Source organism: Kribbella sp. NPDC003505 (genome assembly GCF_040610875.1).
Taxonomy (GTDB): Bacteria; Actinomycetota; Actinomycetes; order Propionibacteriales; family Kribbellaceae; genus Kribbella.
In genome coordinates, this window is the sequence record NZ_JBEXNA010000002.1 from 342424 (window position 1) to 399115 (window position 56692).

At 70.6% G+C, this 56692-nt stretch carries 52 protein-coding genes and 2 riboswitches (2 of these 54 running past the window's edge); of the genes, 40 read left to right on the plus strand and 12 right to left on the minus strand.

The window, feature by feature from the left end; genetic code table 11:
- Positions 1-54, plus strand: the 3' portion of a protein-coding gene (locus tag ABZX12_RS06050; protein ID WP_355690271.1) for an ABC transporter permease subunit. The gene continues 930 nt to the left of window position 1, outside the view; 54 of the gene's 984 nt are visible here — the last part of the coding sequence; its start codon lies off the left edge, out of view; the stop codon is at positions 52-54.
- On the opposite strand, the gene ABZX12_RS06055 is transcribed toward ABZX12_RS06050, so the two are convergent.
- On the minus strand, positions 40-1311 hold the full coding sequence (locus tag ABZX12_RS06055; protein WP_355690273.1) for a polysaccharide biosynthesis protein: 1272 nt from the start codon (positions 1309-1311) through the stop codon (positions 40-42). The two genes, ABZX12_RS06050 and ABZX12_RS06055, sit on opposite strands and share 15 nt — an antisense overlap.
- Before the next feature lie 205 nt (positions 1312-1516).
- Between ABZX12_RS06055 and ABZX12_RS06060 the strand changes: the two genes are divergently transcribed.
- Positions 1517-4207, plus strand: a complete 2691-nt coding sequence (locus tag ABZX12_RS06060) for an alpha-(1->3)-arabinofuranosyltransferase family protein (RefSeq protein ID WP_355690274.1) — start codon at positions 1517-1519, stop codon at positions 4205-4207.
- On the opposite strand, the gene ABZX12_RS06065 is transcribed toward ABZX12_RS06060, so the two are convergent.
- Together ABZX12_RS06065 and ABZX12_RS06070 are read right to left on the minus strand one after the other, a co-directional pair.
- Positions 4105-5151, minus strand: a complete 1047-nt coding sequence (locus tag ABZX12_RS06065; protein WP_355690275.1) for an acyltransferase — start codon at positions 5149-5151, stop codon at positions 4105-4107. The two genes, ABZX12_RS06060 and ABZX12_RS06065, sit on opposite strands and share 103 nt — an antisense overlap.
- Complete coding sequence (locus ABZX12_RS06070; protein WP_355690277.1) at positions 5148-5948, minus strand: methyltransferase domain-containing protein; 801 nt, start codon at positions 5946-5948, stop codon at positions 5148-5150. Before ABZX12_RS06070 ends, ABZX12_RS06065 begins: the two co-directional genes overlap by 4 nt.
- Before the next feature lie 24 nt (positions 5949-5972).
- Between ABZX12_RS06070 and ABZX12_RS06075 the strand changes: the two genes are divergently transcribed.
- Positions 5973-6845, plus strand: a complete 873-nt coding sequence (locus ABZX12_RS06075; protein WP_355690278.1) for a phosphotransferase — start codon at positions 5973-5975, stop codon at positions 6843-6845.
- A gap of 249 nt (positions 6846-7094) precedes the next feature.
- Positions 7095-8573: a 30S ribosomal protein S1 gene (gene rpsA, locus ABZX12_RS06080; protein ID WP_355690279.1), complete on the plus strand. Its 1479-nt coding sequence runs from the start codon at positions 7095-7097 to the stop codon at positions 8571-8573.
- Between the two features lie 76 nt (positions 8574-8649).
- On the opposite strand, the gene ABZX12_RS06085 is transcribed toward rpsA, so the two are convergent.
- On the minus strand, positions 8650-11418 hold the full coding sequence (locus tag ABZX12_RS06085) for a BTAD domain-containing putative transcriptional regulator (protein WP_355690281.1): 2769 nt from the start codon (positions 11416-11418) through the stop codon (positions 8650-8652).
- 86 nt (positions 11419-11504) lie between these two features.
- On the opposite strand from ABZX12_RS06085, the gene coaE reads away from it, so the two are divergent.
- From coaE to uvrB, 6 genes are all read left to right on the plus strand, one after another.
- Entirely contained in the window at positions 11505-12122 is a 618-nt protein-coding gene (gene coaE, locus ABZX12_RS06090; protein WP_355690283.1) for a dephospho-CoA kinase, read from the plus strand.
- Positions 12123-12324: 202 nt separating this feature from the next.
- Positions 12325-13461: a PrsW family glutamic-type intramembrane protease gene (locus ABZX12_RS06095; protein WP_355690284.1), complete on the plus strand. Its 1137-nt coding sequence runs from the start codon at positions 12325-12327 to the stop codon at positions 13459-13461.
- Positions 13458-14534 (plus strand): hypothetical protein, encoded by a 1077-nt coding sequence (locus tag ABZX12_RS06100; RefSeq protein ID WP_355690286.1) that lies wholly within the window; start codon positions 13458-13460, stop codon positions 14532-14534. Before ABZX12_RS06095 ends, ABZX12_RS06100 begins: the two co-directional genes overlap by 4 nt.
- On the plus strand, positions 14531-15466 hold the full coding sequence (locus ABZX12_RS06105) for a hypothetical protein (protein ID WP_355690288.1): 936 nt from the start codon (positions 14531-14533) through the stop codon (positions 15464-15466). The genes ABZX12_RS06100 and ABZX12_RS06105 overlap by 4 nt, the downstream gene beginning before the upstream one ends.
- Before the next feature lie 31 nt (positions 15467-15497).
- On the plus strand, positions 15498-16316 hold the full coding sequence (locus ABZX12_RS06110) for a hypothetical protein (RefSeq protein ID WP_355690290.1): 819 nt from the start codon (positions 15498-15500) through the stop codon (positions 16314-16316).
- An 81-nt stretch (positions 16317-16397) separates the two neighbouring features.
- On the plus strand, positions 16398-18500 hold the full coding sequence (uvrB, locus tag ABZX12_RS06115; RefSeq protein ID WP_355690291.1) for an excinuclease ABC subunit UvrB: 2103 nt from the start codon (positions 16398-16400) through the stop codon (positions 18498-18500).
- 31 nt (positions 18501-18531) lie between these two features.
- Here the strand turns inward: uvrB and ABZX12_RS06120 are convergent, their stop codons facing one another.
- Positions 18532-19440: a nitrilase-related carbon-nitrogen hydrolase gene (locus ABZX12_RS06120; RefSeq protein ID WP_355690293.1), complete on the minus strand. Its 909-nt coding sequence runs from the start codon at positions 19438-19440 to the stop codon at positions 18532-18534.
- Between the two features lie 63 nt (positions 19441-19503).
- On the opposite strand from ABZX12_RS06120, the gene ABZX12_RS06125 reads away from it, so the two are divergent.
- Positions 19504-19860 carry an MmcQ/YjbR family DNA-binding protein gene (locus tag ABZX12_RS06125; protein ID WP_355690295.1) on the plus strand — a complete coding sequence of 119 codons (357 nt, stop codon included), beginning with the start codon at positions 19504-19506 and terminating at the stop codon, positions 19858-19860.
- 278 nt (positions 19861-20138) lie between these two features.
- Positions 20139-21278 carry a TerC family protein gene (locus ABZX12_RS06130; protein ID WP_355690297.1) on the plus strand — a complete coding sequence of 380 codons (1140 nt, stop codon included), beginning with the start codon at positions 20139-20141 and terminating at the stop codon, positions 21276-21278.
- A 55-nt stretch (positions 21279-21333) separates the two neighbouring features.
- Here the strand turns inward: ABZX12_RS06130 and ABZX12_RS06135 are convergent, their stop codons facing one another.
- Genes ABZX12_RS06135 through ABZX12_RS06145 form a run of 3 tightly spaced genes read right to left on the minus strand, consistent with a single transcriptional unit; the run spans position 21334 to position 24085 of the window.
- Positions 21334-22200 (minus strand): NlpC/P60 family protein, encoded by an 867-nt coding sequence (locus tag ABZX12_RS06135; RefSeq protein WP_355690298.1) that lies wholly within the window; start codon positions 22198-22200, stop codon positions 21334-21336.
- A complete protein-coding gene (locus tag ABZX12_RS06140; RefSeq protein ID WP_355690300.1) occupies positions 22197-23261 on the minus strand; it encodes a dipeptide epimerase in 1065 nt (354 codons plus the stop codon). The genes ABZX12_RS06135 and ABZX12_RS06140 overlap by 4 nt, the downstream gene beginning before the upstream one ends.
- Entirely contained in the window at positions 23258-24085 is an 828-nt protein-coding gene (locus tag ABZX12_RS06145; RefSeq protein ID WP_355690302.1) for a serine hydrolase, read from the minus strand. Before ABZX12_RS06145 ends, ABZX12_RS06140 begins: the two co-directional genes overlap by 4 nt.
- 76 nt (positions 24086-24161) lie before the next feature.
- Here ABZX12_RS06145 and ABZX12_RS06150 point away from each other — a divergent pair, with 76 nt between their 5' ends.
- From ABZX12_RS06150 to ABZX12_RS06160, 3 genes are read left to right on the plus strand one after another with little or no spacing between them, the layout of a single operon-like run.
- Positions 24162-25082 (plus strand): cobalamin biosynthesis protein, encoded by a 921-nt coding sequence (locus ABZX12_RS06150; RefSeq protein WP_355690304.1) that lies wholly within the window; start codon positions 24162-24164, stop codon positions 25080-25082.
- The gene (locus ABZX12_RS06155) at positions 25073-25753 is read left to right on the plus strand and encodes a phosphoglycerate mutase family protein (protein WP_355690306.1); all 681 of its coding nucleotides are present in this window, start codon (positions 25073-25075) and stop codon (positions 25751-25753) included. Before ABZX12_RS06150 ends, ABZX12_RS06155 begins: the two co-directional genes overlap by 10 nt.
- On the plus strand, positions 25744-26712 hold the full coding sequence (locus tag ABZX12_RS06160) for a DUF3500 domain-containing protein (RefSeq protein ID WP_355690308.1): 969 nt from the start codon (positions 25744-25746) through the stop codon (positions 26710-26712). The genes ABZX12_RS06155 and ABZX12_RS06160 overlap by 10 nt, the downstream gene beginning before the upstream one ends.
- Before the next feature lie 3 nt (positions 26713-26715).
- Here ABZX12_RS06160 and ABZX12_RS06165 read toward each other — a convergent pair whose 3' ends face one another.
- A complete protein-coding gene (locus ABZX12_RS06165; RefSeq protein ID WP_355690309.1) occupies positions 26716-27060 on the minus strand; it encodes a hypothetical protein in 345 nt (114 codons plus the stop codon).
- A 139-nt stretch (positions 27061-27199) separates the two neighbouring features.
- A riboswitch (cobalamin riboswitch) is annotated at positions 27200-27328 on the plus strand.
- Positions 27329-27360: 32 nt separating this feature from the next.
- On the opposite strand from ABZX12_RS06165, the gene cobN reads away from it, so the two are divergent.
- From cobN to ABZX12_RS06220, 11 genes are all read left to right on the plus strand, one after another.
- The gene (cobN, locus tag ABZX12_RS06170) at positions 27361-31056 is read left to right on the plus strand and encodes a cobaltochelatase subunit CobN (RefSeq protein ID WP_355690310.1); all 3696 of its coding nucleotides are present in this window, start codon (positions 27361-27363) and stop codon (positions 31054-31056) included.
- Positions 31057-31068: 12 nt separating this feature from the next.
- Positions 31069-31824, plus strand: a complete 756-nt coding sequence (surE, locus tag ABZX12_RS06175) for a 5'/3'-nucleotidase SurE (RefSeq protein ID WP_355690311.1) — start codon at positions 31069-31071, stop codon at positions 31822-31824.
- A 103-nt stretch (positions 31825-31927) separates the two neighbouring features.
- Positions 31928-32007: riboswitch (cobalamin riboswitch) on the plus strand.
- Between the two features lie 94 nt (positions 32008-32101).
- On the plus strand, positions 32102-34108 hold the full coding sequence (locus tag ABZX12_RS06180) for a putative cobaltochelatase (protein WP_355690313.1): 2007 nt from the start codon (positions 32102-32104) through the stop codon (positions 34106-34108).
- 1 nt (position 34109) lies between these two features.
- Positions 34110-34724, plus strand: coding sequence for a cob(I)yrinic acid a,c-diamide adenosyltransferase (gene cobO, locus ABZX12_RS06185; protein WP_355690315.1), 615 nt, complete (start codon positions 34110-34112; stop codon positions 34722-34724).
- Positions 34721-36064 carry a cobyrinate a,c-diamide synthase gene (locus ABZX12_RS06190; RefSeq protein ID WP_355690316.1) on the plus strand — a complete coding sequence of 448 codons (1344 nt, stop codon included), beginning with the start codon at positions 34721-34723 and terminating at the stop codon, positions 36062-36064. Before cobO ends, ABZX12_RS06190 begins: the two co-directional genes overlap by 4 nt.
- Positions 36061-37413: a 5,6-dimethylbenzimidazole synthase gene (gene bluB / locus ABZX12_RS06195; RefSeq protein ID WP_355690318.1), complete on the plus strand. Its 1353-nt coding sequence runs from the start codon at positions 36061-36063 to the stop codon at positions 37411-37413. Before ABZX12_RS06190 ends, bluB begins: the two co-directional genes overlap by 4 nt.
- Positions 37410-38006 (plus strand): hypothetical protein, encoded by a 597-nt coding sequence (locus ABZX12_RS06200; RefSeq protein ID WP_355690319.1) that lies wholly within the window; start codon positions 37410-37412, stop codon positions 38004-38006. Before bluB ends, ABZX12_RS06200 begins: the two co-directional genes overlap by 4 nt.
- A 168-nt stretch (positions 38007-38174) precedes the next feature.
- Positions 38175-39227 carry a hypothetical protein gene (locus ABZX12_RS06205; protein ID WP_355690321.1) on the plus strand — a complete coding sequence of 351 codons (1053 nt, stop codon included), beginning with the start codon at positions 38175-38177 and terminating at the stop codon, positions 39225-39227.
- Positions 39228-39235: 8 nt separating this feature from the next.
- Positions 39236-40171 carry an ABC transporter ATP-binding protein gene (locus ABZX12_RS06210; protein ID WP_355690322.1) on the plus strand — a complete coding sequence of 312 codons (936 nt, stop codon included), beginning with the start codon at positions 39236-39238 and terminating at the stop codon, positions 40169-40171.
- Positions 40158-41087: an ABC transporter permease subunit gene (locus ABZX12_RS06215; RefSeq protein WP_355690324.1), complete on the plus strand. Its 930-nt coding sequence runs from the start codon at positions 40158-40160 to the stop codon at positions 41085-41087. Before ABZX12_RS06210 ends, ABZX12_RS06215 begins: the two co-directional genes overlap by 14 nt.
- Positions 41088-41092: 5 nt before the next feature.
- A complete protein-coding gene (locus tag ABZX12_RS06220; RefSeq protein WP_355690326.1) occupies positions 41093-41923 on the plus strand; it encodes a putative RNA methyltransferase in 831 nt (276 codons plus the stop codon).
- A 44-nt stretch (positions 41924-41967) separates the two neighbouring features.
- On the opposite strand, the gene ABZX12_RS06225 is transcribed toward ABZX12_RS06220, so the two are convergent.
- On the minus strand, positions 41968-42636 hold the full coding sequence (locus ABZX12_RS06225; protein WP_355690328.1) for an NAD(P)H-dependent oxidoreductase: 669 nt from the start codon (positions 42634-42636) through the stop codon (positions 41968-41970).
- 125 nt (positions 42637-42761) lie between these two features.
- Here ABZX12_RS06225 and ABZX12_RS06230 point away from each other — a divergent pair, with 125 nt between their 5' ends.
- Positions 42762-43310, plus strand: a complete 549-nt coding sequence (locus ABZX12_RS06230; protein WP_355690329.1) for a MarR family winged helix-turn-helix transcriptional regulator — start codon at positions 42762-42764, stop codon at positions 43308-43310.
- A gap of 2 nt (positions 43311-43312) precedes the next feature.
- Here the strand turns inward: ABZX12_RS06230 and ABZX12_RS06235 are convergent, their stop codons facing one another.
- Positions 43313-43963, minus strand: coding sequence for a response regulator transcription factor (locus ABZX12_RS06235; RefSeq protein WP_355690331.1), 651 nt, complete (start codon positions 43961-43963; stop codon positions 43313-43315).
- 1 nt (position 43964) lies between these two features.
- Positions 43965-45257, minus strand: a complete 1293-nt coding sequence (locus ABZX12_RS06240) for a histidine kinase (RefSeq protein WP_355690333.1) — start codon at positions 45255-45257, stop codon at positions 43965-43967.
- Between the two features lie 383 nt (positions 45258-45640).
- Here ABZX12_RS06240 and ABZX12_RS06245 point away from each other — a divergent pair, with 383 nt between their 5' ends.
- From ABZX12_RS06245 to ABZX12_RS06305, 13 genes are all read left to right on the plus strand, one after another.
- Complete coding sequence (locus ABZX12_RS06245; RefSeq protein ID WP_355690334.1) at positions 45641-46666, plus strand: ABC transporter substrate-binding protein; 1026 nt, start codon at positions 45641-45643, stop codon at positions 46664-46666.
- A gap of 21 nt (positions 46667-46687) precedes the next feature.
- Positions 46688-47485, plus strand: a complete 798-nt coding sequence (locus tag ABZX12_RS06250; RefSeq protein ID WP_355690336.1) for an ABC transporter ATP-binding protein — start codon at positions 46688-46690, stop codon at positions 47483-47485.
- Positions 47482-48276 carry an ABC transporter permease gene (locus ABZX12_RS06255; RefSeq protein ID WP_355690338.1) on the plus strand — a complete coding sequence of 265 codons (795 nt, stop codon included), beginning with the start codon at positions 47482-47484 and terminating at the stop codon, positions 48274-48276. Before ABZX12_RS06250 ends, ABZX12_RS06255 begins: the two co-directional genes overlap by 4 nt.
- Positions 48273-49361 carry an Ldh family oxidoreductase gene (locus ABZX12_RS06260; RefSeq protein ID WP_355690340.1) on the plus strand — a complete coding sequence of 363 codons (1089 nt, stop codon included), beginning with the start codon at positions 48273-48275 and terminating at the stop codon, positions 49359-49361. The genes ABZX12_RS06255 and ABZX12_RS06260 overlap by 4 nt, the downstream gene beginning before the upstream one ends.
- On the plus strand, positions 49361-49756 hold the full coding sequence (locus ABZX12_RS06265) for a RidA family protein (protein ID WP_355690342.1): 396 nt from the start codon (positions 49361-49363) through the stop codon (positions 49754-49756). Before ABZX12_RS06260 ends, ABZX12_RS06265 begins: the two co-directional genes overlap by 1 nt.
- Positions 49757-49797: 41 nt before the next feature.
- Entirely contained in the window at positions 49798-50634 is an 837-nt protein-coding gene (locus ABZX12_RS06270) for a fumarylacetoacetate hydrolase family protein (RefSeq protein WP_355690344.1), read from the plus strand.
- Positions 50631-51341, plus strand: a complete 711-nt coding sequence (locus ABZX12_RS06275) for a GntR family transcriptional regulator (RefSeq protein WP_355690346.1) — start codon at positions 50631-50633, stop codon at positions 51339-51341. The genes ABZX12_RS06270 and ABZX12_RS06275 overlap by 4 nt, the downstream gene beginning before the upstream one ends.
- Complete coding sequence (locus ABZX12_RS06280) at positions 51338-52060, plus strand: SDR family oxidoreductase (RefSeq protein WP_355690348.1); 723 nt, start codon at positions 51338-51340, stop codon at positions 52058-52060. Before ABZX12_RS06275 ends, ABZX12_RS06280 begins: the two co-directional genes overlap by 4 nt.
- 16 nt (positions 52061-52076) lie before the next feature.
- Positions 52077-53636 carry an FAD-dependent monooxygenase gene (locus ABZX12_RS06285; RefSeq protein ID WP_355690350.1) on the plus strand — a complete coding sequence of 520 codons (1560 nt, stop codon included), beginning with the start codon at positions 52077-52079 and terminating at the stop codon, positions 53634-53636.
- Positions 53633-54022 carry a cupin domain-containing protein gene (locus ABZX12_RS06290; RefSeq protein ID WP_355690352.1) on the plus strand — a complete coding sequence of 130 codons (390 nt, stop codon included), beginning with the start codon at positions 53633-53635 and terminating at the stop codon, positions 54020-54022. The genes ABZX12_RS06285 and ABZX12_RS06290 overlap by 4 nt, the downstream gene beginning before the upstream one ends.
- A gap of 1 nt (position 54023) precedes the next feature.
- Positions 54024-54923 (plus strand): amidohydrolase family protein, encoded by a 900-nt coding sequence (locus ABZX12_RS06295; RefSeq protein ID WP_355690353.1) that lies wholly within the window; start codon positions 54024-54026, stop codon positions 54921-54923.
- A gap of 64 nt (positions 54924-54987) precedes the next feature.
- Positions 54988-55923, plus strand: a complete 936-nt coding sequence (locus ABZX12_RS06300; RefSeq protein ID WP_355690355.1) for a zinc-binding alcohol dehydrogenase family protein — start codon at positions 54988-54990, stop codon at positions 55921-55923.
- A 123-nt stretch (positions 55924-56046) separates the two neighbouring features.
- A protein-coding gene (locus tag ABZX12_RS06305) for a GntR family transcriptional regulator (protein ID WP_355690357.1) crosses the window boundary here: on the plus strand, positions 56047-56692 show its 5' portion. Its footprint extends 44 nt past the window's final position; 646 of the gene's 690 nt are visible here — the first part of the coding sequence; the start codon lies at positions 56047-56049; the stop codon falls past the right edge of the window.

Sequence of the window (56692 nt, forward strand, 5' to 3'; positions counted from 1 at the left end):
CTCGTCGTGGCGAACACGTTCGCCCGGCGGTTCGCGAAATCAAGCTTGTGGTGAGTCGGCGGCCTGGCGGTGGAGACCCGCGGCCAGGACCGCCGACAGCAGCAGCGCGCAGGTGCTGGTCATCGCGACCAGCACCTTCACGCCGTTCAGGCCGGTGGCGAGACCGGTGCCGAGCACGATGCCGGCGGCCGCGGCGAGCACGACCAGCCCGATCCAGATGCCCAGCGCGGCGCGCTTCTCCTGCTGCGCGATCGCGGCGTACACGACCAGCTGCAGGACGGCGTACGCGGAACCGGAGACCGCGAACAGCCAGGTGTACGGACCGAGCGGCGCGTACTTGTCCGCGCCGCCGATGACCGCGACGACGAGATCGGGAAGGATCAGCGTGCCGATGACCGTGCACACACCGAGCCCCGCGACGGCCGCGATCGCCTTGCGCAGCCGCTGGGTGTCACCCGGGGACTGTGCGAGTGTCGGGAACACCAGCACGATCACGAACTGCGGCAGGAACAGGCAGGCCTTCGCGATGATCACGCCGGCCGCGTAGTAGCCGCTGTCGGTGCCGTCGAGCAGGGCGCGGGCGAACAGCACGTCGGCGTTGGCGATGACGAAGAACGCGAGCAGCGTGTGGGTGCCGAATGCCGCTTCCCGCAGCACGGTCTTGATCTGCTCCTTGGTCGCACCCGTCGATCCGCGGAGGACCCAGCGGCCGACGATGATCGGTACGGCGGCGCCGAGCGCGAGACCGATCATCGCCGCGTCGAGCGTCGGCCGCACCAGCAGCGCGCCGCCGCCCAGGACGAGGCGGCCGACACCGGTCAAGGTGTAGATGACGGCCAGCTCGGTCCAGCGTTTGCTGCCCTGCAGGACGCCGAGCTGCGCCCCCATCACCGTCAGGCAGCCGAGCGTCGGCGCGAGCAGCACGATCGAGACCACCGAGTCGATGTGCAGCAGCCACATGAAAACGGGCGTGAGCGCGAGACAGACCGCGGTCAGTACGAGCGCCGCTCGGTTGCCCGCCTTCAACATCGTGTCGGCCAGTGCCCCGGCGCCGGCACCGGAGTGCGTGGCGAGCTGCCGAGCCCCGGCCGCCTGCAGGCCGAGCGAGGCCACGTTGCCGATCAGCAGCAGCCCCAGCAGGGCCGTGAGGGCGCCGAACTGCTCCGGGACGAGCCGGTGGGTGCCGATCAGCGTGAAGCCGTAGGCGGCCACGTTCATGATCGCCATGGCCACGGCGACCACAGTGGCCCGCCGCAGGAAGGCCAGGCGCTTGGCCTTCGGTGCACTGGCCGGTGTGGTGCCAGACGTCATTCGCGCTGCCTCGGATCGATGGTGTGACGGTGCTCGACCTCACCGTACGGCTTGTCCGGCCCAGCGTCACAACGGACCTGCCCGGCGGCTGCTGGTCGCCGCGAACGGCGGACCGGCTGCCGTGAGCGATTACCTCGACACAGCCTCCATCACCGAGAGGTAACGATGTCGGTTCGAGGCCGCAGGATCCGTTAATGTCCCGCCGGTGAGGAGGCTGAGAGCGGGTAGTTCGGAGCAGGTCGTCTGGCGGGCACGGCTCGTCCTGGGATGCCTGGCTCTGATCGCTCTGTGTTTCCAGCATGCTCCCGGCCAGATCGTTCCGGATCGCAGGCTGGAGTTGACCGCCGGGCCTGGCGGGTTCCTGTCGCGCGCGCTGCACCTGTGGGATCCGCACAGTTCGTTCGGTCAACTGCAGACCGACGCTTACGGCTATTTGTTTCCGATCGGCCCGTTTCACTGGCTACTGAAGGCGCTGTCGGTGCCCGACTGGGTTACCCAGCGCCTGTGGTGGTCGCTGGTCCTGTGCGTTGCCTTCCTCGGCATCTGGAAGCTGTGCAACGTCCTGCAGTACGGCGTGCCGTGGACGCGTCTCGCTGTTGCCCTGCTGTATGCCTTGGCGCCGCGGGCGTTCGGTGAGCTCCCCACCGAGGTGTGGCCGATGGCCATGGCTCCGTGGATCCTCCTGCCACTCGTCTCGTCACGAGCCCGCTCCGGTTGGTGGCGCGCCAGCTGGTCGGCTGTCGCTTTCGCCCTGATCGGCGCGGCCAATCCGGTCGCGAGCGCCGCGACCCTCGTCGTACCTGCGATCTGGCTGCTGGTCCGCGTCAGGGTGAAGCTGGCCGCGGTCTGGCTGGGCTTCGTTGTCGCCGTGTCGATCTGGTGGCTGGTCCCGCTGCTAATGCTGCTCCGGTACGGCGCTACGCCGCCAGGGCCGCGCTGGGCGCCGGTGGCCGGTGTGGTGGTCGGCGTACCGCTCGCGCTCGCCGTTGCGCACTACCTGCGTCGCCTGACCAATGTGACCGTGTCGCGGGGCGTCCACCGCCGCGTCATACCTGTGCTGGCCACCTGTCTCGCGGTGGCTGCCGCGCTGCCCGTGGTGCTCTCACGACCGGACGGGGCGTTCCCTGCGATCCCGGCACATTGGGAGGACGCAGCCAGCTGGCTCGACGAGCAGACCGCGCCGGGCAGTGTCCTTGTGCTGTCGGACTCCAACGAGCCGCTCGCCGCCCTGGTGAAGCGTCCTTTGGCTGCGCTCACGGACGACACGCGGAACCGTGTCGACTCCGGTGTCGGTGACCAGGCGCTGCGGCAAGAACTGAGCCGCGACGGCGTCCGCTATGTCGTGGTGCGCAACGACCGGCAGGACGGTCCGCCGGCGCTGGCGATCCACGAGAGCCTGGCCGACGCCGGAATCGGACGGGTCGCGTACTTCGGCCCTGCCGGACAGACCCGCCTGCCGTACCCGAGTGTGGAGATCTACGACGTCGGAGCGACCACGCCGGGGCGGCTGATCCCACGATCCCGGCTCGTAGCGGTCGGCGGCACCACCGGCGACGTACCGACCGTCCTGACCGCGCTCGGCGGCGAGGGCGCAGCGGTGCTCAGCGCGGACGCGACAGGCAAGCTGGACGGCCTGCCGCTCATCTCTACCAGCGGTCAGCAGACAGAGCGGCAGCCGAGTGCGATCGTCCTCCGGAACGCCCAGGTCGGGCGGTCGGCCTGTCTCCACATCGGCTCGCGAGCCGTGTGCAGTCAGGACCAGGCCGAGGACTCAGCCGAGCCGAACGGCCTGTCCCGGAGCGTCCAGCTCCCGCAAGCGGCGACGTACCAACTGCGGGGGACAGCCCTGTCGCAGGAGGGTGAGGCGCTCGAGCGGCTGTTCTCGACGCCGGGCGCGATCACCGCGACGGCCTCGTCCCGGGCGGTGGCGGCGCCGGAGGGGCGGCCGGACGCCGCGGTCGACCGCGACCTCGGAACCGGTTGGCAGGCGGCGCCGGACGACCCGGCGCCGAGCCTGACCCTGAAGTTGCCCGCGGCAAGGGAGGTGCGGGCCCTGCGGTTCCGGGCCGACGCGTATCTGGACGGGTCGCGGCCCGCCGACGTCGTCCTGCACTTCGACGGCGGCGCGCCACTGCCCGCCACGGTCGACGCCGCCGGGTACGTCCGGTTCGCGGCCAGGCACGCACGGACCCTGAAGATCGACTTCACGGCGACGAAGCCGCTGCAGGACGCCCGGACCAGCCCGGTCGGGGTGACCGAGGTCGAGGTGCTGGGAGCGGACGAGCTGCGGAAGGCGGTCGATCCGCAGCGTCGGGTCCCGGCGTACTGCGGGAACGGGCCGGCGGTCCGCATCGACGGCGTATCGGCGCGGACGCAGATCACCCCGACCTTGCAGGACCTGCTGCGGCGACGGCCGGTCGCGTTCAGCTTGTGCGGGCAGATGTCGGCCATCCCGCTGCGGTCCGGCCTCCACCAGGTGGAGGTGCGGCCGAACGGCGGTGTGGTGCCGATCGAGACCACCCTGGCGAAGGCGGGATTCGGGGACGTGTCCGTGACGCCGGTGCAAGGCGTGGACGTGTGGCGCCCGAACCCGGCCGAGCTGACGGTCGAGGTGCCGGATGCCGACGGGCCGTCGGTGCTGGCGGTCGCCCAGAACTACAACGAGGGCTGGGAGGCGTACGACGGCAGCGGCCAGAAGCTCACGCCGATCCGGATCGGCGGCTGGCAGCAGGGCTGGGTGCTGCCGGCTGGGCCGGAGCAGGTCGTCACGGCTCGCTTCATGCCGGACCGGACCTACCGCGCCGGGCTGCTGCTCGGACTGGTCGCTCTGCTCGGGGTCTTGGCCGTCGCCGTGTTCTTCCCGAAGCGCACGACCGGGCGCTCGACCAGGCGGTAGCTCAGAGCCGCCAGCACAACGGAGGCCAGCAGCGTCATTGGCAGTTGTACGGCGAACGGGCCGTCGATCAGCCCAAGGACGACGAACTGGTACGCCACCACGCCGTACGAAAGCGGTGCGGCGAGTCGCGCCGGCCGACCACCCAGCACGCGGACCGTCCTCGCTGTGGGTGTCAGGACCGGGAAGAGCACACAGGCGACGATCACGGTGTAGATCAGGTTCTTGAGCAGCGCCTGCGCCGGCGTGGGCGCGGAGTGGTCGTACGGCCCGGCAAGCGGGGTTGCGGTAATCAACAGGAGCGCAGCGGCGATGCCCCAGAGCGTTGCCGGGACCCTCGTCAGCGTGTCGAGCGTTGACGCACCAAGCCGACCTGTGGCGCGGGCGACCTGCCACAGCGCCATACCCATGCCGACCGCGAACCAGCCGAGGTACCCGGGCAGCCAGAGACCCGCTTCGGGGTTTCCTGTTGCCATGACGACAGCCATCCAGACCGGCCCCAGGGCGGTCAGACCGAGCAGAACGAGGAGCCGCCAGCGGACACTGCGGCGGGTGGGACGTTCGTACCCGGTCAACAGCCGCCCTAGCCCGGGCAGCAGGAGGTAGAAGGGGAGCGGCGTCAGCACGGCCCAGCGAAGGTAGGTGGACGCCGGGTCCGGGACGAGAACGATCGACAGCACCACCGCGACCAGCAGCACCGGGAGGATGCGCAGGGCCCGGCCGCGCAGGTATGGAAGGGTCAGCGGCGGCAGGGTGCCGGAGAACCAGGCGAGCACGTGCGGCCGGTAGAGCAGGAAGCCGGACAGCGCACAGAAGATCGCCCAGCCGACGTCCAGCCGGGAGACGACACCGGCGAACGGCGCCTGCGTGTGCAGCCCGACCTGCGACACGACCACTGCGAGCGCGGCGATCACCCGCAGCCCGTCCACTGCCGGGAACCGGGTCATGCGCGCTGTCCCTTGTGAGCGGTCCAGATGGCGGTGCCCGGGACGAGAGGGCCACGTTCGGGTCCCCAGCCGCCCCAGACGAGCTCGTGACCGGCAGGCCACTCCGGTTCGAGCAGGTCGTCGACGACGAAGCCGGCGCCGGTGAGCTCGCGGATCCAGTCGCCGGTGGTGCGGTGGTGCTCGGCGTAGACCGGCGTACCGGCGGCGTCGACCTCGACGTACGGCGTCCGGTCGAAGTAGGAGTGGGTGATCCGCAACCCGGCGGCCGACGGATCGTCAGGCATCGTCCAGCGGAACGGGTGCGTCACCGAGAACACCAGCAGACCTCCCGGCTTCAGGACGCGCGCCAGCTCGCGGAACGCCGTACCGACGTGGGCCACGAACGGCAGCGCGCCGAACGCCGAGCAGGCGATGTCGAAGGTCGTGTCACGGTAGGGAAGCGCGACGGCGTCGGCCGCAACCGTGCGGACCGCGGTGCCGGTGCGTACGTCGAGCTGCTGCGCGATCCGGAGTTGCTCGGTCGAGATGTCGAAGGCAACCACGTCGGCGCCCTGCCCGGCGAGCCAGCGTGAGCACTGCGCCGCGCCGCAGCCGACCTCCAGGACCCGCTTGCCGCGGACCGGTCCGAGTAGCTGGGCAGCCTCCTCGTCGACACCTTCCGGGCACCAGACGAACCGGTCGTCCCCGAGGAAGTCGCCGTGCTCGGCCAGGTACTCAGGGGCCGCCGAGTCCCAGTACGTCCGGCTGGCACGTGACGTCTGAGCTTCGGTGAGCTCTTCCCGTACCGGCCTGTTCACGCCGGACACTCTAGTGTCAGACGTATGACTGACTTCGCGGCCAGTGCCGTTCCGTTGACAGGCGGGTACGGCGGGCAGACGTTCGCGGTGAGCGCCGGCGGCGAGGACGCGGTCATCAAGTTCTACGCGAAGGACCCGGAGCGGGCCCCCGTGGACGCCGCACTGCTCGAGCTCGTACGCGGGCTGCTGCCGGTGCCGCGGGTGCTCGACCTCAAGCGCGAGGGATCGTACGAGGACCCGCCGTACCTGCTGACCGAGCGGCTGCCCGGCGTCAATCTGCAGGCGTTCCTGGACACCGCGACGGACGACCAGCGCCGTACGGCCGGAACCCAGCTGGGGGAGGTGCTGGCGCGGCTGAGCGGGATGCCGTTCCTGCAGGCCGGGATGTTCCGGGGCGGCGAACTGACCGTGGAGCCGTTCGGCCTCGGCGACCTCACGGAGTACGTCGGGGGCCTGAACCTGGAGCTGGGCGACGGGTTCGCGGCCGTCATCGACGAGGCCGAGGAGCTGCTCGCCGGCGGCGCCGACCGGGTCTGCCTCGTGCACAGCGACTTCAACCCGAAGAACCTGCTGGTCGACCCGCAGACCGCCCGGATCACCGGCCTGATCGACTGGGAGTTCGCCCACGCCGGATCGCCGTACACCGACCTCGGCAATCTGCTCCGCTTCGCCGAGGACCCCGTCCTGGCCGCGGCGGTGCTCGAACCGCTGCGGGGAATGGGCCTGGGGGAGCGGCTCGTGGAGCTCGGCCGGGCCGCGGACCTGTGGGCGCTGCTGGACCTGGCGCAGCGGGCCGCCGAGCACGAGATCGCGGCCGCCGCGCACCGCCTGGTCTCCCGGATGGCGGACACCGGCACGCTGGCCGGCGGCCGGCCTGGCCTCGGCGTCGTACATTGAGATCAGTGGCACGTCGGGCGACCTCGGCGGGCGGCCGGTCGGCACCGGGTGCCCCAGGTTGTGCTGCCTTCGTCAAGACCGGTATTCTGTCAGATGCGCTATGGGCCCGCGCGACCTCGGACGGAGCAGGCTCGTGCTCGCAGCAGTCGGTGGTGAATCTGTCGTCGTCAGGCAATCCCGCGGTTTGGTGCGATCCAAAGGACCATGCGTAACCGCACGACACCACCAGTCCACGGAGCAACCCACCACATGACGGCCAGCATCGAGGCTCCCCTCGACCCCGCAGTGCGCAATACCCCGCAGGTAGCGGTCAATGACATCGGGTCGGAGGAAGACTTCCTCGCGGCGATCGATCAGACCATCAAGTACTTCAACGACGGCGACATCGTCGAGGGCACCATCGTCAAGGTCGACCGGGACGAGGTCCTGCTCGACATCGGTTACAAGACCGAAGGCGTGATCCCCTCCCGCGAGCTGTCGATCAAGCACGACGTCGACCCGAACGAGGTCGTCAACGTCGGCGACCACGTCGAGGCCCTGGTTCTCCAGAAGGAGGACAAGGAAGGCCGCCTGATCCTGTCCAAGAAGCGCGCTCAGTACGAGAAGGCGTGGGGCACGATCGAGAAGATCAAGGAAGAGGACGGCGTCGTCACCGGCACCGTCATCGAGGTCGTCAAGGGTGGTCTCATCCTGGACATCGGCCTCCGCGGCTTCCTGCCGGCCTCGCTCGTCGAGATGCGCCGGGTCCGCGACCTCCAGCCGTATGTCGGCCAGGAGATCGAGGCCAAGATCATCGAGCTGGACAAGAACCGCAACAACGTGGTCCTGTCCCGCCGGGCGTGGCTGGAGCAGACGCAGTCCGAGGTGCGGATGAACTTCCTCACCCAGCTGCAGAAGGGCCAGATCCGCAAGGGTGTCGTCTCCTCGATCGTCAACTTCGGTGCGTTCGTGGACCTCGGCGGCGTCGACGGTCTGGTGCACGTCTCGGAGCTGTCCTGGAAGCACATCGACCACCCGACCGAGGTCGTCGAGGTCGGCCAGGAGGTCACCGTCGAGGTGCTGGACGTCGACATGGACCGCGAGCGCGTCTCGCTGTCGCTGAAGGCGACCCAGGAAGACCCGTGGCAGCAGTTCGCCCGGACCCACCAGATGGGCCAGATCGTGCCCGGCAAGGTCACCAAGCTGGTTCCGTTCGGTGCGTTCGTCCGCGTGGAGGAGGGCATCGAGGGTCTGGTGCACATCTCCGAGCTGGCCGAGCGGCACGTCGAGATCCCGGAGCAGGTCGTCCAGGTCAACGACGACGTCCTGGTCAAGATCATCGACATCGACCTGGAGCGGCGCCGGATCTCGCTGTCGCTCAAGCAGGCCAACGAGGGTGTCGACCCGGTCTCGGACGACTTCGACCCGACGCTCTACGGCATGACGGCGACGTACGACGACCAGGGCAACTACATCTACCCGGAGGGCTTCGACCCGGAGACGGGCGAGTGGCTCGAGGGCTTCGACAAGCAGCGTGAGGAGTGGGAGCGGCAGTACGCCGAAGCCCACGCGCGCTGGGAGGCCCACAAGAAGCAGATCGAGGAGTCCCGCTCGGCGGAGGTCGAGGCCGGCGAGGCGTCGTCGTACTCCTCGGCCGCTGCCCCGAAGGACGACGCTCCCGCCGAGGGCGCGCTCGCTTCCGACGAGGCGCTGCAGGCGCTCCGCGAGAAGCTGACCGGCCAGGGCTGATCCTGACCCGGTAGCCGTAGCATCCGAGACCCCCGCACCCGCCTGGGTGCGGGGGTCTCGCCTGTTCAGCCTGTGTTCAGCCGGCCAGCAGCTGGGTCAGGGTCGTGCGGTTCAGCTGGTCAGAGCCTGGCATCCCGGTCTCGTCCAGCACCTCCAGTGCGCGTCGCCACTGCCGGTGGGCCGCCGGGACGTCGCCGACGGCCTGCAGGGCGCGGCCCAGGTGCGTCAGCGCGCAGACCTCCGACCATCGGTCGTCCAGGTCCCGGCTGAGCTCCAGGGCCTCCTCGGCGATCCGGCGCGCGTCGGCGTGATCGCCGCGGCCGAGCAGCGCCGCCGAGAGGGTGTCGAGGGCGAACGCCTCCGCGCGCCGCTCGCCGGCGATCCGATTCAGCCTGACGGCCTCCCGCGCCGCAGCGGCCGCTTCGTGGTGACGGCCGGCCAGGAGGTACGTGTCGGCGACGTTCGCGTGGTTCCCGGCAACCCCGACCGTGTCGTTCAGCCGCGTGAGCACCTCGATCGCCGCCCGGTGGTGGCGGACAGCGGCCTCGCTGTCGTCCCGGCGCCGGTGCAGCCGGCCCAGGTCGGTCAGCACCGAGCCTCGGCCGTAGTCGTCGCCGAGCAACTCGAAGAGCCGCAACGCCTCGTCCAGGTGCTTGCAGGCCTGATCCAGATCCGGCCGGAACAGGTAGGCACGGCCGACGGCGTGCGTGGCCACGGCCTCGGCAGGCCCATCGCCCGTGCGTCGGGCGGCGTCGAGCGCCAGGCACTGGATCTCGAAGAGGTCGTCGAGGGCGCGCACGTACATGAAGTAGGGCCAGAGCGCATGCCCGAGCCGGTACGCCGCGCGGTCGTGCCCGTGCGCAACCGCCGTACGCATCGCGGCGACCAGACCCTGCCGTTCGGCGGCGAACCAGTCGACGGCCTGCCGCGTGGTGTCGAAGACCATCGGCTCGACACCGGCCATCGGGTGCCCGAAGTCGAGGAGCGGTTCCGACTTCTCCAGCGTCACCTTGCCGTTGCGCGCCGACTGCGCGTACCAGTCGAGCAGCCGCTCCCGGGCGGCCGTGATGTCCGCCGGGTCCTCGACCTCGCGGACGAGCCTGCCGGCGTACTCGGCGAGCAGATCGTGCAACTGGTACCTCTCGCCGGGCTGTTCGAGCAGATGCGCGCCGACGAGCCGGCCGAGGGACTGTCGGGCCTCCTCGGGCTGTACGGCGAGCAACGCGCCGACGGCCTCGACGCTCGTGTCCGGCCCCGGAAGCAGCCCCAGCACCCGGAAGGCGCGGGCCGACTGCGCTGAAAGGACGTCGTACGACCAGCTGAGGACCGCTCGCAGCGCGCCGTCGGCGTCCTCCCCGACGTCCAGCAGTGCCAGGCGGTCCGGGTGCTGTTCGAGCTCTGCGGACAGTGCGCGGACGGTGCTCTCCGGTTCCCGGGTGAGGCGCTCCGCGGCGATGGCCAGCGCCAGCGGCAGATGCCCGCAGAGCCGCGTCAGCTCAGCCAGCTCCTCCGCGTCGTGCCGGACGTCGTACGCGGTCAGGGTCTGCGTGAGGTACTCCGCTGCATCGTCCGAACTGAACGGTTCCAGCGGCACGCGCTGGGCGCCGTCCCGAGCGGCGAGCGAGCGCAGCTGGCTGCGGCTGGTGACCAGAACCAGGCCGGTCGAGCCCGGCATCAGCGGCCGTACCTGGTCGGCATTGCGGGCGTTGTCGAGCACTATCAGCACCTGACGGTCAGCCAAGACGCTGCGGAGCAGGGCCGCCCGTGCCTGTCGGCCGTGGGGAATCTGAGCGCCCGGCACGCCAAGCCCGCGCAGCAGCAGATCCAGCGCGGCGTCGGGTTCCAGTGGCCTTTCAGGGCCGTAGCCCTGCAGGTTCAGGTACAGCTGACCGTCCGGGAACCGGTCGGCTGCCCTGTGCGCCCAGTGCAGCGCCAGGGCTGTCTTGCCGACTCCGCCCGGGCCGTGCACGGCAACGATCGTCGGAGCGCTCGACGGGCGGCTCGCAGAGCTCAGACGGTCGAGCTCGGCGAGCACTGTCGCCCGGCCGGTGAAGCCGGCTGGAGCCGGTGGCAGCTGCCGAGGGGCCATCGCTGCCGGGCCGACTGCGGACGGCGACCGTGGCTGTGTCGCCGCCAGTAGTTCGGCGTACAGCGCCCGGAGTTGCGGGTCAGGATCTGTGCCTAGTTCTTCCGCCAGACGGCGGCGCAGCTGCTCGTACTGCGTCAGCGCCTCGGCCGGCCGCCCGCACTTGGCGAGAACGGTCAGCAGCCGCGACCAGAGGGATTCGCGCAGCGGATGGGCCGCGGCCAGCTCCCGCAACTCCGGGAGCGCCTGCTCGTGGTTGCCTGCGGCAAGATCGAGATCGAGCCGGCGTTCGACCGCGGACAGGTAGGTCTCGGTGAGCCTGGGGGCTTGGAGCTGGCTCAGCCACTCCGAGTCGACACCATCGAAAGGCTCGCCACGCCACAGCGCGAGCGCCTCCGTGAGCCGGTCGTGCTGCTCACGCGGGTCCCCAGCGCGGGCCGCCGCCTCGAGGAGTTGCTGGAACCGCGACGCGTCCACCTGCTCCGGAGCGATCCGCAGGGCGTAGCTGCTGCCGGCGTACTCGATGGCAGGCTCCGGCCCCAGCAGGCGGCGCAGCCGGAAAACCAGCGACTGCACGCTCGGCCGGAGGTTCTCCGGCGGATCGTCGCCCCAGACGCGGCGGCCGATGGCATCGGCGGTGACCGGCTCCGGCGCGGCCAGCGCGAGCACCGCCAGCAGGGCCCGCGGGCGGCCGGTCAGGCGCGCGACCGGCGTACCGTCCCGGATCACCTCGACCGGCCCCAGCAACCGGATCTCCACGCCGCGCTCCCTCTGTCGCCTGCAGTCCGATTGTCCGCCGCCGTGGGCTCACCAGCGCTCCGGAGGTGGGTCGGTAGGCTGCGACGGTGCTGAGAGTGGGATTGACCGGCGGGATCGGTGCCGGCAAGAGCGCCGTGTCGTCGCGGCTGGCGGCGCGCGGCGCCGTGGTGATCGACTCCGACGTGCTCGCGCGGGAGGTGGTCGCGCGCGGGACCGACGGACTGGGCGAGGTGGTCGCGGCCTTCGGCCCCGGCGTACTCACGGCCGACGGTGAGCTGGACCGGCCGGCGCTCGGGAAGCTCGTGTTCGGCGACGAGGCCGCCCGGCGCCGGCTGGAGGCGATCATCCACCCCCGGGTCCGGGCGCGGGCCGCGGAGATCGAGGCCGGGGCAGCCGCGGACGCGATCGTGGTGCACGACATCCCGCTGCTGGTCGAGACCGGGCAGGCGGGGGGCTTCGACGTGGTGCTGGTGGTCGACGTACCGGTCGAGGTCCAGGTCGAGCGGCTGACCGCGCAGCGCGGAATGGCTGACGAGGAAGCCGAACGGCGGATCGCCAGCCAGGCGTCGCGCGAGGACCGGCTCGCGGCCGCCGACGTCGTGGTCGACAACGCGGGCACGCTCGCCGACCTGGAGCGCCGCCTGGACGAGGTGTGGGCCACACTCGAACGGCGTTCAGGGCACGGTCCGGACACGAAAAGGTGACCCCTGCGCGGTAAATGATGATTCCGGGACCGGCTGTACGAGAATCTGTCCCGGTCCGGCCCGGTCGATCCGGGGCCGGGCCACCGACGGCGCGACCCGCGCCGGTCCGGACGTCCGAGGTTGGGAGGATGGCGTGGTCTGTCCGCGCTGCAGCTCTGACGTCCCCGAGGTCTCGCACTACTGCCACCACTGTGGCAACGACATGCGTACCGGGGACGCCGAGCGGAAGAACGCGTACGCCGCCAGGCCCGATGAGCCGGTGGCGTCGTTCAAACTGGTCTCGACGATCATGCCGCAGGGATCCGGCAAGCAGCCGTACACCTACAAGGTCGCGCTCGGCATCGCCCTGCTGCTGACCGTGGTGACGGCAGCGCTCGGCGCGCTGCCGGTGGCGATCATGATCGCGGCCTTCGCCATCCCGATCGTCTACATCATCTACCTGTACGACGTGAACCTCTGGGAGGACGAGCCGATCCCGGTGGTCGCCGCGGCCTTCGTGCTGACCGGTGTCCTCGCGGCCGTCTTCACCTGGTTGTGGAAGGACAAGCTGGCGCTGTCGCTGGACACGATCGGCGCCAACAGCGCCGGGCCGTCCGGCCGCGACCTGCTGATCCTGCTCCTGCTGGTGCCGGTGGTGTCCGAGCTGATCCGTCAGATCGGCCCGCTCTACCTGGCCTCGCGGCCGCGCTACGACGACCTGATGGACGGCTTCACGTTCGGCGTGGTGGCGGGCGTCGGCTACGCGTGCTTCGAGACGCTGGTGCTGCACTGGGGCTGGATCAGCGGCGGCTTCGCCGGTCCGGGCAGCAGTGCCGGGACGTGGATCTCGATCGTGCTGCTGCACGGCTTCATCAAGCCGCTGGTGTACGGCTCGGCGACCGGTCTCGCGGGGGCGGAGTTCTCCGGCCTCGGCGAAGGGTACGACGGCTTCACGCCGCGCTGGGTGGCCGGTCTGATCCAGGCGATGGCCGTCAACGCGCTCTTCCAGGGCGGCGTCTACCTGCTCGGTTTCGTCGGCGGTCACGGCTCGACGATCGGCGCGGTCCTCGGCGTGGTCTGGGGCCTGCTGCTGCTCGGCGCGCTGATCATCAGGGTCCGGACGGTGCTCCACAAGGGTCTGCTCGAGGCGGCGCTGGAGTCGGCCGCCCGGGGCGGGTCCAACCACGCGTCCGGCGACCTGGCGTTCTGCTCGCGCTGTGAGATGCCGCTGCTCCCGCACTCCGACTTCTGCTCGGCCTGCGGCAACTCGGTGCGGTCCGTGCCGAAGTCCGCCCGCGGAGTGGCAGCACCGACCGGCGCCGGTAGGTACGAAGCGACGACTGGAGAGACGCAGGCATGAGCAACCAGCAGCCGCCGTACGGTGGTGGTGGACAGCAGCCGTACGGCCAGCAGCCTGGTCAGCCGGGCCAGCAGCCGGGGTACGGACAGCAACCTGGGTATGGGCAGCAACCGGGACAGCAGCCGGGTCAGCAGCCGGGCTACGCGCAGCAGCCGGGTCAGCAGCCCGGGTACGGCCAGCAGCCTGGTCAGCAGCCGGGGTACGGCCAGCAGTCGCCGTACCCGCAGCAGCAGACCTTCCCCGGCCAGCAGCCGCCCCAGCAGGGGTATCCCGGCCAGCAGCAGTACCAGCAGGGCTACCCGGGGCAGCAGCCGCAGTACGGCGGTGGTCAGCAGCAGTGGGGCGGCCAGTACAGCCAGCAGCCGCGGCGCGGGGGTGGCGGGAGCGGCAAGACCCTGCTGATCGCCGGCGGCGCGTTCGCGGTGGTCGCCGTCATCGGCGTGGTGCTGGCACTGGTCTTCAAGGGCGGCGACGACGACAAGGCAGGGCCGGACCCGACGCCGACGACCTCGCAACCGACCGGCGAGCCGAGTTCCGAGCCCAGTTCCGAGCCGAGCAGCGAACCGAGCACGAGCCCGAGTCCGAGCACCGAGCCGTCGAACGGCGGCGGCGACGAGGGCATCGAGGTCGCCGAGGGCGTGTACGTGAAGCCCCAGCCGGGCTACGTCCGCAAGAGCATCGACGGCTTCAGCGGCGTGTACCTGCTGAAGCAGGGCGAGGCGTATTTCATGGTGGCCAGCTGGAAGGCCGGGGCGGGTGAGAACACGGCCAGCGTGCTGCCCAAGCTGCTGACGGCCGAGACGAAGCAGCTGTCGTCGGTGCAGAAGGGCACGCCGAAGGAAACCAAGCCCGGTCCGGACGACGACACCCCGGTGAAGGTCGTCACCACCCAGAGCTTCGGCGGGGTCGCGACCACCCAGAACGGCAGCATGCCGGTGGTCGGCTTCGTCGGCGTGATCGAGCGCAACGACGGCGTGATCACGATCATCCGGGTGTACGGACGCAAGGACAAGCTGTCCTCGATCCAGAGCGACTCCACGGCGATGCTGCGGTCGGTGGTCAAGAGTCAGTGAGCGGAAAGCGCGACAAGGGCTCCCCTGGTAACCCCTGGGTGAACAAGCCCGGACCGGAGCCGGACACCGACGAGCAGGAGGAACAGCTCCCGCCGTCACCGTGGGACCTGGAGGTGCCACCGCCGCCGTCGCCATGGGGCCACGGCGGCACGTCCGGCGCCGGCCCGGGTACCGGACCGGGGGCGGGGCCCGGGCCTGGCTCCGGTCCGGCGACCCAGACGTCGTCGGCGTGGGGCGACAAGGTCGGCCCGCCGTCGCTGCGGCGGCCGCCGCCGGAGAAGAAGCGGCCCTCGTTCCCGCCACTGCTGATCCCGATCGGCGCGGGCCTGCTGGTGGTCGCACTGGTCGCGGTCGTGCTGGTGGCGCTGTCGGGCGGCGACGACAAGGCGGATCCGGGCCGGTCGCCGAGTCCGCCGCCGGCCACGCCGACCGCGGCGCAGTCGTCGTACCAGCCGCCGCCGAACGCGCTGCCGGTCGGCTTCGGGGTGTCGCTCGTCCCGGTCCAGGGCTGGGCGGTGGTCACCTGGGAGAAGAGCGGAAAGCAGGTGGCGATCTTCCCGCCGGGCACGAAGCCGGCCCCGAATGCCGCCGCACGGACGTTCTTCTGGGTGCGGCAGAAGCAGAACGTCACCGCGAACGCCTACCTGCTCGGCATCGTCGAGGGCGAGGTCGACAAGGAGATCGCGCAGCTGGGCAACGTACGGAACCTGCCGTGCCCGAAGGACGTCTTGGTGGAGTGCGTCGCGATCGACTACACCTCGAGCTACAAGACCGCCGACGGCACGGAGTCGAAGATCAAGGGGTGGGTCGAGGTGTACCGGCGCAAGGACAACGTGGTCACCGCACTGGACTTCCGGACCATGGCCGACTTCGCCCCGAAGGCCGAGGCGGACGCGGCGACGATGAAGAAGTCCGTGATCGACAGCCTGTGACGGATCCCCGGAACTACCGCGAGGAACAACTATGAGTCAGCAGTACGGTCCACCCCTGGGCCCGCCGCCGGCCCCCGCTCCCGGCGGTTGGGGCCCAGGGCCGCAGGCGCCCCAAGGCCCGCTGGGCCCCCAGGGTCCCGCCGGTGGCGGCTGGGGTCCCGGGCCGAAGCGGCCGAACCATCCGCAGCGGTCGAGCAAGACGCCGTGGATCATCATGGCCGGGGCGATCGTGGCGGTGCTGATGGTCGCGGTCGGAGTCGTGCTGCTGGTGAACGGCAAGGACAAGGACGACCAGCCCACCGCCGAGCCGTCGTCGGGTGTGGGCCGCACCATGTACACGCCCTCGCCGACGCCGACCCCGAACGACTCCAAGGGCCCGAACGACGTCGGCGTCGAGGTCGGCTGGGGGATCTGGTTCACGCCGTCAAAGGGCTGGCTGCCGGACTGGGACAAGTCCCGCAGCGGCAAGAACTACATCCTGCAGAAGTTCAACACCCGCGGGATCATCGACGGCTACTACTGGGTTCGGCAGACCGAGCTGTACGACGCGAAGGGCTTCGCGGATCACCTGGTCGACGTCGAGTCGAACGGGATGCAGGGCGTCCGGATCGGCAAGGGCACCGAGTGCAAGCCGGCCAATCCGAACATCAAGGCCTGCTACGCGGTCACCTACACCGGCGTCTGGGTCTCCAAGACCGGCAAGAAGGTCGCGATGCAGGGCTTCGTCACGGCGTACCAGGACCAGTTCGACCGCACCACCGCGACCGACGCGGCTCTCAAGACCACCGTCTACGCGCGGCGCGTGAACGAGCTCATCTACATGAACAACAGCGTCATCAAGAGCTTCTGACCTGCGCTTTCCGAGGCTGCCGGACCGGGGCGGCGGGGCGGGGACGGGAAATTGTCGGCGGGCGGCCGTACGGTGGTGGGCATGAGACAGGTCTCGGATCTCCAGCGGATGGTCGCCCCGCTGAAAGTGGTGTCGGACTTCGAGCCGGCGGGTGACCAGCCGGCGGCGATCGCGGACCTCGAGCGACGCGTCAACGCCGGCGAGCAGGACGTCGTTCTGCTCGGCGCGACCGGCACGGGCAAGACCGCGACCATCGCCTGGCTGGCCGAGCGGATCCAGCGCCCGATGCTGATCCTGCAGCCGAACAAGACCCTCGCCGCCCAGTTCGCGAACGAGCTGCGCCAGTTCTTCCCCGACAACGCCGTCGAGTACTTCGTGTCGTACTACGACTACTACCAGCCCGAGGCGTATGTCCCGCAGACGGACACCTACATCGAGAAGGACTCCTCGATCAACGAGGAGGTCGAGCGGCTGCGGCACTCGGCGACCTGGTCGCTGCTCACCCGCCGCGACGTGATCGTGGTCGCGACCGTCTCCTGCATCTACGGCCTGGGCTCCGCGGACGAGTACCTGAACCGCATGATCCACGTGAAGGTCGGCACCGAGATGGACCGCGACGGCCTGCTCCGCAAGCTGGTCGGCGTGCAGTATGCGCGCAACGACCTGGCCGGCACCCGCGGCACGTTCCGGGTCCGCGGCGACACGCTCGAGGTGTTCCCGGTCTACCAGGAGCTCGCCGTCCGGGTGGAGTTCTTCGGCGACGAGATCGAGCGGGTCATGACGCTGCACCCGATCACCGGCGAGGTGCTGTCCGAGGAGGACGAGGTCTACATCGGCGCCGCCACGCACTACGTGACCGCGCCGGAGAAGATGGAGCGCGCGATCACCTCGATCGAGGCCGAGCTCGCGGAGCGGCTGACCGAGCTCGAGCGCAACGGTCAGCTGCTGGAGGCGCAGCGGCTGCGGATGCGCACGACGTACGACATCGAGATGATGCGGCAGATCGGCACCTGCTCCGGGATCGAGAACTACTCGCGGCACACCGACGGCCGGGAGCCGGGCTCGGCGCCGCACTGCCTCCTGGACTACTTCCCGGAGGACTTCGTCCTCGTCATCGACGAGTCGCACGTGACCGTCCCGCAGATCGGCGGGATGTACGAGGGCGACATGTCGCGGAAGCGGACGCTCGTCGAGCACGGGTTCCGGCTGCCGTCGGCGATGGACAACCGGCCGCTGCGCTGGGAGGAGTTCCTGGAGCGGATCGGCCAGACCGTCTACCTGTCCGCCACCCCGGGGCAGTACGAGCAGGACAAGTCCGACGGGTTCGTCGAGCAGATCATCCGGCCGACCGGCCTGGTCGACCCCGAGGTGATCGTGAAGCCGACCAAGGGCCAGATCGACGACCTGATCCACGAGATCCGGGTCCGGGTCGAGCGCGACGAGCGCGTGCTGGTCACGACGCTGACCAAGAAGATGTCCGAGGACCTGACCGACTACCTGCTGGAGATGGGCATCCGGACCAGGTACCTGCACAGCGAGGTCGACACGCTCCGCCGGGTCGAGTTGCTGCGGGAGCTGCGGATGGGCGAGTTCGACGTGCTCGTCGGCATCAACCTGCTCCGGGAGGGCCTCGACCTGCCCGAGGTGTCGCTGGTCGCGATCCTGGACGCGGACAAGGAGGGCTTCCTGCGGTCGGGCCGGTCGCTGATCCAGACCATCGGCCGTGCCGCGCGGAACGTGTCCGGCCAGGTGTTCATGTATGCCGACAAGATCACGCCGTCGATGGAGCAGGCGATCGACGAGACCAACCGGCGGCGCGCGAAGCAGATCGCGTACAACCAGGAGAACGGCGTCGACCCGCAGCCGCTGCGGAAGAAGATCGCCGACATCACCGACATGCTGGCCCGCGAGGACGCGGACACCGCCGAGCTGCTCGGCTCCGGCCGCACCCAGTCGCGCGGCAAGGCGCCGGTCCCGGGCGGCGGGAAGAAGGCGGGGGAGAAGGCGAAGGAGCTGGCCGGCGGCCTGCCGTCGTCGGACCTGGCCGACCTGATCCAGCAGCTCACCGACCAGATGCACAACGCCGCCGCCGAGCTGCAGTTCGAGGTCGCCGCCCGGTTCCGCGACGAGATCTCCGAGCTGAAGAAGGAGCTCCGCCAGATGACGAACGCCGGCGCGAAGTAGCGCCGGCGATGCGGGTACGCCGGGGCAGGCCTCAGCTCCGGCGTACGACGGTTCGGTGCGGCGACTCGTCGACGGTCAGTGTGAAGACGTCCGGCCGGGCGTAGTGCCCGACGGAGTCGAAGTCGAAGTACCCGCGGTCGAGCTCGGCGAGGTCGAGCTCTGCGAGCAGGACACCCTCGCCGGTGCGCAACGGGCCGGCGAGGATCTCGCCCAGCGGCGAGATGATCGTGCTGCCGCCGTTGATCAGCACGGTCTGGTCGCCGGTGTGGCCGGCGTCGTTGCGGGTGAAGTACTGGTTCGCGCTGATCACGAAGCAGCGGCCCTCGAGCGCGATGTGCCGCATCGTCGCCTGCCACTGTTCGCGGTCGTCGACGGTCGGCGCGCACCACAGCTGCACGCCCTTCGCGTACATGGTCTGCCGGAACAGCGGCATGTAGTTCTCCCAGCAGATCGCGGCGCCCAGCACCCCGAAGTCCGTCCGGACCGCGGGCATCGTCGACCCGTCGCCCTGACCCCACAGGTACCGCTCGGCCGCGGTCGGCATCAGCTTGCGATGGTGAGCGACCAGCCCGGCGCGTGGATCGACGAACACCGCCGTGCAGTACAGCGTCCCGCCGTCGCGCTCGATCACCCCGGCGACGAGGTGGATGTCGAGCTCGGCCGCGAGCTCGGCCAGCCGCGCGACCTCCGGCCCGTCCAGCTCGACCGCGGCCTCCCGGTACCGGCGGAACAGCTCCCGGCCCTCCGGCGACCGCGACCCGACCGTGATGCCGAAGTCGAACCCCTTCGGATAGCCGCCGAGAAACGCCTCCGGCAACACCACCAACCGCGCTCCGTCCGCCGCCGCCTCGCGGATCGACCGCTCCGCCTTCATGAGCGTCGCGGCCGTGTCGAACAGCACGGACCCAGCCTGCACCGCGGCCACCACAACAGAACCCATGCCGAGCAGCGTAGTTCCGTCCGGCCCGTCGTCCAGCCTCCTCCGCGGGTCTAGTCTCCCGCTATGAAGCGGCTGGCCGATGGGGAGTTGCTCGGGTACTGCCTGAAGAAGCCCGGGGCGTGGCAGGACGAGCCCTGGGACGGGGACGTGGTCGCGAAGGTCGGCCCGAAGATCTTCGCGTTCCTCGGAGGGGGAAGCGTCGGGCTGAAGTGCGGGGCGAACCGCGAGGAGGCCGACGAGCTGGTGAACGCCTACCCGGACGACGTCGGCACGATGGCCTACATCGGCCGCTCCGGGTGGAACACCGTGCGGCTCGGCGGGGCGGTGCCGGACGACGAGATCCTCGAATTGGTCGACGCGTCGTACGAGACCGTGGTGGCGAAGCTGCCCAGGCGGCAACGCCCGCCGGCGGGGAATTGATCGGCGGCCAATAGATCACGGGCTGCAACTATTCCCTGACCCGCCTGTGATCATTTCGACAGGCGGACACGGCGTCCTGGATTTGGAGTCTTGGACTTCCAGCCGTCAGAATGGTCCCGGAGAAGGGGAGTATTCCTTTCGCGGCGGCATCGTCATCACGGTCAGGGTTCGTCCCCGGCCCGGTGCCTCCGGCGGCACGCCGACTCGTGGATGATCACTCGGAGTGACGCGGAAGAGACCTTCGGAGTCGGTTTGTCGTCTGAGCTCCGGAGGATTCTGTGCACGTTGCTGACTATGTCTGGTACATCACCGTCGGCCTGCTGCTGGCGTTGCTGGCGTTCGACGTCTTCGTGATCGGCCGCCGGCCGCACGAGCCGAGCACCCGCGAATCGGCCACGGCGATCGCGTTCTACATCGGCCTCGCGGTGATCTTCGGCCTCGGGGTGTGGTACTTCTCCGGCGGGCGGTACGCCGGGGAGTTCTTCGCCGGCTGGCTCACCGAGTACAGCCTGAGCGTCGACAACCTGTTCATCTTCTTGATCATCATGGCCAGGTTCGGCGTGCCGAGGAAGTACCAGCAGACCGCGTTGCTGGTCGGCATCATCCTGGCGCTGGTGTTCCGCGGTGTCTTCATCGCGGTCGGCGCCGCGGCGATCAACCAGTTCTCGTGGATCTTCTACCTGTTCGGCGCGTTCCTGGTCTATACGGCGATCCACCTCGCCAAGCAGGGCGAGAACGATGACGACGACTACAAGGAGAACGCGGTCATCCGGTTCGCGAAGCGCCGGCTGAACGCGACCGACGAGTACAACGGCGTCAAGCTGACCGTGAAGAAGAACGGCAAGCGGCTCGTCACCCCGATGGCGATCGTGATCATCGCGCTCGGTACCACCGACCTGCTGTTCGCGCTCGACTCGATCCCGGCGATCTACGGCCTGACCCAGGAGCCGTTCCTGGTCTTCACCGCGAACGTCTTCGCGCTGATGGGCCTGCGGCAGCTGTACTTCCTGCTCGGTGACCTGCTCCGCCGCCTCGTGTACCTGTCACTCGGCCTGTCGGTGGTGCTCGCGTTCATCGGCGTGAAGCTGGTGCTGCACGCGATGCACGTCAACGAGCTGCCGTTCATCAACGGCGGTCACCACATCGAGTGGGCGCCGGAGATCCCGATCTGGGTCTCGCTGGGCTTCATCATCATCACGCTCGGCATCACGACGATCGCCAGCCTGCACAAGTCCCGCACGCTGCAGTCGTCGGACGAGCCGACCGCCGCGGAGAGCGTCACCGGGACGAGCGAGGCGGGGGCTGCCGAGGCGAACGGGCAGACCCGGTCGGTCGACCAGGGCGAGCGGCCCCAGGACGCCGCCCGGGACGAACAGGCCGACGAGCCGGCACCGGAGCTGCACCACAAGAACTCCTGACACCAAGTGAATCGCCCCGGACCTCGTCGGCGGTCCGGGGCGATCTGCTGTGTGCTCAGAAGCGCGCGGCAGTGACCAGCGTGGCGCGGCGGTCGTCGGAGAGCGCCTCGTTCTCCAGGCGCTTGCCGGTCTCGGACGCGTGCAGCATCCCGGCCGCGGACACGAACCCGACGTGGTGCACCCGCTTCCCGTCCCGCGCGAAGAAGTAGAGGTCACCCGGTCGCGCCTCGTCGATCGGGATGTTCGGCAGCGTGTCCGCCTGGTCGTGGGCGTCGCGCGGCGTCCGCAGACCGAGCACCCGGCTGACCGTGTGGATCAGCCCGGAGCAGTCCAGCCCGTGCGCCGACGTACCGCCCCAGAGGTACTCCAGTCCGAGGAACTGCTCGCCGAGCCGCAGCCGGTCGTCGGCCGTGGACGGCTCGGACACGGACCGCAGGGCAGCGTCCGCCAGCCAGCCGGACCCGCCGTCGGGCGTCGCCACCCGCGTGTGCCCGTCGGCGTGCTCGTCGGAGGCGAGCACCGTGCCGAACGACAGCTCGGCGATCGGGCGGCCGCCGGGCCCGGCGAGCAGCGACGCCGCCGGTACGGCGATCGCGACCGGGTCGTTGGCACTCTGCGGCAGTTCGCCGAGGTGGCTCGACGGAACCCAGCCCGGGTACCCGAGCTCGTCCCCGGACGACGGCTGCCAGGGCGCGAGGATCTCGGACCAGCCGTTGCGCTCCGAGCGCACCAGGACGGGCTCGGCGAACAGCAGCTGGGTCAGGGTCCGGCCGTGCAGGCCGAGCCGGGTCTCGGTGTCCATCGACAGCGCCCAGGCGGCGACGTCGGGTTGTGCGGCGGTTGCCGGGGCGTCGATGTCGCGTGGCGCGTCCGGCGAGGTCCAGACCGTGCTGACCGGAACCTTGGTGGCGGCTAACTTCATGCGGTCAAGCCTGTCACGCCGAGTCCCGGAGCCGACGGCAGGTGGATCAGCGAGCCGTCGTACCGGATCCCGCCGATCACCGGCGGTTCGCGCAGCCACCAGGCCGCGTCCAGGTCGTTGACCGCCGACGTCGGGTACGCCGACACCAGCGCGGCCGCCGCGCCGACGCCGACGTGGCTCTCCATCATGCAGCCGACGATCGCGCCGAGCCCGTGCTCGCGGGCGAGCTCGAGGAGGGTCCGCGCCGGCGCCAGCCCGCCGCACTTCGCGAGCTTGACGTTCACCAAGTCGGCCGCGCCGCGGCGGATCACGGCGACCAGGTCGCGGACGCCGTACACGGACTCGTCGGCGAGGATCGGCGTACTGACCCGGTCGGTCACCCAGGCCATGCCGTCGAGGTCGGCCGCGGCGACCGGCTGCTCGACGAGCTCGATCGCGCAGCCGGCATCCTCCAGCGCCCGGATCACGGTGACCGCGTCGCGCCGCGTCCAGCCCTGGTTCGCGTCGAGCCGCAGCCGCGGCTGCGGGCCGATCGCCGAGCGGACCCGCCGGACGCGGTCGATGTCGCCGGCCGCGTCGGTGCCGACCTTGATCTTCAGAACGTCGAACCCGTCCGCGACGCGCGCCTTCCCGGCGTCGGCCAAGGCGTCCGCGTCGCCGACCGACAACGTCACGTCGGTCCGGACGACGTCGGTCGTCGACCCGAGGAACCCGTGCAGCGTCTGCCCGCGTCGCCGGGCCGCGAGGTCGTGCAGCGCGACGTCGACGGCGTCCTTCGCTCCGAGGTTGCCGACCGCGGCACCCTGCACGCGACGCAGCGCCTCGGTGAGGTCGTCGGGGCCGAGGCCGCCGAGCGCGGTGCTGATCGGGCCCTCGATACAGGCTTGGGAGCCGGCGAGCGAGTCGCCGGTCACCTTCCAGACCTGGGGCGCCTCGCCCCAGCCGCTGAGCTCGCCGTCGCTGATCTCGACCAGCAGCGACTCGACGTGGGTGGCCGTCCGTAGGGCGGTGACGAACGGCGTGTGCAGTGGCGCCGAGACCAGGTGGGTGGTGATCCTCACCGCGCTGCCTCCAGGTCGTGCCGGTGGTTCCAGGCCTCGAGCGCGATCGAGGCGATCAGCTTCTGCGCTTCGCTGTCGGGCAGCTCCGACGTCGTACAGACGACCAGCACGAACGGGTCGGCGTCCGCGGGGCGGACGATGCCGCCGTCGTGCCGGATCCGGGTGTCCCAGCCGTTCTTGTGCTCGACGCGGGTGCCTTTCGGCAGCAGCGCGGGGATCTCGCCGTTCCACTGGTTGCCGGCCAGCAGCTCGCGCAGATAGTCGGCGGACTCGCCCTGCTGGTTGCCTACCGCAACGAGCACGCCGGCCATCCCGGCCGGGCTCATCAGGTTGCTGATCCCGGCCCGCGCGGCGGGAACGTCGTCGATACCGCGCTGGATCCTGGACTCGGGTGCAGGCGAGCCGGGCAGTGTCGCCGCGGCCAGCTCGGCGTGGGCGGCGGCGATGCCGACCTGTTCGAGCACGAGGTCGGTCGCGAGGTTGCTGGACCGGGTGATCATCTCGGCCGCCAGCCAGTCGAGCGGCACCTTCTTGCCGAGCTCCTCCCAGGTCTTCGGCGCCTCGTCCTCGTCCGGGTTCACCCCGAACCGGCCGCCGGCCGCGGACGCGAAGTCGTTGTGCACGGCCACCGGCTGGGAGAGCGACAGCTCACCGGCGTCGACCTTGCGCAGCATCGCCATCGCCACCGGCAGCTTCATCGTGCTCGCGGAGTAGTGCGCCCGCTCCGCCTCGTGCACGAACACCGGTGTACCGTCCAGCCGGCCGAGCCAGACCCCGAACTCCCCGCTCCCGTCGACCTGCCGGAGCAGCTCCGCGATTCCCATGCCGCTCACCCAATCACAACCAAGGACCGCGCATGTCACGGACAACCCGGCTGTGTGCCGTGGCAGACTGCCGAGGGTGTCGCGGGCTTTGGGTGTTGTGCTGGGGTTTGCTGCTGATCGGGTGCTTGGGGATCCTCGGCGGTATCACCCGGTTGCTGGGTTTGGCCGGACTGCCGGTTGGCTGGAGCAGCAGATGTACCGCGACTCCCGGCGCCGGGGGGCCGGGTACACGGCCGTGCTGGTCGGTGCGACCGCGGCGCTGGGGGTTGCGGTTGAGCACGCCTGCCGTCGGCATTCGGTGCTTCATACCGCGGTTACGGCCGCTGCCACCTGGGCTGTGCTGGGCGCTCGCAGTCTGGAGCGTGAGGCCGAGGCGATGGCCGAGCTGCTGGAGGAGAAGGACATTCCAGGTGCGCGGGATCGCCTCAGCCACCTGTGTGCGCGCGACGCGACCGACCTGGAGGCCGACGACTTGGCCCGCGCGACGGTGGAGTCGGTCGCGGAGAACACCTCCGACGCTTGCGTGGCGCCGCTGCTGTGGGGCGGGTTGCTGGGGGTACCCGGTCTGCTCGGGTATCGGGCTGTGAACACGTTGGACGCGATGGTCGGGTATCGCTCACCCAGGTACGAGGACTTCGGCTGGGCGTCGGCGCGGCTGGATGACCTCGTCAACCTGTTGCCGGCGCGGGTCTGCGCGCTGCTGACCGGGCTCGCATCCGGCCGCCCCCGCGAAACCGTCGCCGTGTGGCGCCGGGACGCGCCGAAGCATCCGAGCCCGAACGCCGGGCCGGTCGAGGCCGCGTTCGCCGGAGCGCTCGGTCTCACGCTGGGCGGTACGAACAGCTACGGCAGCTACCAGGAGGATCGCGGCACACTGGGTGACGGCCCGGCGCCGACGGTCGCCGACGTGCGCCGTACGGCGGAACTCGCGCGGCGGGTCGGGATCGCCGCCGTGGGGGTGGCGGCCGTCCTCGGGAAGGGGAAGCGATGGATCTGAGCCGCCGGCCGGTGCGGATCGCGTTGATCCGGCACGGCGAGTCCGAGGCGAACCTGGACAAGACGGTCTACGAGCGGACCCCCGACCATGCGGTCCCGTTGACCCCGGTTGGCCATGAACAGGCCGCCAAAGCGGGGCGGGAGCTGCGGGAGCTGTTCGAGAACGAGCCGGTCCGCGTGTACGTCTCGCCGTACCTGCGCGCCCGGCAGACGCTGGACTCGCTCGGGCTGGACGACCTGATCGAGCTGCCGCGGGAGGAGCCGCGGCTGCGGGAGCAGGACTGGGCGAACCTGCAGGACACCGAGGACATCGAGCGGCAGGAGAAGCTCCGCGACTCGTTCGGGCACTTCTTCTACCGGTTCACCCACGGTGAGTCGGGGTCGGACGTGTACGACCGGGTGTCGACGTTCCTGGAGACCATGCACCGCGACTTCGAGAGCTCGGACGCCCCGCGCAACGTGCTGCTGGTCTCGCACGGCCTGACCATGCGGCTGTTCTGCATGCGGTGGTTCCATTGGTCCGTGCGGTTCTTCGAGTCGCTGCGGAACCCGGGGAACGCCGAAACACGCGTCCTGCTGCGGCAGCCCGATTTCCGGTACAAGCTGGACCGGCCGTTCGAACAGTGGACCACCTACGAACCGACGGAACGGGAGCGATCGGCATGGTTGTAGCGCAGACGCGGGACACGGTTCTCGAGCTGCTGGCGAGCCTCACGCCGGCTCAGCTCGACAAGATCCGCGCACCCTTCGACACCCCGGACCACCAGCAGTGGACGTACCTGCCGGGACCTGTGCCGGGCCTTGCCCTGACCGAGCTGACGCCGGCGCAGCAGAAGCTCGTGGAGCGGCTGGTCGCGACCGGGTGCAGCGAGCGCGGTACGGCCGACGTCTGGGCGGTTCTGGACGCCGAGGTCATCGTCCGCGGCCTGCCGGACCTGCCGCCGTCGGGGGAATGGGAAGGGGCGACGGTCGCCGACCGGTACTTCCTGCGCGTGCTCGGTGACCCGAACGGCACCGACCCGTGGGCCTGGCGGCTGAACGGGCACCACCTGGCACTGCACGTCACGCTCGTCGACGGAGCGGTCGCGTTCACACCGCAGTTCCTCGGCTCGAACCCGGCCGAGGTCCTCACCGGACCGCAGGCCGGGCGGCGGTTCCTGGCCGCGGAGCAGGACCTGGGCTTCCAGCTGCTGCACGCGCTGGAGCCGGGGCAGCTGGACGTCGCGCTGGTCTCACCGGACGCGCCCGACGACATCCTGACCCGCCACGACCCGGTGGCCGACCCGTCACTCCTGCACCGGGGCCTCGCGTACGGCGACATGACCGAGGATCAGCGCCAGCTCCTCAGCCTCCTGATCGGGCAGTACGTCGGCCGCGCCGCCGGGCCGATCGGGCTGCAGACCTGGCAGGACATCACCCAGCACGGCATCGAGCGCCTGACGTTCGCCTGGGCCGGCGAAACCCAGCCCGGCTCCGGCCACCGCCACTACTACTCGATCGCCGGCCCGACGTTCCTCGCCGAGTACGACAACACCCAGGACAACGCCAACCACATCCACTCCGTCTGGCGTGACTTCCGCAACGACTGGGGCACCGACCTCCTGGCCGCCCACTACGCGATGCACAGATAGAGCTCACCAAAGCCGGCGCTGACCTTCGGCGAGACCGAACTCCTCGAGTTCAACGTCGCGCCGAAGGCGCCGCCGACGGTACGGCGCGACGATGCTCAACACGATCCCGTCCCGGTGCTCGGCCTCCACCTGAATGCCGTCGGGCCACCCATCGCCGCCGAGCCGCACATCCGCGACCACCGCAGCCGCCACCAGATCGTCCCGCCTCGCCCGCAGACTGTCCCAGAGCAAGTCGATCGTCCGGCGTGCGTCGGCCTTCTCGCCGAGCATCTCGATCGAGATCGGCTCACCGTCTGCCGCGCTGACGGCGAACGGCAGAAAGCCGCCGCGCTTGACCAGGTGCTCCACCGCCAGTCGGACGGCGGTGTCGAACAGGTCGTCGAGCGTTTGCTGTGCCTCGGCAGAGGCAGTGTTACGCCAGGAGGTCATCGGTGGCCGCTTTCGCGAGGTGATCTGGACCGCATCCTCTCAGACCCACAGACCGAGCTGGGTCGGATAGAGTCGCGGCGTCATTCGACGGCATCTGCAGGAACCCGGTGTGAGTCCGGGACGGTCCCGCCACTGTGACCCCGCGTTCTGGGGGGAGTCAGGAACTGCCGCCGTCGTACCTCCGGTCGGGACGTGGACATCCCGGGAAGGACTGTGCTCGTGGCTGCGAATCTTCTGCTGCTTTCGACCGCTGACACCGATCTGCTGGCCGCAGCTGAGGCGGGTGCCGGCTGGAAGGTCGCCAACCCGGCCAGGCTGGGGCTCACCGAACTGGGTCCGCTGCTCGGCGCCGCTGATGTGGTTGTGGTGCGGCTGCTGGGCGGGCGGCGGGCGTGGGAGGACGGGCTCGACGCGGTGCTCGCCTCGGGGAAGCCCACGGTGGTGGTCAGCGGTGAGGCCGCGCCGGACGCGGAGCTGATGTCGCTGTCGACTGTGCCGGCCGGTGCGGTCACCGAGGCGCTGGCCTACCTTCGCGAGGGCGGCGCGGACAACCTCCGCAACCTGGCCGGCTTCCTGCGGGACACGCTGCTGCTGACCGGCGACGAGTTCGAGCCGCCGCGCGCGCTTCCGGCGTACGGCGTCCGGGGGACGTACGTCGAGGACGACCGCCCGGTCGTCGGCATCGTGTACTACCGGGCGCACGAGATCTCCGGGAACACCGCCTTCGTCGATGCGCTCGCGGCCGCGGTCGACGAGGCCGGCGCCCAGCCGCTGCCCGTGTACTGCGGGACGCTGCGCGGGCTCGACCCGACGTCGCCCGACAACGCCGGGTTGTTCGCGTTGCTGCGCAAGTGCGACGTCCTCGTGACGACGCTGCTCGCGGCCGGCGGATCCGCCGCGGCGAACGCGAGCGCGGGTGGTGCGGACGACGCGTGGGACGCCGGCGCGCTGGCGTCGCTCGACATCCCGTTGCTCCAGGGCCTCGCGCTGACCTCGACCCGCGAGCAGTGGGTGGACAGCGACGCGGCCGTCAGCCCGCTGGACGCGGCGACGCAGGTGGCGATCCCGGAGTTCGACGGGCGGTTGATCACGATCCCGTTCTCGTTCAAGTCGTACGACGCCGACGGGCTGGCCCGGTACGCGCCGGACCCGGAGCGGTGCGCGCGGCTGGCCGGGATCGCGGTCGCGCACGCCCGGCTGCGGCACGTTCCGGCGGCCGAGAAGCGGATCGCGCTGGTGCTGTCGTCGTACCCGACCAAGCACGCCCGGATCGGGAACGCGGTCGGTCTGGACACGCCGGCGTCGGCGGTCGTGCTGCTGGGCCGGCTGCAGGAGGCCGGGTACGACCTGGGCGACCTCGACGTCAGCCAACTGGAGGGCGACGGCCTGATCCACCAGTTGATCGCCGCCGGCGGTCACGACGTCGACTGGCTGACCGACGAGCAGCTGGCCAACGCGGTCGCCAAGGTTCCGCTGTCCACCTATGCCCGCTGGTTCGGGCGGATCCCGGAGTCGTTGCGGACGGCAATGACCGAGGCGTGGGGCGAGGCGCCGGGGGAGTTGTACGTCGACACGTCCGGCGACGAGCCGGCGATCGCGCTGGCGGCGTTGCGGTTCGGGAACGTCGTGCTGATGATCCAGCCGCCGCGCGGCTTCGGCGAGAACCCGGTGGCGATCTACCACGACCCGGACATGGCGCCGTCGCACCACTACCTCGCGGCGTACCGCTGGCTGGAGGCATCACCCGGCGACGGCGGTTTCGGTGCGCAGGCCGTCGTCCATCTGGGCAAGCACGGCACGCTGGAATGGCTGCCGGGCAAGGGCATCGGGATGGCGGCCGACTGCGCGCCGGACGCCGTGCTCGGGAACCTGCCGATGATCTACCCGTTCATCGTCAACGACCCCGGCGAGGGCACGCAGGCGAAGCGGCGGGCGCACGCGACGGTCGTCGACCACCTGGTGCCGCCGATGGCGCGGGCCGAGACGTACGGCGACATGGCGAAGCTGGAGTACCTGCTCGACGAGTACGCGACGGTGCAGGCGCTCGACCCGGAGAAGGTGCCGACGCTGCGGGCGCAGATCTGGACGCTGATCCAGGCGGCGCAGCTGCACCACGACCTGCACACCGCGGAGAAGCCGGAGGACGACGACTTCGACGAGTTCGTCCTGCATCTGGACGGGTATCTGTGCGAGATCAAGGACGTGCAGATCCGCGACGGGCTGCATGTGCTGGGTGGTGCGCCGGTGGGTGAGGCGCGGGTCAACCTGGTGCTCGCCGTACTGCGGGCTCGGCAGCTGTGGGGCGGGTCGTACTCGATTCCTGGGCTGCGGGCTGCTCTGGGGACGGCGTTCGGGGTGGACGAGGCCGAGTTGCTGGCCAACCCGGGGCCGGCGGCCGACCTGACCGATCTGGCCACCCTCGCGGACCTGCCGGCGGTGACCGGGGCCGACGGCGTCGACATCCTGGAGGCTGTGGCCCGGAAGCTGGTACTCGGGATGGAGACATTGAGCTGGGACGCGACGAAGGTTCCGGTGGTGGTCGCCGAGGTGCTGGCCCGGGACTGTCCCGAGGTCGAGGCGTCGCTGACCTTTGCGGCGACCGAAGTTGTGCCGCGGCTCGCTCGGACGCCGGACGAGCTGGGGAACGTGCTGCGGGCTTTGGACGGGCGGTTCGTGGAGGCCGGTCCTTCGGGGTCGCCCACTCGCGGGCTCGTCAACGTGCTGCCGACCGGACGCAACTTCTACGCGGTGGACCCGAAGGCGATCCCGAGCCGGAACGCCTGGGACGTCGGAGTCGCGCTCGCCGACTCGCTGCTGGCGCGACACCGGGCCGAGACCGGGGAATGGCCGCGGTCCGTGGGCCTCACCGTCTGGGGTACGTCGGCGATGCGCACGCAGGGCGACGACCTCGCCGAGGTGCTCTGGCTGCTCGGCTGCCGGCCGGTCTGGGACGACGCCTCCCGCCGCGTCACGAGTTTCGAGGTGGTCGGCCCGGAGGAGCTCGGCCGCCCGCGGATCGACGTGACGATCCGGATCTCCGGCTTCTTCCGGGACGCCTTCCCGCATGTCGTCGCGCTGCTCGACGAGGCGGTCCGTACGGTCGCCGCCCTCGACGAGTCGCCGGCGGACAACTTCCTCAAGGCGCACGTGGACACCGACGTTGCGGCCGGCAACGACGTACGGCAGGCGACGGCCCGCGTGTTCGGCTCCAAGCCCGGGTCGTACGGCGCCGGCCTGCTCCCGCTCGTCGACGCCCGGAACTGGCGCACCGACGCCGAGCTGGCCGAGGTGTACGCGGTGTGGGGCGGGTACGCGTACGGCAAGGACCTGGACGGCGCCGAGGCCCGCGGCTCGATGGAGCGCGCCTACGCCCGGATCCAGGTGGCGGCGAAGAACGCGGACACCCGCGAGCACGACATCATGGACTCCGACGACTACTTCCAGTACCACGGCGGCATGATCGCGATGGTCCGGCACCTCACCGGCGCCAACCCGAAGGCGTACGTCGGCGACTCCGCGGTCCCCGCACAGGTGAAGACCCGGACGCTCGAGGAGGAGGCCAAGCGGGTCTTCCGGGCCCGCGTGGTGAACCCGCGGTGGATGGCCGCGATGCGGCGGCACGGGTACAAGGGCGCGTTCGAGATGGCCGCGACGGTCGACTACCTGTTCGGGTACGACGCGACCGCGGGTGTGGTCGACGACTGGATGTACGAGTCGCTGACCACGCAGTACGTCGCCGATGCGGAGATGGCCGAGTTCTTCCGGACGTCGAACCCGTGGGCGCGGCACGGCATCGCGGAGCGCCTTCTCGAGGCCGCCCAGCGCGGTCTGTGGGCGGAGCCGTCGGCGGAGGCGCTCGAGACGCTACGCAACGCAGTCCTTGAGACGGAAGGTGACATCGAGGACCGCGCCTGATTGGGTAGAGACATGCCGCGAGTCCTGATCACGAACGACGACGGTTACCGCGCACCAGGCATCCGGGCGCTCGCGCCGGCGATCGCCGAGCTCGGGTACGACGTACTCGTGGTGGCCCCGATGCTCGACGAGAGCGGCGTCGGATCGGCCCGCGCCGGGATGGTCGGGCGGCCGGTCCGGACCGCTTCCGACGTGGACGACGGCGTCACGTTCATCGGCATCGAGGGCACCCCGGCGCAGGCGGTGACGATGGCGCAGGCCGGTTCGTTCGGGCCGGTGCCGGACCTGGTGCTGTCGGGTATCAACCGCGGGCTGAACATCGGCGTGTCGATCTTCCACTCGGGCACCGTCGCGGCGGCGCTGACCGCGGCCGAGACCGGTACGTCGGCGGTCGCCGTCAGCATCGACTCCGAGGACCCGGCGCACTGGCCGACCGCGGCGACGATCGCCGGTGAGGCGCTCGGCTGGATCGCGGACGAGCCGGGCGGGACGGTGCTGACGATCAACGTCCCGGACCGCCCGCTGGAACAGTTGGCCGGTGTCCGGCACGCGTCGCTCGCCGTGCCCCGGCGTACCCGGCTGGTCGGTGCGACGGCTCCGACGGGCGAGCCGATGATCGTCGTCGAGCGCACCCAGGCCACCCCGGTCCCGGGCACCGACGAGGCCTTCCTCGCCGAGGGTTTCGTCACCGTCACGCCGATCGTCGGCATCCGCGAGGTCAGGGACGACGCAGCCGCGACAGCACTCGCCAAACGCCTGACACGCTGACGCCCGCGTTGATCATGGCCACACGGTACGTGGTGAGGGCCACGTGGCCGGGGTGCGTTGCGCGGCGGGCAGGTGTGCCATGATCGGGCCGACGAGTGTGGAGGAACACCGGTGACCAGCGTGCTGGGAGTCCGGGGCGGTCCCGCCACTGTGACCAGGGTCCGATCCCTGGAAGCCAGGACATCCGCGGTCGTCCGCCGGCCTGCAGTCACCCGAGCCGGCGTACCAGTGCCGTAGCGGGCGTGGACACCCGCTCGACGAAAGGGATCCACCGCCGATGCGGTCCGTGCGCTCGACCAGCTTCCCGTTCACCGCGATCGTCGGGATGGACGATCTCCAGCTCGCGCTGATCCTGGCGGCGATCTCGCCGGCCATCGGCGGGGTGCTGATCCGGGGCGAGAAGGGGACGGCGAAGTCGACCGCCGTCCGCGCCCTGACCGAGGTCCTGCCGCCCGTGGACGTGGTCGCCGGCTGCCGGTTCTCGTGCGATCCCGACCACCCGGATCCCGCCTGCCCGGACGGTCCGCACACTGGGGAGCGGTCCGTGCGGGCAGCGCGGCTGGTCGAGTTGCCGGTCGGCGCGACCGAGGACCGGGTGCTGGGCTCGCTGCACCTGGAGAAGGCGCTGGCCGAGGGCGTCACGGCGTACGAGCCCGGGGTGCTCGCCGCGGCGCATCGCGGGCTGCTGTACGTCGACGAGGTCAACCTGCTCCACGATCACCTGGTCGACGTCCTCCTGGACGCCGCCGCGATGGGGCGGGCGACGGTCGAGCGCGACGGCGTCTCGGTCACGCACCCGGCGCGGTTCGTGCTCGTCGGCACGATGAACCCGGAGGAGGGCGAGCTGCGGCCGCAGCTCCTGGACCGGTTCGGGCTGACCGTCGACGTGGTCGCCAGCCGGGATCCCGCCGTCCGCGTGGAGGTGATGCGCGCGCGGCTCACCTACGAGGCGGACCCGGAGACCTTCGCGGCCCGGCACGACGGCCCGCAGCGGGAGCTGGCCGAGCGGATCGTGAAGGCGCGCGACCTGCTCCCCGAGGTGATCCTGACCGACTCCGCGCTCCGCCAGATCGCCGAGATCTGCGCGTCGTTCGACGTCGACGGGATGCGCGCCGACCTGGTCACCGCCCGCACCGCCGTCGCGCACGCCGCGTGGTCGGGCCGCACGGTCGTCGAGGTCGACGACGTCCGCGCCGCCGCCAAACTCGCGCTGCCGCACCGCCGCCGCCGGAACCCCTTCGACGCCCCGGGCCTCGACGACCAGCAGCTGGAAGAGGCGATCAACAACAGCACCCCGCCGGAAGACCCCGACGACGACCCGCCCACCCCGGACGGCCCTGGCACTGGCGGACCGGGCACGGAAGGTTCCGGCGAAGGGCAGGACAGCGCGGACCAGGCCGATTCGACGGCCTCTGCAACTCCGGGCAAATCCGCCGAGCAACCCGGTGAGGTCGTCGGAAGCTCCGAGCCGTACAAGGCCCGCCTGCTGAGCGTGCAGAGCGCCGGCACCGGGGTCGCCGGCCGGCGAGGACGGGCGATCACCGAGGTGGGTCGTGTGGTGGGGGACCGCGCCCGGGTAGGCCGCGAAGCTGGACGGCCGCACGTGTTGGGGACCGTGCGCGCCGCGGCGCCGCACCAGAAGGTTCGCGGGCGGAGCGGTCCCGGGCTGATGATCCGCGCGGCCGACGTACGGCTGGCGGTGCGCGAAGGGCGTGAGGGCAACCTCGTCCTGTTCTGCGTCGACGCCTCCGGCTCGATGGGGACGAAGAAGCGGATGGCCGAGGTGAAGACCGCGATCGTCTCGCTGCTCCTCGACGCCTACCAGCGCCGCGACACCGTCGGCCTGGTCACGTTCGCCGGCGCCGCGGCGACGGTCGCGCTCCCGCCGACGGGCAGTGTCGAAACCGCCGTACGACGGCTCGAGTCGCTCCCGACCGGCGGCCGCACACCGCTCGCCGAAGGATTGGTGCAGGCGGCCGAGGTGCTGCGGATCGCCGCGATCCGGGACCCGCGCCGCCGTCCGCTCCTGGTGCTCATCACCGACGGCCGCGCCACCCACGGCGACAACGCGTTCGCCCGTGCCCGCCAGTCCGCCGGCTGGCTCGCGGACCGCGGCGTCGCGACCGTGGTGGTCGACTGCGAGCCGCACCGCGGCGTCCGCCTCGGACTTGCCGCCGAGCTCGCCTCGGACCTTCGAGCCGAGTACCTCGACCTCGGCGACGTTGCCGCCGGCAACCTCGTCCGTGCGGTCGCAGAACGGGTAGCAGTACGGAAGGTGGCCTGATATGCCGAAGGGGCAACCGGTCGCCGTACCGGACGACGGCCTGACCACCCGGCAGCGCCGCAACCGGCCGCTGCTGATGGTGCACACCGGCGAGATGAAGGGGAAGTCGACGGCGGCGTTCGGGATGGCGCTGCGGGCCTGGAACCAGGGCTGGAACATCGGGGTCTTCCAGTTCGTGAAGAGCGCGAAGTGGAAGGTCGGCGAGGAGAGCGCGTTCAAGGCGCTCGGCCGGCTGCACGCCGCGACCGGTGAGGGCGGGCCGGTCGAGTGGCACAAGATGGGCGAGGGCTGGAGCTGGTCGCGCAAGGCCGGCACCGAGGAGGACCACGCCGCCGACGCGCTCGAGGGCTGGCGCGAGATCCAGCGCCGGCTGGCCGCGGAGGCCCACGACCTGTACGTGCTCGACGAGTTCACGTATCCGATGAAGTGGGGCTGGGTCGACGTCGACGAGGTCGTCGACACGCTGGTCAACCGGCCGGGCCACCAGTACGTCGTGATCACCGGCCGCGACGCCGCCCCGAAGCTGCTCGAGGCCGCCGACCTGGCCACCCGGATGACCAAGCTCAAGCACCCGATGGACGCCGGGCAGAAGGGCCAGAAGGGCATCGAGTGGTGATCCCGCGCGTGGTCGTGGCAGCACCGTCGTCCGGCGCCGGGAAGACGACCGTGGCTGTCGGGCTGATGGCGGCGCTGCGCCGGGCCGGTCACGTCGTCGCAGGCTTCAAGGTCGGGCCCGACTACATCGATCCCGGCTTCCACGCCGTCGCGACCGGACGGCCGGGACGCAACCTCGACCCGATGCTGTCGGGGGAGGAGCGGGTCGGACCGCTCTTCGCGCACGGTGCGGCCGGCGCCGACGTCGCGGTCGTCGAAGGCGTGATGGGTCTGTACGACGGCGCGCTCGGCACCGAGGGCTTCTCGTCGACCGCACACGTCGCGAAGTTGCTGAAGGCGCCGGTCGTGCTGGTGGTGGACGCGTCTGCGGCCGGTCGCAGCGTCGGGGCCGTCGTCCAGGGATTCGTCGCCTTCGACACCGAGGTGCGGATCGTCGGGGTGATCCTGAACAAGGTCGGCACGGACCGGCACGAGGCCGAGGTCCGGGCGGGCGTCGCGCCGACCGGCGTACCGGTGCTCGGGGTGCTGCGGCGTGACACGCGGCTCACGGTTCCGAGTCGTCATCTCGGCCTCGTCCCCGCCGACGAGCAACGCGAACAGGCCGACCGGGCCGTCGACGCCGCGGCCGAGCTGGTGCGTGACGGCGTCGACCTCGAGGCGTTCGTCGCCGCCGCGAAGGGCGCGACCGAGTACGACGCGACGCCCTGGAACCCAGCGGCCGAGGTCGTCTCTCCGGACGGCGCCCGGCCGGTGGTCGCGGTGGCGGGTGGGCCCGTCTTCTCGTTCCGCTACACCGAGACGACCGAGCTACTCACGGCGGCCGGCGCCGATGTCGTGACCTTCGACCCGCTCATCGATACGTTGCCGGAGGCAACCGCCGCGCTCTACCTGGGCGGCGGATTCCCGGAGCTGCACGCCGAGGCGCTCGCCGCCAACACCGAGCTCCGCCGCCAGGTCGCCACCGAGGTCGCGGGCGGACTGCCCGTGATCGCCGAATGCGCCGGCCTGTTGTACCTGTGCCGCGAGCTCGACGGTCACGCCATGACCGGCGTACTCCCGGCGACCGGCCGCATGACCGGCCGCCTCACGCTCGGCTACCGTACGGCGGTCGCGGCCGGCACCACTCGGTTCTTCGACGAAGGACGCCGGGTGCGGGGGCACGAGTTTCACCGCACCACGCTCGACCTCGACACCGACGTGCGCCCCGCCTGGCATCTCCCCGGCAGTGTGGAAGGAATCACTCTCCCGCACGTCCACGCGTCGTACCTGCATCTGCACTGGACCGCCACCCCGGACGTCGCCTCCCGCCTCGTCGCCGCCGCGCGCGAGCGAGTGCGGTGAGCCTGGTCCTCGGCGTCGGCCTTCGCGCCGGTACGCCGTACGCGGAACTGCAGGACCTTGTCGCCACCGTCCTGCGCGACCGGTCGGATGCGGTCCGGCTGGTCGTCACCGTCGAAGGCAAGGAACACGAGCCCGCACTGCAGCAACTGGTGAACGAGTTGGATGCCGAGCTGCGAACCTTCTCGACGGACGACCTCCGATTGCAGCAGGTGCCGACGCCGAGCGAGCAGGTCGAACAGCTCAAAGGAACCCCAAGCGTCGCCGAGGCAGCGGTCCTCGCCGCCGGTGCACAACTCCTCCTCGGAAAGCACCGAACCCCCAACGCGACCATCGCCCTCGGCCGCTCGACGGCCGAGTACGGGCCGGGGGAGCGGGACGCCGTGTACCGGGTGATCGCCGAGCGGCGGGACGTACGGCGCGGGTTCCTGGACGAGCCGGTTGACGAGCTGACGCTCGGGCGGGTGCTGGAGGCGGCGCATCGGGCGCCGAGTGTGGGGCTCAGTCAGCCGTGGGACTTTCTGCTGCTTCGTGACGTGGCGACCCGGCGCAAGGTGCATGAGCTCGCGGTCGCGCAGCGGGACGCGTTCGCGGCGTCGCTCCCGCAGGACCGGCGCGCGGCGTTCGACGGGCTGAAGATCGAGGCGATCCTCGACGCGCCGCTGAACATCGCGGTGACCTGCGACCCCGGCCGCGGCGGCCGGCACGTGCTCGGCCGGCACGCGGATCCGCGGACCACCGTGTTCTCCGCCGCGATCGCGATCCAGAACCTCTGGCTCGCCGCCCGCGCCGAAGGTCTCGGCGTCGGCTGGGTCTCGTTCTTCGAACCGGCCGAGGTCGCGGCGGTCCTCGACCTGCCCCGGCACATCGAGCTGATCGGGTACCTCTGCGTCGGGTACGTCGACCGGTTCGCGCCGGCGCCCGAGCTGGTCCGATCCGGGTGGGCCAAGCGCCGCCCGTTGTCCTGGGCGGTCCACCACGAGGAATGGGGCCGCCGGGCCACCTCGATCGTCGGCGACGCCGAGCAGGCCGCCCAGGACGTCGTACCGGCGGCCGGTCAGTGCGTGCGGGTGGTGGTCGGCGGTGACGTGGCACAGCTCCAGGACGCGCAGGCGCTGGTGGTCGACCTGGGGACGGACCGGCCGGCCGGTGATTTCGGCGTCCTGTGGCGGGCTGCGCGGACACCTGCCGAGGCCGTGGAGTTCGGGGTCGAGATCGCGCGCGACCTGGCCCTGCAGGGCGTCGGGGAGCTGGTCGTACAGGTCGTCGAGGACTCCGAGCGGGCCGCGGCGCTCGCTCGCGGTCTGCAGGTCGGTGCGTCGGCCTGTGGTCTGACACACTCCTCCGCATGAATGCTCTGATGTACGTCCCCGCCTTCTCGATGAAGCAGCGCGTGACGATGATGGCGAACAAGTACGAGTTGATCGCCACCAACCCGGACGGAAGCGACGGCCCGCTGCTCGCGTTCGCGCAGCAGAAGCGGATGGCGTTCAAGGAGCAGGTGACGTTCTACAGCGACGACACCAAGACCCGGCCGGTGTTCTCGTTCAAGGCCCGCAAGACCATCGACCTCGGGTCGGGGTACGACGTGACCGACGCCGACGGGCAGGTGATCGGGTGGTTCAAGAAGGAGTTCGGCAAGAGTCTGCTGCGGTCGAGCTGGCAGCTCAGCGCACCGGGTGTCGAGGCGGACGGCACCGAGCGCAACCAGACCGTCGCGATCGTCCGGCGGGTCTGGGACTTCGTGCCGTTCATCGGCGAGATCCCGCTGCCGTTCATCTTCCACTTCGACTTCACCGACCGGTCGACCGGGCAGCCGGTGCTCTCGGTGGAGCGGAAGCTGTCGGTCCGGGACCGCTACCGGATCACCGTCCAGGACGAGCGCCTGGACTTCCGCGTCGCGGCCGCGATGACCGTGGCACTCGACGCGCTGCAGTCCCGCTGAGGCTCCGGCGTACGACCACGGTCGTACGCCGGGATCACTCTTTCGGGTGAACCTACCCTGAGGCCACTTGGATCCGCCCCGGCCCGGTGCGAGGCTGTATCCATGGGCGTAGCACAGCGCAGTCGACGGTGGTTGGTTCCGGTCACGGCGGTTGCCGTGGTGGCGGGCGTGGGGGCACTCGGGCCGATGGTCGCCGATGCCTCGCCGAAGCTGCCCGGGATCACCGCGCAGGACCTGCTCGCGAAGGTGCAGACGGCGAAGGTCGACGGCCTCAGCGGCACGGTCCGCTCGGACGCCGACCTCGGCCTGCCGGCGATCCCTGGGATGGCGCCCGGCACGCAGCAGCTCACCGACCTGCTCAGCGGCGAGCACACCGCGCGGGTCGCGTACGCCGGCCCGGACAAGGCGCGGGTCTCGATCATCTACAACCAGGCCGAGCGCGTGTGGACGACCGACGGCACGTCCGCCTGGGCGTACGACTCGTCCAAGCGTGAGGCCGTGAAGCTGACCGTGCCGGAGCACAGGACCGCCAAGCCGGACAAGGCAGTGCCGTCGTACGACCCGCAGGCGGCCGCCAAGCAGTTCCTGGACGCGATCGACCCGACCACCAAGGTCGAGGTCAGCGGCACCGAGAAGGTCGCCGGCCGGGATGCGTACAAGCTGCGCCTGGTGCCGAAGACCGAGAAGACGACCGTCGGGTCGGTGACGCTGGCGATCGACTCCAAGACCTGGGTCCCGCTGGACGTGACGGTGATGCCGCGCAAGGGCAGCGACCCGGCGCTCGAGCTGGGCTTCAGCTCGGTGTCGTTCGACGTACCGGCCGCGTCCACGTTCACCTTCACCCCGCCGAAGGGTGTGAAGGTCACGGACCAGAAGGTGCCGTCGACGGCCGGGCCGAAGCGGGTCGCCCCGAAGCAGGTCGCGCCGAAGCAGATCGAGCCGGGCAAGCCGGGTGCGGCGACGGCCGATCGTCCGACCGTGATCGGCGAGGGCTGGGAGAGCGTCGCGATGATCCGCGGTGCGGAGACCTCCGGCCTGACCGGAACCGGGCCGCTCGCGCAGCTGCTCGCGAAGGCGCCGACCGTGCAGGGCACGTGGGGCAAGGGCAAGGTGGTGACCAGCAAGATGGTGAGCGCGCTGATCACCGACGACGGCAGGGTCTTCGTCGGCCTGGTCACGCCGGACACCCTGCAGGCGGCCGCGGCGAAGGCCCCCCGCTGAACAGCCGGATGACGGACGCGCCGGTCGTCACCCGCGGGCTGACCAAGCGGTTCCGCGGCGGGCAGGTCGCGGTGGACGCGGTCGACCTGGAGGTGCCGGCCGGCAGCGTGTTCGGCTTCCTCGGGCCGAACGGCTCGGGCAAGACGACGACGATCCGGATGCTGCTCGGACTGATCGCGCCGACGGCCGGTGAGGTCGAGCTGCTCGGCGAGCCGATGCCGAAGGCGCACCTGCGGGTGCTGCCCCGGGTCGGCGCGCTGGTCGAGGGGCCGGCGTTCTACCCGTTCTGGACCGGGCAGGCGAATCTGCTCCGGTTCGACGCCGCCGACCGCACCGCCGACCCGAAGACCCGGAAGGCCCGCGCCGGCGAGGCGCTCGAGCGGGTCGGGTTGTCGAACGCGGCCGGCAAGAAGGTCCGCGCGTACTCGCTGGGGATGCGGCAGCGGCTCGCGATCGCGGTCGCGCTGATGCAACGCCGGGAGTTGCTCGTCCTGGACGAGCCGACGAACGGGCTCGACCCGCAGGGCACCCGCGAGGTCCGGCACCTGATCCAGGAGCTGGCCCACGACGGTACGACGGTGTTCACCTCGACCCACCTGCTCGCCGAGGTGGAGCAGGTCTGCACGCACGCCGCGGTGATGAGCCGCGGCAAGCTGCTGCGCCAGTCCACGGTGGCCGACCTGCGCGCCGAGCTCCGTCCCCGGCTGGTGGTCCGTACGCCGGACCTCACCCAGGCGGCCGAGACGCTGCAAGGTCTGGGCGTCACCGAGCTGAAGACCACCGCCGAGACCGTCGAGGGCGATCCCGGCGAGCTCCCGATCGAGAAGTTCGCCGCCGCGCTGGTGGCGGCGGACGTCCGCATCCACGGCTTCGGCCTGGAACGCCCGAGCCTGGAGGACGCGTTCGTGGCACTCACGGGGGAGGGCTTCGATGTCGCCGAGTGAGACCACCGGCCGGACCGTCGACGAGCCGGCCGGCCCGGCCGGCCCGGGCGCCGGGGCGCCGGCCGCGCCGGGCACCGGGACTACGGCCGGGCAGGAGCCGGGGGCTGGGCGGCATACGCTCGCGCTGTTCGTCTCGGAGTTGCGGCTGGTGTTCGCGCGGGCCCGGACGCAGGTGGGCCTCGGAGTCCTGGCGGCCGTGCCGTTGCTGATCGGGATCGCGATCAAGATCGCCGGCACGGACCCCGGGGCCGAAGGCTTCATCGGTCAGGTCGCCGGCAACGGCCTGTTCCTGATCGTCGCGAGTCTGGGCCTGTCGCTGCCGTTCTTCCTGCCGACCGCGGTGACCGTGATCTCCGGGGAGTCGCTGGCCGGCGAGGCCAGCCTCGGGACGCTGCGCAACCTGCTGACCGCACCGGCCGGCCGGTCCCGGCTGCTCGCCGCGAAGATGGTCGCCCTGGCCGTGTTCTGCCTGACCGCGACGATGACGATCTGGATCTCCGGCCTGATCGTCGGCTTCGTCCTGTTCCCGGTCGGCGACGTCCTGCTGCTGTCCGGCTCGACCGTCTCGCTCGGCGAAGGCCTGCTCCGCGCGCTCGGCATCGCCGTCGTGATCTCGCTGTCGCTGCTCGGCCTGGCCGGTATCGGCCTGTTCATCTCGTCGCTGACCTCGACCCCGCTGGCCGCGATGGCGGCGACGTTCGGCACGTTCATCGTGCTCGGGATCCTGACCGCGATCCCGCAGTTGCACGCGATCCACCCGTGGCTGCTGATGTACCGCTGGCAGTCGTTCGCCGACCTGCTCCGCGATCCGCCGTACTGGCACGAGATCGGCCGCAACCTGCTCCTCCAGGGCGGCTACCTCGCGGTCTTCTACGCAGCCGCCTGGGCCCGCATCACGAGCCGCGACATAACCTAGGGCGGGTGGAAGCCCACCTCGTCGAAGTCCTGCGCTGCCCGGTCTGTGCGGATCCGCTGGCGCTGGACGGCCGGACGGCGCGCTGCGCGCACGGGCACGCGTACGACCTGGCCAAGCAGGGCTACCTGAACTTGTTGCCTTCGGCGTCGACCGGGATCGAGGGCGACTCGGCCGCGATGGTCGGCGCCCGCACGGTCTTCCTCGGCACCGGCCACTACGCGCCGATCCGGGACGCGCTCATCCTGCGGGCGGATCTCGGCGAGGACGACCTGGTCGTCGAGGTCGGCGCCGGCACCGCCTACTACCTGTCCGGCGTCCTGGGCCTGTCCCCGGATCGCCGCGGGATCGCCCTGGACGTCTCGAAGTACGCCGCTCGCCGCGCGGCCCGGGTGGACCCGCGGATCGCGTCCGTGGTGTGCGACGCGTGGCGTGAGCTGCCGCTGCTGGACGACTCGGTGCACGTGCTGCTGAACGTGTTCGCCCCGCGCAACGCCACCGAGATGGCGCGCATCCTGGCGCCCGGCGGCCGGCTGCTCGTGGTCACCCCGAACCAGCCGCACCTCGCCGAGCTCGTCGACGTGCTGGGAATGGTCAGTGTCGACGACCAGAAGGAACGCCGGCTGGAGGAGTCGCTCGCGGGGGAGTTCGAGCGCGTCGGCAACGAACTGGTCGAGGAGACGATGCGGCTCGACCGGTCGGCCGTGGAGCAGTTGGTGCTGATGACGCCTAGCGCCCGGCACCTCGAGTACCGCGAGCTGCTGCAGCGGATCGCCGTCCTGCCGGAGCCGGCGATCGTGACGCTGTCGGTGACACTGTCGGTCTGGAGGCCCCGGTGATGCCGGCTCGAGCTCGGCACCACTAGAACCCGTTCAGCTCAGGGTCAGGCGGCCTTGCCGATCAGTTCACGGGCGACGACGCTGCCGTGGGTTCCGGCCTCCACGTGGGCCTCGGACTCCGAGACCTTGGAGGCGTCGATCAGCTCCTCCATCCCCGGGGTGACCGGGGCCAGGGTGAGCTCGGCGGCCGCGGTCCGCAGGTTCATCCCGAAGACGTCGCCGAAGATCCGCTCGAGGTACGGCGTGGCGTGGTCCCAGCCGTGCTTCGGCGAGCCCGGCCCGTAGCCGCCGCCGCGGGCGAGCGCGAAGATCGCCGGCCTACCGGCCAACGGGCGGGAACCGAAGGCCAGGTCCTTGTCGATCACGAGCAGGTCGATCCAGGTCTTCACGTTCTGGGCGATGCCGTAGTTGTACATCGGTACGGCGAGCAGGACCGCGTCGGCGTTCACGATCTCCGCCTTCAGTTCGTCGGCGATCGCCTCGGCCTCGGCGAGCGGCATCCGGTCGGAGTCGGCGACCGGCTCCTGGCCCACCTGGGCGGCGGCCAGCGTCGGCCACACGGTCGCGGGTAGCGGGTGCTGACCGAGGTCACGTCGTACGACGACACCGTCGGGGTGCTCGGCCTTCCAGGCGGCCTCCGCGCTGTCCGCCAGGGCCCGGGACACCGATCCTTCCAGCCGGATGCTGGCGTCGACGCGTAACAGGGTGCTCATTCGTTCTGTCTCCATCGAGTTGAGGGGGCGAGCTCGTATTGAGCTGTCTCGAAGATAATCTGTGTGACAGAACATATTCAAGTCAGATCGTATTCCGGGTGGCGTACACCACGTACGATGGGGACATGTCCAGTACTTCGCCCGAGGTCGCCGCCCGTTCCGCGCGCGGGGTCGCGCCGTCGGTGGCCGACGGCGCGCCGGTGGAGGCCGACCTCGGCTGGGCGCTCGGCGTGGTCTTCCGGCGGTACGCGAAGGCGGCCGCGGCGGCGCTGGAGGGGCTGCCCGGCGGCCCGCGGGGCTACCAGGTGCTCGCCACGACGAACGCCGAGGGCCCGAAGCGGCAGCTCGACCTGGCCGCCCAGCTCGGTGTCGACCGGACGGTGATGACCTACCTGCTGGACGACCTCGAGAAGGAGGGGCTGGTGCAGCGCCGGCCCGACCCGGCCGACCGGCGGGCACGGCTGATCGCGCCGACCGACGAGGGCTACGCGACGCTCTGCGACCTCGAGCGGCGGCTGCGCGCCGGCGAGGACGAGGTGCTCGGCATCCTCGACGAGTCGGAGCGCTCCAGCTTCCGGCTGCTCCTGCAGCGCTTGGCGATGAAGGCGAACTCGGTCGACCCGCTGCACAACGCCTGCACCCTGGCCGAGTCCGACGACCCGGCCAACACCTAGCCTTAGTGCAGCGGCACGAAGCCTGATTCGTAGGCGCGGATCACGGCCTGCGTGCGGTCCCGCGCGTTGAGCTTGGCCAGCACGTTGGCGACGTGCGTCTTCACGGTCTGCAGGCCGAGGAACAGTTCCGCGGCGATCTCCGCGTTCGAGAGTCCGCGCGCCATCAGCCGGAGCACCTCCTGCTCGCGCTCGGTCAGCTGGTACCGGTCGAGCCCGTCGGCCGCCGGCGCACCGGCGTGGGCGAGCGCGAGGGTCCGGATCGCCTCGGGGAACAGCAGCGACTCGCTCTTCGCGACCGTCCGGATCGCCGCGACGATGTCGTCCGGCGGGGTCCGCTTGAGCAGGAACCCGGACGCGCCGGCGCGCAGCGCGTCGTACACGTAGTCGTCGTTCTCGAACGTCGTGACGACCAGGACCCGGGGCGCCGGGTCGAGGCTGTCCAGCAGCAGCCGGGTCGCCTGGATGCCGTCCACCGCGGGCATCCGGACGTCCATCAGCACGACGTCCGCGCCGGTACGGCGGACCAGCGGCAGCACCTCCGCGCCGTCACCGGCCTCGCCGACGACCGTGAGGTCCGCCTCGGCGTTGATGATGGCGCGCAGCCCGCTCCGGATCAGCGGCTCGTCGTCGACCACGACCACCGAGAGGTTCATCTCATCCCTTCGTCACGCTGACCGGCAGCCGCACCGCGAGCTGCCATCCCGGCTCGCCCGGCCGGGTGACCGGGCCGGCGTCCACGGTTCCACGCAGTACGGCGACTCTTTCACGGATACCGGCCAGGCCGCGGCCGCCGCCGGAGTGATCGGACCTGCCGCTGACCGGGTTCGTCACCGCGAGCCGCAGCCCGGACCCGTCGAGGCAGATCGACAGGTGCACGGTCAGCTCGCCGGCCGGGCGGCCGGCGTGCCGGATCGCGTTGGTCAGGCCCTCCTGCACGATCCGGTACGCCTCCCGGGACACCGCGGCCGGCAGCTGGTCCAGATCGCCGGACCGCTCGACCTCGACCGTGATCCCGCCGGCCCGGGTGGCCTCGACCAGCCGGTCGAGCCCGCCCAGGGTGGCCTGCGGCGCGGTCCGGGCCCCCGGCCGCCGGTCGTCGCGGAGCAGGCCGAGCACGTGGTCGAGATCGGCCAGCGCCGCCCGGGCGGAGGTCTCCATCGCGGCCAGCGCGGTCTCGGCGAACTCCGGATCGGTGGCCAGCACCCGCCGGGCGGCGGCCGCCTGCAGCGTGACCAGGCTCAGTGCGTGCCCGACGCTGTCGTGCAGCTCGCGGGCCAGACGGTTGCGCTCGGCAAGGGTCGCGGTCTGCTTCTCGAGCAGCTCGATGCGCTCCGCGGCGGTCGGGCCGAGCACCCGGGGCGCCAGGTACGCCAGGAGTGCCCCGGTCGCCGCCGACAGCAGGAACAGTCCGGCGAGACCGCCGATCGCCGCGGCCGGCATCCACAGGTCGCTCCAGCCGCCGCGGATGTCGTACGACCAGCCCGGGACGATGTCGCGCGATCCGGGGGAGCGGAACGGAGCTGCCAGCCAGATCGCGCCGACGGCGAACACGATCGTGCTGAGGATGCCGACGACACCGCCGGCCACCAGGTGCAGGCAGAACCAGACGCTGGTCCGCCGCCGCTGCGCCCAGGTCCGCGCCGGGCCGAGCGGGCGCTCCTCGAACCGCACCGCGAGCAGCGACTCGACCGCGATCCCCTGGACCTCGCGGACGGCCGGCAGCAGGCCGAGCGCGACCGGGGGCAGCAGCGCGAGCAGGACCCAGATGATGCCGGTGGCAACCTTCGGCAGCTCCAGGTCGGAGACCACCGCTCCGAGCGCGCTGTCGACCAGGATGAACGCCAGCACCAGCGCCGCGCCGAGCAGCAGGTACACCCAGCGCAGGTACGTCGCCGGACGCCACAGGCACCCGATCGCCCGCCACACCCGCCGTGTCACCCGTCGCACCGTCACATCCTGCCAAAGGCCGGGGCGGGCCACCTCCCTCCCCGGAGTGAGCGCCGGGAAACCCCCGGAATCCGGGCGGGCGGCGTGGGCTGGGTCACGAAGAGGTTGAGGTTTACGCAAATTTGACGGAGCGGGCGCGGGTTCGGTCCTCGTGGGCGTCGCGATCTGCTGCTGTGGCAGGTACGGTCTGTGGTCGGGGCGGGTGCCCGTCCGGTTACAGCATGTGTCTCCGGACAGGTATGGGGAACGGCTCCAGGACGGTGGCCGGCAGGACTGCGAGGACCGGCACGGCGGACGTTAAGTCCCCGTGAAGACCCCGCGGGCCGATTGACCACCTTTCAGTATTTGATGTTTGATCAAATATCGGGACGAGAGAGGTCGATATGAGGTTGAGGCGTTCCGTCATCGCCCTGATGGCGGTCCTGGGGCTCGCCCTGGTGAGTGCGTGCAACAGCGGTGACGACAGCGGCAAGGAAGCCGACAACGGGCTGCAGAAGGTCAGCTACCTGACGTCGTTCAACACCTTCGGACGCGAGGCGTACGCCTACGTCGCGCTCGAGAAGGGGTACTTCAAGGACGCGGGATTCGACGTCAAGATCACGCCCGGCAGCGGCACCGTCGACGTGATGAAGCTGGTCGCCGGCGGTCAGGCCGACTACGGCATCGGCGACTTCACCGCCACCGTCATCACCCTCGCCAAGCAGAAGCTCCCGGTGACCACCGTCGGCATGGTCCACCAGCGGTCGATGGCCGCGATCATGTCGCTGGAGGGCCTGGGCATCAACAGCCCGAAGGACCTGCCCGGCAAGACCATCGGCGACCAGCCGGGGTCCACGAACACCGTGATGTTCCCGGTCTACGCCAAGGCGGTCGGTATCGACGCGAAGTCGGTCACGTTCCTTCCGTCGCCGCCTCCCGGCCTGCCCGCGCTGCTGGCCTCCGGCAAGGTGCAGGGCATCGGCCAGTTCGTGGTCGGCCAGCCGCTGATCGAGAACGCCGACAAGGAGAAGCACCGCAAGGCGGTCGTGCTGCCGTACGGCAAGGCGCTGCCGGACCTGTACGGCAACGCGATCATCACCCGGACGGACATGGCCAAGGACCACCCGGACCAGGTGAAGAAGTTCACCGGCGCGCTGCTCAAGGGCCTGCAGGACACGTACGACGACCCGGCCGCGGCGGCCGCGACGCTGAAGAAGTACGTGCCGAACACCGATCTCGCGGTCGCCACCAAGGAACTCGAGATCATGAAGGAGTACATCAAGCCGGACGACTTCAAGGGTCCGCTCGGTGACGTCACACAGGAGCGGGTGCAGAAGGTCATCTCGCTGCTGGAGGAGTCGGACGCGATCGGCAAGGGCGCCGTCAAGCCGGAAGACGTCGTCACGCTCAGCCTCGCCCCCAAGAGCTGACGTTAGGAGTACTGGAACCGGATGATTCGCCTGGACGGCGTGGGACAGGTCTTCGACGGACGCGAGGGCCGGGTGACCGCCCTCGAGAAGATCGACCTGCACGTTCGCGGCGGTGAGTTCGTCACGCTGATCGGCCGGTCCGGCTGTGGCAAGTCCACACTGCTCCGGCTGATCGCGGGACTGCTTCCTCCGACGTCCGGTGCGGTCCAGGTGGCGGGGAAGCCCGTCACCGGACCGCGCCGGGACGTCTCGTTCATGTTCCAGCGGCCGGCCCTGCTGCCGTGGCGTTCGGTGTTGTCGAACGTGATGCTGCCGGTCGAGATCGACAAGGGCACCGGGGGGTCGTCCAGGAACAAGGCGGCGTACCGGGACCGTGCCCACCAGCTGCTCGAGCTGGTCGGCCTGCAGGGGTTCGAGCGCCGGCTGCCGCACGAGCTGTCCGGCGGTATGCAGCAGCGGGTGTCACTGTGCCGCTCGCTGATCCGCGACCCGCAGGTGATGCTGATGGACGAGCCGTTCTCGGCGCTCGACGCGCTGACCCGGACCGAGCTGTCCGAAGAGCTGCAGCGGATCAAGATGGAGCTGTCCACGACCATCGTGTTCGTCACGCACTCGATCGAGGAGGCCGTCGTGCTGGCCGACCGGGTGGTCGTGCTGACGCCGCGCCCGGGCCGGATGCGGGAGGTCGTCGACATCGACATCCCGCGGCCGCGCAGTCTCGGCCAGAACGCGCACCTCACCGAGGTCGCCGCGATCAGCGGCCGGCTGCACGAACTGCTCGCCGAGAAGGAGATCGCCGACGAGGTGCGGCCGCGATGACCGGGCGGACGATGCCGAAGCGCACCTGGCTGACCGATTCGCCGGTGGCGGCCGTGATCCTTCCGATCGTCGGCCTGGCCGCCGCGATCGGGTTGTGGTGGGGTGCGACGGTCGTGTTCTCGATCGAGCCGTACCTGCTGCCGAGCCCGTGGGACGTGGTGGTCAAGTTCGCCGACCAGCCCGGGTACCTGCTGCAGGAGACCGGTACGTCGTTGCTGGAGACGATCGAGGGCTTCCTGCTGGCGATCGTCATCGGCGTACCGATCGCGCTCGTGATCGTCCGGTCGGCGGTCCTGGAGCGGCTGGTGTACCCGCTGCTGCTGATGGTGAACTCGATCCCGAAGGTGGCGATCGCACCGCTGCTGGTGATCTGGATGGGCTTCGGGCAGTGGCCGAAGGTCGTGATGGTGCTGCTGATGTGCTTCTTCCCGATCGTCATCTCGACCGCGCAGGGGATGAAGTCGACGCCGGCCGAGCTGGTCGAGCTGATGCGGTCGCTGAACGCCGGCCGGGCGCAGGAGTTCTTCAAGCTGCGGCTGCGCTACGCCATGCCGCAGATCTTCACCGGGTTCAAGGTGGCGATCTCGCTGGCGGTGATCGGCTCGGTGATCGCCGAGTTCGTCGGCGCCACCAAGGGACTCGGGTACGTCATCCAGCAGTCCGGCGCCAGCGCCGACACCACGCTGGCGTTCGCCGCGATCACGCTGCTCAGCATCATGAGCATCGTCTTGTTCTACGCCCTCGTCCTGCTCGAGCACGTCCTGCTGCCGTGGGCCCGGGAAACCCGATGACCGCTCAAGCCTCCGACGCGGACCGGCGGGTGCTGGTCCGGCCCGAGTGGCTGGAGGCCACGGTGGCCGGCGTGTTCACCGCGCTCGGCTTCGAGTCCGAGGACGCGGACGAGATCGCCGCCGCGCTCGTCGAGGCCGATCTGCGCGGTGTCAGCTCGCACGGCGTGATGCTGGTGCCGATGTACGTCGAGCGGCTGAACGCCGGCGGCGTGACCCGGGAGCGCGAGCTCGACATCCTGTTCGACGCCGGCGCCGCGATGGTGGTCGACGCCCGCGGCGGGATGGGGCAGCTGTCCAGCCCGCAGGCGATGGGGCACGCGATCGAGCGCGCCGGCCGGTACGGGATCGGCATCGTCTCGGTGCGCAACGCCCACCACTTCGGGGCGGCCAGCCGCTGGGCGATGCAGGCCGGCGAGGCGGGGTGTATCGGTATCGCAATGTCGAACACCACACCGCTGATGCCCGCCCCCGGCGGTGCCGAGCGGCTGGTCGGCAACAATCCGCTGGCGATCGCGGTGCCGACCACGGCCGGTGTGGAGATCGTGCTGGACATGGCGCTGTCGGCCGTTGCCCTCGGCAAGATCCGGCTGGCGGCGTCGGCCGGGCGGCCGATCCCGGACACCTGGGCGACCGACCAGTCCGGCACGCCGACCAGGGACCCGGACGAGGCGGTGCTCGGCATGCTGCTGCCGGCCGCGGGCCACAAGGGTTTCGGGCTGGCGCTGATGATCGACGTGCTCACCGGCGTGCTGAGCGGCGGCGGGTGGGGCGACCAGGTCCGCCCGCTGTACCGGGAGCCGGACCGGCCGAACGATTGCGCGCACCTGTTCCTGGCGATCGACCCGGAGTTGATGGGCGGTGTCGAGGACTTCAAGCGGCGCTCGTCCGGGCTGGCCGCGCGGGTCCGGGGCAGCGCGACGGCGCCGGGCGTCAACCGGCTGTACCTGCCGGGTGAGATCGAGGCCGAGCGCGCGGCGCAGCAGCGGCGGAACGGCGTACGGATCGAGAGGTCGGGACTGGACGGGCTGCTGGCGACCGCACGCGCGGTCGGCGCCGTCGTCCCGGCGGGAGGGGTAGTGGGCTGATGCCGAAGACACAGGTGACCACCGACGCGTTGCGGAGCCCGAACGGGGTGTTCTCGCAGGCGACCACGGTCGAGGCGACCGGGCGGCTGGTGTTCGTCTCCGGGATGACCGCGCGCCGGCCGGACGGCAGCATCGCCGGCGTCGGTGACGTCCGCGAACAGACTCGGCAGGTGTGCGAGAACGTGAAGTCGGCGGTCGAGGCGGCCGGCGGCACGCTGGCGGACATCTGCCGGGTTGATGTGTACGTGCGCAACATGGAGGACTTCGCGAAGATCCACGAGATCCGCGCGCAGTACTTCACCGAGCCGCTGCCGGCCTCGACGATGGTCGAGGTCAGCAAGCTCGCGCATCCCGACTACCTGATCGAGATCAACGCGATCGCCGTGATCGCCTGACCGGGGGGTGAACTCTGTGCGTGGCGTCGAGTGGACCTGAGATGAAGTACGTGACGGTGGAGCACGACGGGCGGCAACGGCCCGGCGTCCTCGACGGCGACACGATCCAGTTGCTTTCGGCAACGGACCTGACAGAGGTGATCACGGCCGGCGCCTCGGTGGTGGAGGACGAGATCCCGTACCGGGCGGAGCTGTTGCGGGCGCCGTTGCGGCGGTTCCGGCGGGACATCCTCTGCACCGGGTGGAACTACTGGGACCACTTCGAGGAGAGCAGGGGCAAGCGTGAGGGGCAGGACGTGGACCGTCCCGAGCACCCGACGTTCTTCACCAAGGGCCCGGACGTGGTGATCGGTCCGTACGACGACATCGCCTGGGATCCGGCGATCTCCGCCAAGTGGGACTACGAGGCCGAGGTTGCGCTGGTGATCGGCAAGACCGGTAAGAACATCGCCGTCGACGACGCGCTCGACCACGTCTGGGGCTACACGCTGGCGAACGACGTGTCGCAGCGGGACCTGCAGCGTGCGCACGGCGGGCAGTGGCTGAAGGGCAAGAGCATCGACGACACGATGCCGCTGGGGCCGTGGATCGTCACCGCCGACGAGGTCGGGGATCCGCAGGACATCCAGCTGCAGTGCCTGGTGAACGACGAGGTGCGCCAGGACGCGTCGACGCGGCAGATGGCGTTCGACGTCGCCACCCTGATCAGCGAGTTGTCCTTCGGTATGACGCTGCGCCCGGGCGACCTGCTGCTCACCGGTACGCCGGCTGGTATCGGCAACGCCCGCGAGCCGCAGGTGTTCCTGCAGGACGGCGATGTGGTCGTGACCCGCGCGGACAAGCTCGGTGAGCTGCGCAACCGGGTGGTGCGCCGATGAGCGGCCCGTTGGAGTTGCTGCCGGGTGGCGGCAAGGGAGGTCGCCGTACGCTCGCCGAGCACGCGGCGGCGGAGTTGCACCAGTTGATCCTGTCCGGTGAACTGCCCAGCGGTACGCCGCTGCGGCTGGTGGAGCTGGCCAGCCGGCTGGAGATGAGCCAGATGCCGGTCCGTGAAGGCCTGCGGCGACTCGAGGCACTGGGGCTGGTCGAGATCATCCCGCACCGGGGCGCGTGGGTGCGGGACTTGTCCTTGTCGGACCTGCGGGACACCCACGAGACTCGGCTGGCGCTGGAGAGTCTCGCAGTCCGTGCTGCGGCCGCCCGCTTCACCGAGGAGGACCTGACGAAGGCCGCGGCTGCCCTGGCCGAGCACCTCCGGTTGTCGCGCGCGGAGGACTCCGCCGGTGCGCGTCAGGCCCATGCGGACTTCCACTTCGCCATCTACCGGGCCAGTGGTTCGCAGTGGTTGCCGCGAGCAATCGAGCCGGTCTGGCAGAACAGCGAGCGGTACCGGTTCGGCAGCCGGCCGACCGCGTTCCTGATCGAGCGCAGCCGGCAGGAGCACCAGGCGATCCTGGACGCGTGTGTGGCCCAAGACCCGGACGCGGCCGAGCGGGCGCTGCGCAGCCATCTGGCCGGTGCGTTCCAGCGGATCACCGAGACGATGACATCGAAGCAGGCGTCGAAGGAACAGGAGACGCCGTGAAGGCGCGCTTCGACGCGACCGGTGAGGTCGTCGTGATCACGGGCGGCGCGCAGGGCATCGGCGCGGCGCTGGCCGCCGCGGTGAACGCCGCCGGCGGTACGGCGGTCGTCTTCGACGTCACCGTGCCGCCCAGCGGCGTGGAGTACGTCAAGGTGGACGTAGCGGACCAGTCCGCAATCAAGGCCGCGGTAGCGGGCGTGCTGGAGCGGTACGGGCGCATCGACGGCCTGGTCGCCGGCGCGGCGGTGCAGCCGCGGTCGCCGGTGCTGGACATGGACGCTGCGTCGTGGAGCCGGACGTTGCAGGTGAACCTGGACGGTGTGGTGTGGGCGTGCCAGGCCGTCGTACCGCACATGGTGGCGCGGCGGTCCGGGTCGGTCGTGGTGTTCACGTCCGGGATGGCGTCGACCGGGTACGCGGGCGCCGCGGCGTACGCGGCGAGCAAGGCGGCGCTGGCCGCCTTCGCGAAGACGCTGGCGGTCGAGGTGGCCGGCGACCGGGTCCGGGTGAACGTGGTCGCGCCGGGCGTGATCGACACCGAGCAGTTCCGCGGGGCGAACGCCGGTGCGGACCGCGAGCACTGGCAGGACACCATAGGTATCGGCGACCCCGAGGACGTGGTCGGCCCGTTGCTGTTCCTGCTGTCGGACGCGGCCGCGATGACCGGGTCGGTGCTGACGCGGGAACGTGCCTTTGCCAAGCTCACGAGCTTCATCTAGCTGCACGGAGTGAGAGTTGACTGAACAGCTGCCTGTGGCCGTGGTGGGCGCCGGACCGATCGGTCTGACCACCGCACTGGGTCTGGCGCACTACGGCATCCCGTACGTGCTGCTGGAGGAGGACGCCGTCCTGTCGTCCGACACCAAGGCCGGTACGACGCTGAGCCGGACGCTGGAGATCTGGAACCGGTACGGCGCGGTGGACCGCATCCTCGGCGCCGCGCTGCGGATCGACGAGATCGGCGACATCGACCGGGCCACCAACACCCCGCGCGCCTCGGTGCAGCTCGCCGAGCTCGTGAACGACACGCAGTTCCCGTTCGTCATCAACCTGCCGCAGCAGAAGATGGAGCCGCTGCTGGCCGCGGCGCTTCCGGAGCCCGTGCGGACACAGCACCGGCTCACGTCGTTCGAGGTGCTCGACGACCGGGTGGTACTGCAACTGGAGACGCCGGACGGTCCGCAGCAGCTGGAAGCGTCGCATTTGCTGGCTTGTGACGGTGGACGCAGCAAGATCCGGGACGCGCTCGGTGTGAAGGTGGTGGGGGAGACCCTGCCCGAGCGGTACATGCTGATCGACGTCGTGGTGGATCTGGACGTCGACAACGCCAGGGACTACCCGTACCTCGCCTACTTCGCGGACAAGTCCGAGTGGATGGTGCTGATCCGGCAGCCGGACAACTGGCGGTTCCTGTTCCCGCTGGCGCCGGGCGCCGACGCACCGGACGACGAAGACCTGCTGGTGAAGGTGAAGCAGTTCATCGGCGAGGTGGACCGCATCGAGCTGCTCGGCTCGGTCGTCTACAACGTGCACCACCGGGTCGCCGAGCAGTGGACGAAGGACCGCAAGGTCTTCCTGATGGGCGATGCCGCGCACCTGATCACGCCGATGTGGGCGCTCGGCCTGAACACGGGCGCGCTGGACGCGTCGAACCTGCCGTGGCGGCTGGCCTGGGTGCTGCGGGGCTGGGCCGACCCGTCGCTGCTGGACGGCTACGAGCAGGAGCAGCGTCCGGTCGCGATCGAGGGCTCCGGCGAGATGGCCGAGGCGGCCCGCAAGTACATGTCCTTCCAGCGGGGTGCCGTCACCGAGGCGACGGGCCCGTGGGCCACGGCGTACAACCGGACGCTGCTGAGCGTGCGGCTGGACGTCGAAGGTGTGGGCGACTGGTCGATGGTGGCCACGTCCGCGGCGCCGCCGGCGGTCCGGGCGGGTGACCGGGCGCCGGACCTGGTGCTGCAGAGCCCGACCGGCCGGACGTCGATCCACGACCTGTGCCGCGACTCGTTCGTCGCGCTCTACTTCACCGACGTACGGCGCCGGCCGGAGATCCCGGTCAACGAGTCGCCCGCGTTGCAGCACTACGCGGTGTCCCGCTGGGACGCGCCGCACGACTCCGGCCTGCGGGACCGGGCGCTGTTCGACCCCGGCAGCGTGGCCACCAAGCGGTACGGCGTACCGGCGGAGAGCGTCGTACTGGTCCGGCCGGACGGTCACATCGCCGCGGTGGCTCCGATGGGTCCTGGTGTGGCTTCGGAGCTCTACGCGCGCGTAACAGGCCGGGAGGTGCCGTGAGCTTCGACAAGCCGTTGCAGGAGATCCTGCTGCAGACGGACGACCTGGAGTGGGTGGAGAAGTCGCTGGCCGGCCTGTCCCACAAGATGCTGTGGCGCGACCCGGTGACCGAGGCGTCGATCGCGCTGGTGCGGTTCGAGAAGGGCTCGGGGATCCCGTCGGAGCACAAGCACGCGTCGAACCAGTTCATGTTCTGCCTGTCCGGGCGGTACGTGTACCTGCCGACCGGGACGACGCTGACCAAGGGCAGCTTCTACTGGAACCCCAAGGGCGTCGTCCACGGTCCGACGCGCGCGGAGGAAACGTCCGTGCTCCTCGAGGTGTACGACGGTCCGCACTACCCGGAGCGTCCGGACTTCTACGACAACGACGAGGACGCCCGCTGACATGGCCGGATGGGATGTCCACACCCACCTGATCCCGCCGACCGTGCTGTCGGCGGCGCATCGGGGTGAGTTCGGGCTGTCCGTCGACAACGGGGCGCTGGTCGTCGACGGGGAGCGGCTCCCGCTCGACCGGCTCGCCGACCCGGGCGCACTACTGCAGTGGATCTCCGAGCAGGATCTCGACGGTGCTGTGGTGTCGGTGCCGCCGGCGCTCTTCCGGTACGACGCCAGCGTCGAGTGGGCCGAGCTGGTGAACCAGGGTCTCCGGGAGCTCGCCACACCTCAGTTGCGGGTCCTGGCGCACCTGCCGCTGCTCGACGCGGCCGCGCCTGCGGTCGCCGCGTCGCTGGCGCAGGAGGGTGTCTTCGGCGGATTCGCCCTCGGTACGCCGAGTTATGCCGGGCTGGATCCGGTGTGGCGGATGCTGGACGCGCTAGAAGCCTTCACGCTCATCCACCCCGGCCACAGTGACGACGAACGGCTTGGTTCGTTCTACCTGTCGAACCTGTTGGGGAATCCGTACGAGACCGGACTGGCGGCGGCTTCGCTCGTCTTCGCGGACGTGCCGGGGCGGTTTCCGGGGATCCGGTTCTGCCTGTGCCATGGGGGTGGTGTGACGGCGGCCGTCGCCGGACGGTGGCAGCGCGGGATCGACCAGGCCCGGCCGGGCATCGGACCGGTGTCCCTGCCGGTGGCCGAGGCGTTGCGCCGGTTCTACGTCGACGACCTGGTCCACGACGACGCCGTACTGGAACTGCTGACGAAGACGTTCGGGCCTGAACGGGTGCTGGCCGGCAGCGACTGGCCGTTCCCGATGGGCAGCGACGGAGTGTCCGCCGCGCGGTCCGCCGCGGCCGAGGTGCTGACCCGGCCGCTGGCCAAGGAGGTCGCCGAGTGGTGAGACGGGTCTTGCGTCTGGTCGTGGTTGTGATCAGATATCAAATCGTGGGGAACGGGGTAGTGAAGTGAGTACACGGGGGACTGTCTTGCGCAGTCATGGACCAGGGGAGCAGCTGAAGGCCGAAGAGGTCGAGCTGACCGCCGGCCCGGGTGAGACCTTGGTGGAGATGCGGCTGGCCTCGGTCACACCGCTGGACCGGTCGACCCTGTCCGGCCGGCAGCCGGCGTCACCGTTCGTGCCTGGCTCCGAAGGCGCCGGCATGGTGGTGAGCTCCGACGTCGTCGAGCCGGGGACGCCGGTGGTGGTCCGCGGTGAAGGCGCCGGTGTCACGCGGGCCGGCGTCTGGGGCCGGTACGCCGTCGTGCCGAACGCCGCCGTACATCGGCTACCGCCGTCACTGGAGGCCGGTACGGCGCTGGCGCTGATGACTCCGGCGTTGACCGCGCACACCGCCGTACGTCGCGTGGCCGACGTGCAGGACGGTGAGACCGTGGTCGTCACCGGCGTGACCGGTCTGGTCGGGTGCATGAGCGCTGCGATCGCACGGGCGGCGGGTGCGGCCCGGGTGATCGGCCTGGTGTCGATGGACGACCGTGCCGACGAACCGAACGGACTGGTCGATCAGCTCGTCCGTGTCGACGGCCTCGGACAGGTGGGCCGGGAGTTGCCGTGGTGCGACGCGGTGATCGACACGATGGGCGGTCCGGTGACCGGTGGAGTGCTCGGCCACATCTCTCCGGGTGGCCGGATCGCCGTCCTGGGGTACAAGGCCGGTGAGTTCACCACCATCGACCTGCACCAGCTGATCGGCCGGGACCTGCGGGTACTGCCGGTGAACCTGCAGCGGACCGTACTGGCACCGGACGCGGTCGGCCAGGCGCTGGCCGGCATCGCGGGGACGTCCTGGCGAGCCGATCACGACGTCGTACCGGCGGACCGGATCAACGACGTTCTGGACCGGCCGGCGGGCCGGGTGCTGCTGGATCTGACGACTCTCTGACCGGCCGCGGGTGGGCTAGACCACTTGTATTTACTGAGCAATCCGTCGCCGAAGGGCTCCGGATACCCGGTCGGCGGCTACGGTACCTCCAGAGCTGAAGAGGAGAGAGGCTGCCAGCTACTGATGATCCGACGACTCGAGCTCACGCCCGGTGGACCGACCGGGCGTCGTACGCTCGCCGAGGAAGCCGCCGCCGAGCTGCACGAACTCATCCTGTCCGGCGAACTCCCCAGCGGTACGGCGCTGCGGCTCGAGGAGCTCGCCAAGCGGCTGGACATGAGCCAGATGCCGATCCGGGAAGGGCTGCGCCGGATGGCGGCGCTCGGACTGGTCGAGATCGTCCCGCACAAGGGCGCCTGGGTGCGTGAGCTGTCCATGGAGGACCTGCGCGACACCCACGAGACCCGGCTGGCGCTGGAGTCGCTGGCCGTCCGTGCCGCCGCGACGCAGTTCTCCGACACGGATGCGTCGGCGGCCCGGACCGCGTTGGCCGAGCATGTCCGGTTGTCGAAGCAAGGCGACAACATCGCGTCCCGGCAGGCCCACACCGAGTTCCACTTCGCGATCTACCGGGCCGGTGGCTCGCGGTGGCTGCCCCGCGCGATCGAGCCGGTTTGGCAGAACAGCGAGCGCTACCGGTTCGGCTCGCGGCAGACCAAGGCCCGGATCGAGCAGACCCGGCGCGAACACCAGGCCATCCTCGACGCCTGTGTGGCGCACGACGAGGAGGGCGCCGAGGCGGCGCTGCGCGAACACCTCGAAGGCGCCA

What these genes read in the sequence shown, in the direction of transcription:
- ABZX12_RS06065 (WP_355690275.1), bottom strand. Translation starts at nt 5,151, where the DNA reads ATGACCCGGTTCCCGGCAGTGGACGGGCTGCGGGTGATCGCCGCGCTC.
- ABZX12_RS06160 (WP_355690308.1), top strand. Translation starts at nt 25,744, where the DNA reads ATGGTTGTAGCGCAGACGCGGGACACGGTTCTCGAGCTGCTGGCGAGC.
- ABZX12_RS06145 (WP_355690302.1), bottom strand. Translation starts at nt 24,085, where the DNA reads ATGGGAATCGCGGAGCTGCTCCGGCAGGTCGACGGGAGCGGGGAGTTC.
- ABZX12_RS06260 (WP_355690340.1), top strand. Translation starts at nt 48,273, where the DNA reads ATGACCGCTCAAGCCTCCGACGCGGACCGGCGGGTGCTGGTCCGGCCC.
- ABZX12_RS06250 (WP_355690336.1), top strand. Translation starts at nt 46,688, where the DNA reads ATGATTCGCCTGGACGGCGTGGGACAGGTCTTCGACGGACGCGAGGGC.
- ABZX12_RS06265 (WP_355690342.1), top strand. Translation starts at nt 49,361, where the DNA reads ATGCCGAAGACACAGGTGACCACCGACGCGTTGCGGAGCCCGAACGGG.
- ABZX12_RS06135 (WP_355690298.1), bottom strand. Translation starts at nt 22,200, where the DNA reads ATGAAGTTAGCCGCCACCAAGGTTCCGGTCAGCACGGTCTGGACCTCG.
- ABZX12_RS06110 (WP_355690290.1), top strand. Translation starts at nt 15,498, where the DNA reads ATGAGTCAGCAGTACGGTCCACCCCTGGGCCCGCCGCCGGCCCCCGCT.
- ABZX12_RS06120 (WP_355690293.1), bottom strand. Translation starts at nt 19,440, where the DNA reads ATGGGTTCTGTTGTGGTGGCCGCGGTGCAGGCTGGGTCCGTGCTGTTC.
- ABZX12_RS06210 (WP_355690322.1), top strand. Translation starts at nt 39,236, where the DNA reads ATGACGGACGCGCCGGTCGTCACCCGCGGGCTGACCAAGCGGTTCCGC.
- ABZX12_RS06180 (WP_355690313.1), top strand. Translation starts at nt 32,102, where the DNA reads ATGCGGTCCGTGCGCTCGACCAGCTTCCCGTTCACCGCGATCGTCGGG.
- ABZX12_RS06055 (WP_355690273.1), bottom strand. Translation starts at nt 1,311, where the DNA reads ATGACGTCTGGCACCACACCGGCCAGTGCACCGAAGGCCAAGCGCCTG.
- ABZX12_RS06215 (WP_355690324.1), top strand. Translation starts at nt 40,158, where the DNA reads ATGTCGCCGAGTGAGACCACCGGCCGGACCGTCGACGAGCCGGCCGGC.
- ABZX12_RS06225 (WP_355690328.1), bottom strand. Translation starts at nt 42,636, where the DNA reads ATGAGCACCCTGTTACGCGTCGACGCCAGCATCCGGCTGGAAGGATCG.
- ABZX12_RS06100 (WP_355690286.1), top strand. Translation starts at nt 13,458, where the DNA reads ATGAGCAACCAGCAGCCGCCGTACGGTGGTGGTGGACAGCAGCCGTAC.
- ABZX12_RS06235 (WP_355690331.1), bottom strand. Translation starts at nt 43,963, where the DNA reads ATGAACCTCTCGGTGGTCGTGGTCGACGACGAGCCGCTGATCCGGAGC.
- ABZX12_RS06125 (WP_355690295.1), top strand. Translation starts at nt 19,504, where the DNA reads ATGAAGCGGCTGGCCGATGGGGAGTTGCTCGGGTACTGCCTGAAGAAG.
- ABZX12_RS06095 (WP_355690284.1), top strand. Translation starts at nt 12,325, where the DNA reads ATGCGTACCGGGGACGCCGAGCGGAAGAACGCGTACGCCGCCAGGCCC.
- ABZX12_RS06075 (WP_355690278.1), top strand. Translation starts at nt 5,973, where the DNA reads ATGACTGACTTCGCGGCCAGTGCCGTTCCGTTGACAGGCGGGTACGGC.
- rpsA (WP_355690279.1), top strand. Translation starts at nt 7,095, where the DNA reads ATGACGGCCAGCATCGAGGCTCCCCTCGACCCCGCAGTGCGCAATACC.
- ABZX12_RS06200 (WP_355690319.1), top strand. Translation starts at nt 37,410, where the DNA reads ATGAATGCTCTGATGTACGTCCCCGCCTTCTCGATGAAGCAGCGCGTG.
- cobO (WP_355690315.1), top strand. Translation starts at nt 34,110, where the DNA reads ATGCCGAAGGGGCAACCGGTCGCCGTACCGGACGACGGCCTGACCACC.
- ABZX12_RS06155 (WP_355690306.1), top strand. Translation starts at nt 25,073, where the DNA reads ATGGATCTGAGCCGCCGGCCGGTGCGGATCGCGTTGATCCGGCACGGC.
- ABZX12_RS06255 (WP_355690338.1), top strand. Translation starts at nt 47,482, where the DNA reads ATGACCGGGCGGACGATGCCGAAGCGCACCTGGCTGACCGATTCGCCG.
- ABZX12_RS06245 (WP_355690334.1), top strand. Translation starts at nt 45,641, where the DNA reads ATGAGGTTGAGGCGTTCCGTCATCGCCCTGATGGCGGTCCTGGGGCTC.
- ABZX12_RS06275 (WP_355690346.1), top strand. Translation starts at nt 50,631, where the DNA reads ATGAGCGGCCCGTTGGAGTTGCTGCCGGGTGGCGGCAAGGGAGGTCGC.
- uvrB (WP_355690291.1), top strand. Translation starts at nt 16,398, where the DNA reads ATGAGACAGGTCTCGGATCTCCAGCGGATGGTCGCCCCGCTGAAAGTG.
- ABZX12_RS06295 (WP_355690353.1), top strand. Translation starts at nt 54,024, where the DNA reads ATGGCCGGATGGGATGTCCACACCCACCTGATCCCGCCGACCGTGCTG.
- surE (WP_355690311.1), top strand. Translation starts at nt 31,069, where the DNA reads ATGCCGCGAGTCCTGATCACGAACGACGACGGTTACCGCGCACCAGGC.
- ABZX12_RS06230 (WP_355690329.1), top strand. Translation starts at nt 42,762, where the DNA reads ATGTCCAGTACTTCGCCCGAGGTCGCCGCCCGTTCCGCGCGCGGGGTC.
- ABZX12_RS06270 (WP_355690344.1), top strand. Translation starts at nt 49,798, where the DNA reads ATGAAGTACGTGACGGTGGAGCACGACGGGCGGCAACGGCCCGGCGTC.